Origin of the sequence: Subsaxibacter sp. CAU 1640 (assembly GCF_023156585.1) — a bacterium.
Taxonomy (GTDB): Bacteria; Bacteroidota; Bacteroidia; order Flavobacteriales; family Flavobacteriaceae; genus JBPOFM01.
On record NZ_JALNMI010000003.1, the window covers coordinates 1 to 57,671 of the forward strand.

At 36.8% G+C, this 57,671-nt stretch carries 55 protein-coding genes, 1 other RNA gene and 2 pseudogenes (1 of these 58 running past the window's edge); 31 read left to right on the top strand and 27 right to left on the bottom strand.

Annotation, left to right across the window (positions count from 1 at the left end; translation table 11 throughout):
* Both M0G43_RS07495 and hutH read right to left on the bottom strand, forming a co-directional pair.
* Positions 1-1,866 (bottom strand): annotated as a pseudogene (locus tag M0G43_RS07495) (hypothetical protein); the annotation flags it as partial.
* A gap of 517 nt (positions 1,867-2,383) precedes the next feature.
* Complete coding sequence (gene hutH / locus M0G43_RS07500) at positions 2,384-3,895, bottom strand: histidine ammonia-lyase (protein WP_248024810.1); 1,512 nt, start codon at positions 3,893-3,895, stop codon at positions 2,384-2,386.
* 125 nt (positions 3,896-4,020) lie between these two features.
* Between hutH and M0G43_RS07505 the strand changes: the two genes are divergently transcribed.
* The gene (locus M0G43_RS07505) at positions 4,021-5,079 is read left to right on the top strand and encodes a TlpA family protein disulfide reductase (protein WP_248024811.1); all 1,059 of its coding nucleotides are present in this window, start codon (positions 4,021-4,023) and stop codon (positions 5,077-5,079) included.
* Between the two features lie 50 nt (positions 5,080-5,129).
* Here M0G43_RS07505 and M0G43_RS07510 read toward each other — a convergent pair whose 3' ends face one another.
* A complete protein-coding gene (locus M0G43_RS07510) occupies positions 5,130-6,704 on the bottom strand; it encodes an NAD(P)H-hydrate dehydratase (protein ID WP_248024812.1) in 1,575 nt (524 codons plus the stop codon).
* A 270-nt stretch (positions 6,705-6,974) separates the two neighbouring features.
* On the opposite strand from M0G43_RS07510, the gene thrA reads away from it, so the two are divergent.
* From thrA to M0G43_RS07540, 6 genes are read left to right on the top strand one after another with little or no spacing between them, the layout of a single operon-like run.
* Positions 6,975-9,419 (top strand): bifunctional aspartate kinase/homoserine dehydrogenase I, encoded by a 2,445-nt coding sequence (thrA, locus tag M0G43_RS07515; protein WP_248024813.1) that lies wholly within the window; start codon positions 6,975-6,977, stop codon positions 9,417-9,419.
* Positions 9,420-9,457: 38 nt separating this feature from the next.
* The gene (locus tag M0G43_RS07520) at positions 9,458-10,381 is read left to right on the top strand and encodes a homoserine kinase (protein ID WP_248024814.1); all 924 of its coding nucleotides are present in this window, start codon (positions 9,458-9,460) and stop codon (positions 10,379-10,381) included.
* A gap of 54 nt (positions 10,382-10,435) precedes the next feature.
* Positions 10,436-10,798: a four helix bundle protein gene (locus tag M0G43_RS07525; protein ID WP_248024815.1), complete on the top strand. Its 363-nt coding sequence runs from the start codon at positions 10,436-10,438 to the stop codon at positions 10,796-10,798.
* Positions 10,799-10,834: 36 nt separating this feature from the next.
* A complete protein-coding gene (thrC, locus tag M0G43_RS07530; protein WP_248024816.1) occupies positions 10,835-12,133 on the top strand; it encodes a threonine synthase in 1,299 nt (432 codons plus the stop codon).
* A 1-nt stretch (position 12,134) separates the two neighbouring features.
* The gene (locus M0G43_RS07535; RefSeq protein WP_248024817.1) at positions 12,135-12,650 is read left to right on the top strand and encodes a GNAT family N-acetyltransferase; all 516 of its coding nucleotides are present in this window, start codon (positions 12,135-12,137) and stop codon (positions 12,648-12,650) included.
* Positions 12,651-12,660: 10 nt separating this feature from the next.
* Positions 12,661-12,900 carry a CBU_0592 family membrane protein gene (locus M0G43_RS07540; protein WP_248024818.1) on the top strand — a complete coding sequence of 80 codons (240 nt, stop codon included), beginning with the start codon at positions 12,661-12,663 and terminating at the stop codon, positions 12,898-12,900.
* Here the strand turns inward: M0G43_RS07540 and M0G43_RS07545 are convergent.
* Positions 12,885-13,313: an SRPBCC domain-containing protein gene (locus tag M0G43_RS07545; RefSeq protein ID WP_248024820.1), complete on the bottom strand. Its 429-nt coding sequence runs from the start codon at positions 13,311-13,313 to the stop codon at positions 12,885-12,887. The genes M0G43_RS07540 and M0G43_RS07545 overlap by 16 nt on opposite strands.
* A gap of 14 nt (positions 13,314-13,327) precedes the next feature.
* On the bottom strand, positions 13,328-14,962 hold the full coding sequence (locus M0G43_RS07550; protein ID WP_248024821.1) for an aminopeptidase P N-terminal domain-containing protein: 1,635 nt from the start codon (positions 14,960-14,962) through the stop codon (positions 13,328-13,330).
* A gap of 329 nt (positions 14,963-15,291) precedes the next feature.
* Between M0G43_RS07550 and gcvT the strand changes: the two genes are divergently transcribed.
* From gcvT to M0G43_RS07570, 4 genes are all read left to right on the top strand, one after another.
* Positions 15,292-16,374 (top strand): glycine cleavage system aminomethyltransferase GcvT, encoded by a 1,083-nt coding sequence (gcvT, locus tag M0G43_RS07555; protein WP_248024822.1) that lies wholly within the window; start codon positions 15,292-15,294, stop codon positions 16,372-16,374.
* A 33-nt stretch (positions 16,375-16,407) separates the two neighbouring features.
* Complete coding sequence (locus M0G43_RS07560) at positions 16,408-17,238, top strand: sugar nucleotide-binding protein (RefSeq protein ID WP_248024823.1); 831 nt, start codon at positions 16,408-16,410, stop codon at positions 17,236-17,238.
* A 170-nt stretch (positions 17,239-17,408) separates the two neighbouring features.
* Positions 17,409-17,699 (top strand): 4a-hydroxytetrahydrobiopterin dehydratase, encoded by a 291-nt coding sequence (locus tag M0G43_RS07565; protein WP_248024824.1) that lies wholly within the window; start codon positions 17,409-17,411, stop codon positions 17,697-17,699.
* Positions 17,700-17,823: 124 nt separating this feature from the next.
* Entirely contained in the window at positions 17,824-18,546 is a 723-nt protein-coding gene (locus M0G43_RS07570; RefSeq protein ID WP_248024825.1) for a YebC/PmpR family DNA-binding transcriptional regulator, read from the top strand.
* Positions 18,547-18,768: 222 nt separating this feature from the next.
* Here M0G43_RS07570 and M0G43_RS07575 read toward each other — a convergent pair whose 3' ends face one another.
* Genes M0G43_RS07575 through M0G43_RS07590 form a run of 4 tightly spaced genes read right to left on the bottom strand, consistent with a single transcriptional unit; the run spans position 18,769 to position 21,380 of the window.
* Positions 18,769-19,299 (bottom strand): hypothetical protein, encoded by a 531-nt coding sequence (locus M0G43_RS07575; protein ID WP_248024826.1) that lies wholly within the window; start codon positions 19,297-19,299, stop codon positions 18,769-18,771.
* 3 nt (positions 19,300-19,302) lie between these two features.
* Positions 19,303-19,875 carry a hypothetical protein gene (locus tag M0G43_RS07580; RefSeq protein WP_248024827.1) on the bottom strand — a complete coding sequence of 191 codons (573 nt, stop codon included), beginning with the start codon at positions 19,873-19,875 and terminating at the stop codon, positions 19,303-19,305.
* Positions 19,876-19,934: 59 nt separating this feature from the next.
* Positions 19,935-20,948, bottom strand: a complete 1,014-nt coding sequence (locus M0G43_RS07585; protein WP_248024830.1) for a transglutaminase domain-containing protein — start codon at positions 20,946-20,948, stop codon at positions 19,935-19,937.
* A gap of 15 nt (positions 20,949-20,963) precedes the next feature.
* Entirely contained in the window at positions 20,964-21,380 is a 417-nt protein-coding gene (locus M0G43_RS07590) for a carboxypeptidase-like regulatory domain-containing protein (protein ID WP_248024831.1), read from the bottom strand.
* Positions 21,381-21,673: 293 nt separating this feature from the next.
* Here M0G43_RS07590 and lpdA point away from each other — a divergent pair, with 293 nt between their 5' ends.
* Positions 21,674-23,050, top strand: coding sequence for a dihydrolipoyl dehydrogenase (lpdA, locus tag M0G43_RS07595; RefSeq protein ID WP_248024832.1), 1,377 nt, complete (start codon positions 21,674-21,676; stop codon positions 23,048-23,050).
* Positions 23,051-23,103: 53 nt separating this feature from the next.
* Here the strand turns inward: lpdA and M0G43_RS07600 are convergent, their stop codons facing one another.
* The 7 genes and pseudogenes from M0G43_RS07600 to M0G43_RS07625 form a co-directional block, all read right to left on the bottom strand.
* Positions 23,104-23,697, bottom strand: coding sequence for an outer membrane beta-barrel protein (locus tag M0G43_RS07600; protein WP_248024833.1), 594 nt, complete (start codon positions 23,695-23,697; stop codon positions 23,104-23,106).
* A 16-nt stretch (positions 23,698-23,713) separates the two neighbouring features.
* Positions 23,714-24,130, bottom strand: coding sequence for a type II 3-dehydroquinate dehydratase (gene aroQ / locus M0G43_RS07605; protein ID WP_248024834.1), 417 nt, complete (start codon positions 24,128-24,130; stop codon positions 23,714-23,716).
* Between the two features lie 75 nt (positions 24,131-24,205).
* Positions 24,206-24,619: pseudogene (locus M0G43_RS15810) on the bottom strand (porin family protein); the annotation flags it as partial.
* Positions 24,620-24,631: 12 nt separating this feature from the next.
* Complete coding sequence (locus M0G43_RS15815; RefSeq protein WP_317231448.1) at positions 24,632-24,844, bottom strand: hypothetical protein; 213 nt, start codon at positions 24,842-24,844, stop codon at positions 24,632-24,634.
* A gap of 197 nt (positions 24,845-25,041) precedes the next feature.
* Positions 25,042-25,563: a porin family protein gene (locus tag M0G43_RS07615; RefSeq protein WP_248024835.1), complete on the bottom strand. Its 522-nt coding sequence runs from the start codon at positions 25,561-25,563 to the stop codon at positions 25,042-25,044.
* Between the two features lie 136 nt (positions 25,564-25,699).
* Entirely contained in the window at positions 25,700-26,284 is a 585-nt protein-coding gene (locus M0G43_RS07620; RefSeq protein ID WP_262917166.1) for a porin family protein, read from the bottom strand.
* A gap of 133 nt (positions 26,285-26,417) precedes the next feature.
* Complete coding sequence (locus M0G43_RS07625) at positions 26,418-26,930, bottom strand: porin family protein (RefSeq protein ID WP_248024837.1); 513 nt, start codon at positions 26,928-26,930, stop codon at positions 26,418-26,420.
* A 220-nt stretch (positions 26,931-27,150) separates the two neighbouring features.
* Between M0G43_RS07625 and xerD the strand changes: the two genes are divergently transcribed.
* Positions 27,151-28,062, top strand: a complete 912-nt coding sequence (gene xerD / locus M0G43_RS07630; protein ID WP_248024839.1) for a site-specific tyrosine recombinase XerD — start codon at positions 27,151-27,153, stop codon at positions 28,060-28,062.
* A 155-nt stretch (positions 28,063-28,217) separates the two neighbouring features.
* On the opposite strand, the gene rny is transcribed toward xerD, so the two are convergent.
* The 4 genes from rny to M0G43_RS07650 form a co-directional block, all read right to left on the bottom strand.
* The gene (gene rny / locus M0G43_RS07635) at positions 28,218-29,795 is read right to left on the bottom strand and encodes a ribonuclease Y (protein WP_248024840.1); all 1,578 of its coding nucleotides are present in this window, start codon (positions 29,793-29,795) and stop codon (positions 28,218-28,220) included.
* Positions 29,796-29,851: 56 nt separating this feature from the next.
* Positions 29,852-29,959: non-coding RNA, 6S RNA (gene ssrS / locus M0G43_RS07640), on the bottom strand.
* A 54-nt stretch (positions 29,960-30,013) separates the two neighbouring features.
* The gene (locus M0G43_RS07645) at positions 30,014-30,307 is read right to left on the bottom strand and encodes a cell division protein ZapA (protein WP_248024841.1); all 294 of its coding nucleotides are present in this window, start codon (positions 30,305-30,307) and stop codon (positions 30,014-30,016) included.
* A 19-nt stretch (positions 30,308-30,326) separates the two neighbouring features.
* Positions 30,327-30,617, bottom strand: coding sequence for a hypothetical protein (locus M0G43_RS07650; protein WP_248024842.1), 291 nt, complete (start codon positions 30,615-30,617; stop codon positions 30,327-30,329).
* Positions 30,618-30,844: 227 nt separating this feature from the next.
* Here M0G43_RS07650 and M0G43_RS07655 point away from each other — a divergent pair, with 227 nt between their 5' ends.
* Positions 30,845-32,530 carry a M23 family metallopeptidase gene (locus tag M0G43_RS07655; RefSeq protein ID WP_248024843.1) on the top strand — a complete coding sequence of 562 codons (1,686 nt, stop codon included), beginning with the start codon at positions 30,845-30,847 and terminating at the stop codon, positions 32,528-32,530.
* Between the two features lie 12 nt (positions 32,531-32,542).
* On the top strand, positions 32,543-34,999 hold the full coding sequence (locus M0G43_RS07660; RefSeq protein WP_248024844.1) for a TonB-dependent receptor: 2,457 nt from the start codon (positions 32,543-32,545) through the stop codon (positions 34,997-34,999).
* A gap of 3 nt (positions 35,000-35,002) precedes the next feature.
* On the opposite strand, the gene M0G43_RS07665 is transcribed toward M0G43_RS07660, so the two are convergent.
* Complete coding sequence (locus tag M0G43_RS07665) at positions 35,003-35,635, bottom strand: CHAP domain-containing protein (RefSeq protein WP_248024845.1); 633 nt, start codon at positions 35,633-35,635, stop codon at positions 35,003-35,005.
* Entirely contained in the window at positions 35,625-36,773 is a 1,149-nt protein-coding gene (locus tag M0G43_RS07670) for a cysteine desulfurase family protein (protein WP_248024846.1), read from the bottom strand. Before M0G43_RS07670 ends, M0G43_RS07665 begins: the two co-directional genes overlap by 11 nt.
* 96 nt (positions 36,774-36,869) lie before the next feature.
* Between M0G43_RS07670 and M0G43_RS07675 the strand changes: the two genes are divergently transcribed.
* Positions 36,870-37,781 carry a lipoprotein gene (locus M0G43_RS07675; protein WP_248024848.1) on the top strand — a complete coding sequence of 304 codons (912 nt, stop codon included), beginning with the start codon at positions 36,870-36,872 and terminating at the stop codon, positions 37,779-37,781.
* Between the two features lie 4 nt (positions 37,782-37,785).
* Here the strand turns inward: M0G43_RS07675 and M0G43_RS07680 are convergent, their stop codons facing one another.
* Positions 37,786-38,376, bottom strand: coding sequence for a DNA mismatch repair protein MutS (locus M0G43_RS07680; protein WP_248024849.1), 591 nt, complete (start codon positions 38,374-38,376; stop codon positions 37,786-37,788).
* Positions 38,377-38,652: 276 nt separating this feature from the next.
* Here M0G43_RS07680 and M0G43_RS07685 point away from each other — a divergent pair, with 276 nt between their 5' ends.
* From M0G43_RS07685 to M0G43_RS07700, 4 genes are all read left to right on the top strand, one after another.
* Positions 38,653-40,473 carry a hypothetical protein gene (locus tag M0G43_RS07685; protein ID WP_248024850.1) on the top strand — a complete coding sequence of 607 codons (1,821 nt, stop codon included), beginning with the start codon at positions 38,653-38,655 and terminating at the stop codon, positions 40,471-40,473.
* 92 nt (positions 40,474-40,565) lie between these two features.
* Positions 40,566-42,416 (top strand): T9SS type A sorting domain-containing protein, encoded by a 1,851-nt coding sequence (locus M0G43_RS07690; protein ID WP_248024851.1) that lies wholly within the window; start codon positions 40,566-40,568, stop codon positions 42,414-42,416.
* Positions 42,417-42,465: 49 nt separating this feature from the next.
* A complete protein-coding gene (locus tag M0G43_RS07695) occupies positions 42,466-42,750 on the top strand; it encodes a DUF2752 domain-containing protein (RefSeq protein ID WP_248024852.1) in 285 nt (94 codons plus the stop codon).
* A 9-nt stretch (positions 42,751-42,759) separates the two neighbouring features.
* Positions 42,760-43,095 carry a CCC motif membrane protein gene (locus tag M0G43_RS07700; protein WP_248024853.1) on the top strand — a complete coding sequence of 112 codons (336 nt, stop codon included), beginning with the start codon at positions 42,760-42,762 and terminating at the stop codon, positions 43,093-43,095.
* 73 nt (positions 43,096-43,168) lie between these two features.
* Here the strand turns inward: M0G43_RS07700 and rocD are convergent, their stop codons facing one another.
* Positions 43,169-44,413, bottom strand: coding sequence for an ornithine--oxo-acid transaminase (gene rocD, locus M0G43_RS07705; protein WP_248024854.1), 1,245 nt, complete (start codon positions 44,411-44,413; stop codon positions 43,169-43,171).
* Between the two features lie 706 nt (positions 44,414-45,119).
* On the opposite strand from rocD, the gene rlmD reads away from it, so the two are divergent.
* From rlmD to M0G43_RS07730, 5 genes are all read left to right on the top strand, one after another.
* Positions 45,120-46,532, top strand: coding sequence for a 23S rRNA (uracil(1939)-C(5))-methyltransferase RlmD (gene rlmD, locus M0G43_RS07710; protein WP_248024855.1), 1,413 nt, complete (start codon positions 45,120-45,122; stop codon positions 46,530-46,532).
* 53 nt (positions 46,533-46,585) lie between these two features.
* Entirely contained in the window at positions 46,586-47,095 is a 510-nt protein-coding gene (locus M0G43_RS07715) for a DUF6452 family protein (RefSeq protein WP_248024856.1), read from the top strand.
* Positions 47,067-47,810, top strand: coding sequence for a DUF6048 family protein (locus tag M0G43_RS07720; RefSeq protein WP_248024857.1), 744 nt, complete (start codon positions 47,067-47,069; stop codon positions 47,808-47,810). Before M0G43_RS07715 ends, M0G43_RS07720 begins: the two co-directional genes overlap by 29 nt.
* Before the next feature lie 102 nt (positions 47,811-47,912).
* The gene (locus M0G43_RS07725; protein ID WP_248024858.1) at positions 47,913-48,437 is read left to right on the top strand and encodes a DinB family protein; all 525 of its coding nucleotides are present in this window, start codon (positions 47,913-47,915) and stop codon (positions 48,435-48,437) included.
* A gap of 51 nt (positions 48,438-48,488) precedes the next feature.
* Positions 48,489-49,979, top strand: coding sequence for a carboxypeptidase-like regulatory domain-containing protein (locus M0G43_RS07730; protein WP_248024859.1), 1,491 nt, complete (start codon positions 48,489-48,491; stop codon positions 49,977-49,979).
* A gap of 17 nt (positions 49,980-49,996) precedes the next feature.
* Here M0G43_RS07730 and M0G43_RS07735 read toward each other — a convergent pair whose 3' ends face one another.
* Entirely contained in the window at positions 49,997-51,154 is a 1,158-nt protein-coding gene (locus M0G43_RS07735; protein WP_248024860.1) for a class I SAM-dependent RNA methyltransferase, read from the bottom strand.
* A gap of 58 nt (positions 51,155-51,212) precedes the next feature.
* On the opposite strand from M0G43_RS07735, the gene M0G43_RS07740 reads away from it, so the two are divergent.
* The 4 genes from M0G43_RS07740 (at position 51,213) to M0G43_RS07755 (ending at position 54,164) form a co-directional block, all read left to right on the top strand.
* A complete protein-coding gene (locus M0G43_RS07740; protein WP_248024861.1) occupies positions 51,213-51,944 on the top strand; it encodes a class I SAM-dependent methyltransferase in 732 nt (243 codons plus the stop codon).
* Between the two features lie 21 nt (positions 51,945-51,965).
* Positions 51,966-52,640, top strand: a complete 675-nt coding sequence (locus M0G43_RS07745) for a ZIP family metal transporter (RefSeq protein ID WP_248024862.1) — start codon at positions 51,966-51,968, stop codon at positions 52,638-52,640.
* Between the two features lie 126 nt (positions 52,641-52,766).
* Positions 52,767-53,195, top strand: a complete 429-nt coding sequence (locus tag M0G43_RS07750; RefSeq protein ID WP_248024864.1) for a DUF4268 domain-containing protein — start codon at positions 52,767-52,769, stop codon at positions 53,193-53,195.
* Positions 53,196-53,348: 153 nt separating this feature from the next.
* Positions 53,349-54,164, top strand: a complete 816-nt coding sequence (locus M0G43_RS07755) for an amidohydrolase family protein (protein ID WP_248024866.1) — start codon at positions 53,349-53,351, stop codon at positions 54,162-54,164.
* An 86-nt stretch (positions 54,165-54,250) separates the two neighbouring features.
* Here M0G43_RS07755 and bcp read toward each other — a convergent pair whose 3' ends face one another.
* A complete protein-coding gene (gene bcp / locus M0G43_RS07760; RefSeq protein WP_248024868.1) occupies positions 54,251-54,709 on the bottom strand; it encodes a thioredoxin-dependent thiol peroxidase in 459 nt (152 codons plus the stop codon).
* A gap of 36 nt (positions 54,710-54,745) precedes the next feature.
* Here bcp and M0G43_RS07765 point away from each other — a divergent pair, with 36 nt between their 5' ends.
* On the top strand, positions 54,746-55,402 hold the full coding sequence (locus M0G43_RS07765; protein ID WP_248024869.1) for an endonuclease III domain-containing protein: 657 nt from the start codon (positions 54,746-54,748) through the stop codon (positions 55,400-55,402).
* Positions 55,403-55,696: 294 nt separating this feature from the next.
* Here the strand turns inward: M0G43_RS07765 and M0G43_RS07770 are convergent, their stop codons facing one another.
* A complete protein-coding gene (locus tag M0G43_RS07770) occupies positions 55,697-56,281 on the bottom strand; it encodes an RNA polymerase sigma factor (RefSeq protein WP_248024870.1) in 585 nt (194 codons plus the stop codon).
* Between the two features lie 228 nt (positions 56,282-56,509).
* Between M0G43_RS07770 and uvrA the strand changes: the two genes are divergently transcribed.
* Positions 56,510-57,671, top strand: partial view of an excinuclease ABC subunit UvrA gene (gene uvrA / locus M0G43_RS07775; RefSeq protein ID WP_248024871.1) — the beginning only. It continues 1,622 nt past the right edge of the window; only the first 1,162 of its 2,784 coding nucleotides appear in the window; the start codon lies at positions 56,510-56,512; the stop codon falls past the right edge of the window.

Below are 57,671 nucleotides of genomic sequence, written 5' to 3' on the forward strand. Positions count from 1 at the left end.
ACTGTTGCCGCAGTCATCAGTAGCTGTCCATGTTCTGGTAACCGTGTACGAACCTTCACATTCTCCAGGCACCAAGACGTCGTTGTAAGTCAGGGTAACCTCGCTGCATAGGTCGCTCGCTGTCGCCTGTGCAAACTCCGGCTGCGCAGGGCACTCGATCTTGCTCGCCTCTGGAAGCGCATCGATCACAGGCGCTGTGTTGTCCTCGACGTTGATCGTCTGGGACGCTGTCGAGCTGTTGCCGCAGTCATCAGTAGCCGTCCATGTTCTGGTCACGCTGTACTCGCCGTCGCACTCGCCTGGAGTCATAACGTCGTTGTACGTAAGGGTTGGTCTACTATCACAAGCATCTGTCGCAGTTGGAGTAGCGAATTCAGGCTGCGATGGGCACTCTATCGTGGAGACCTCTGGTAATTGAGAAATTACCGGAGCTGTATTATCTTCTACATGTATTGTTTGTGAAGAAGTAGAAATATTACCACATTCATCTCTAGCTGTCCATGTTCTGGTTATTGAATAACTGCCTTCACAATCTCCAGGAGTTCTTACATCTCTATATGTTAGATTCACTTTTGGGTCACAAGCATCTGATGCTGTAGAATTTGCGAATTGAGGAGTGGCAGGACATTGAATGGTTGTCTCTCCAGGTAATTGAGAAATAACTGGAGGTGTAACATCTTGAACATGTATGGTTTGAGAAGCAGTCGAAGAATTTCCGCATTCATCTGTTGCTGTCCATGTTCTCGTAACAGAATATCTGCCCGCACATTTAGTTGGGTTTGTGATATCTCTGTATGTTAGATTTACTTTCGGATCACAGTTATCTGTTGCGACTGCTTGTGTAAATTGTGGAGTCGCAGGACAATCGATAGTTGTCACTTCTGGTAATTGAGAAATTATAGGAGCAGTAACGTCTTGTACATTAATTGTTTGAGATGCCGTTGAGCTATTTCCACAGTCATCAGTAGCTGTCCAAGTCCTAGTGACTGAATAATTGCCTGAACAATTACCTACGGTTGTTACATCTCTATAAGTCAACCTTACATTACTATCGCATGTATCAGTTGCAGTAGCTTGAGCAAATTGTGGGGTTGCTGGACAATCTATAGTAGTTATACCTGGTAACTGAGCAATTACCGGAGCAGTATTGTCCTCGACCTCGATCACCTGTGAAGCGGTGGAACTGTTGCCACAGTCATCCGTCGCTGTCCATGTTCTGGTGACTGTATAGGAACCTTCGCATTCTCCAGGGGTCATAACATCTTCAAAAGTAAGCGTTACTTCTTGATCACATGCGTCAGTCGCAACTGCTTGAGCAAATTGCGGTTGAGCAGGACATTCAATTTTACTTGCTTCAGGAAGATCTGCGAATACTGGAGCGGTGTAATCCTCTACATAAATCATTTGAGTTGCAGTAGAACTATTACCACAATTATCAGTTGCAGTCCATGTTCTAGTTCTTATATATGTAGTTCCACATTCCAAAGGTGAGTCAGAGTCAACATAAGTCAATGTCACTTCTCCTCCACAATTATCTGAAGCTGTAGCTTGTGCAAATTCTGGAGAACTTGGACATTCTATTTTGGATGCTTCAGGAAGTGGGTCAATAACAGGAGGCGTTCTATCACCACCATAATAAATAAGTTTAAATTCATCTTCAAAGTTAAGACATTTAATCTCATAAGAATATTCTACAGTCCAATCGCAATTATCACCAGTGATATATGGTGTTTTAACGACTGAAATGGCAGAACCTGCACATTGATCAGCATAAGCCGCCTGTACGGCAGCAATAGACAGACCTTGTGGTAGATCATCAATACATCGATTAAAGAATTCTGATCTTTGCGATGATTGTCCAAGCATTGAGCCTATACTAAACAACAAAAGCATGACAAGTAACGAACCTCGTATGCTTTTAATTTGTTTTGCGATAAGATCAATGCTACAACACGGTAAATTAGTGGTGGGCTGCCATAATTTGGCCCGCCCTCCACTACGGGTAAAATTGCTCATAAACATAACATTTTGGTTTTAAAATTATTAACATCCTAAAAGACAAATTAATTTGCCCTCGTAACCATAAGTTATAGGTTTATATGTGTAGGCTTGGGACCTCGAATGCTTTAACAACTTCAATAGAAACTATTGAATGAAAACATTCTTCTGAATATCACTATTCAAAAAAATAACGTGCTAATAATCAATTGTTTTCGCTATTAAACAATTTCCGGTAAGACAGTATAAAAACAATTCTATACTTAGATAAATGAAAATCAATACAATCCATCTATCTAGTTCAAAAATAGAGTATAATAGATTGAACACCAAAAAAAAATTACGTTTTTTTTAACATTATCCACTTTAACTTTTTTTTTTGTATTTAGTCGAACAACAGGTCATTCTCGATGCAAAAAACGTCGATGAACTGCAGTGTTGTGATTATGGAATCATGTAACACAACGTCTTGTTTTATGAAGTGGACATCTAGAAGATACATTTTTAAGAATGATTCAATAAAAGGGGAAGATTTTAACGGTTTTCTAAAATGAATTGCTTGTGAGGCATTTAACAATTCTATAGCCAAAATACGTTCTACATTATTTATCAAAGTATAGGCTTGTGTAGCAGCATTGGCTCCCATACTTACGTGGTCTTCCTGACCATTTGAAGATACAATAGAATCAACACTTGCAGGTGTTGCCAATTGTTTATTGGCGCTTACAATACTTGCCGCAGTATATTGAGGAATCATAAAGCCTGAATTGAGACCTGGATTATCCACTAAAAATGTTGGCAAACCTCTTAATCCTGAAACCAATTGAAAAATTCTTCTTTCAGAAATATTTCCAAGTTCAGCCATTGCTATTTTAAGAAAATCCAATGCCAATGCTAACGGTTGTCCGTGAAAATTTCCACCAGAAATGATTTTATCGTCTCCTATAAATATGTTCGGATTATCTGTCACAGAATTTATTTCGGTCATAAACACCTTTAAAACATACTCCAAAGTATCTTTTGTGGCACCGTGAACCTGTGGCATACATCTGAACGAATATGGGTCTTGAACGTGCGCTTTTTCTTGGGTGATCAGCTCGCTTCCATCCAAAAATTCCCTAACTCTTTCTGCTGTTTTAAGCTGACCTTTGTGAGGTCTTACCAAATGTACCAATTCATCAAAAGGTTCAATTCGACCATCAAAAGCATCCAAAGAAATACTGCCTATCAAATCAGCAAGATAAGAAAGCTTATACGATTTCAAAATCAAATGAACCCCATAAGCGCTCATAAATTGTGTACCATTGAGCAATGCCAAACCTTCTTTTGACTGTAATATCATTGGTTCCCAGCCAAACTTTTTCAAAATGACTTCTGCTTCAACTACTTTGCCTTCAAACTCAACCTCACCTTTACCTATGAGCGGCAACGACAAATGTGCCAAAGGTGCCAAATCTCCAGAAGCTCCCAAAGAACCTTGAGTATAAACAACCGGAAAAATATCATTATTATAAAAATCCACCAATCGCTGCACAGTATCCAGTTGAACACCACTGTGACCATAACTCAAAGATTGTACTTTTAGCAAGAGCATCAACTTCACGATTTCGTTTGGAACTCTTTCTCCTATGCCACAGGCGTGAGACATCACCAAATTTTCTTGCAATTCGGTCAGTTTATCTCTTGAAATCTTGACATTATAAAGGGAACCGAAACCAGTATTGATGCCATAAATAGGATCATCTTGGGCCTGCATTCTCTCATTGAGATAAACTCTACATTTTTTAATTTTTTCTATGGCAGATGCAGATAATTCAATTTTTTGCTGCTGAAAGATAATATCGCCAATTGTAGAAATTTCAAGATGTTCAGACGATATTTGATGTATAGTTGGCATATTCGTAATTTATGCAGGCAAAATTCCTAATTACATATTACTTATACAACAAATGTTAATAATAATTCAATTGTTGGAAATTGTGGCGTCAAAATGGTACTTTTGAGAAAATCAAAAATATCATTATGAAACAACTACTCTTACTATTTCTTGCTATTGCAATTGTTGGATGCAAAAAAGATGAGGAAAAACCAAAGGATTACGTAACCTTTTCAGGAAAAATCACTGATAAAAACAGTGACTCCATTATCATTAGAAATCAATTTTACTCAAAAACTATAAAAGTTGATGAGAATGGAGAATTCAGTGACACCTTAAAGGTCGAAACAGGTGTTTATAATTTATTCGATGGTGCTGAATCCACTAATATTTTTCTTCAAAATGGTTATGATGTCAAAATGACTTTAGACACTAAAATGTTTGATGAAACAATTGTTTACGAAGGAAATGGTGCCGAAACAAATAATTATCTGGCAAAAAAGTCATTAATGGAAGAAAATCTTTTCCCACCTAGTCTTTTTGATTTGGAAGAAGATGAATTTAAGACAAAAGTTTCTGAAATTAACAAAGAACGAGCTACTTTTCTTGACAAGTATAAATCAATTGATTCCACTTTATATGCGCAAGAAAAACAAAGTATAGATGGTTTTGAAACAGAAATCTATAATTTTTATGTGCAAAATAAACAACGTGAGCTAGCAATGGCAAAGGAGTTTGAAAGCTTCATTGGCCAACCTTCACCAGAGTTTAAAAATTATGAAAATTATGCAGGTGGCACTACATCATTAAAAGACTTAAAAGGAAAATATGTGTATGTGGATGTATGGGCTACTTGGTGTGGACCTTGTAAAGCTGAAATACCATATTTGAAAAAAGTTGAAGAGGAATACGAAGGCAAAAATATACAGTTTGTTAGTATCTCTGTAGATGATGGTAGAGGATACAAAGATCGTTCTGCGGAAGCCAGTAAAGAAGGCTGGAAGAAAATGATTAAGGAAGAAGAACTGGGAGGCATCCAATTGCTCTCTGATAAAGCTTGGAAGTCTGATTTTGTGACTGGTTATAAAATCAATGGAATCCCTCGTTTTATTTTGATTGATCCCAAAGGAAATGTTGTGAATGCCAATGCACCACGACCTTCAAGTCCAAAACTCATCAAATTGTTTGACGAACAAGGTATTTAAGCTTGTTTATATTATAAAATTCAAAGAGCCACTGATTAGTGGCTCTTTTTTTATCTAGTTCGTTGTCTTGAATTATGTGATTCCTCTTCCTCGGTCTCTTGTGGTGGCATATCAGGTCTAGCAAACAAATCAATGTAAGCTTTACCTAGATAGTCAATGACATTGCTTGCAATCATACTTTGATAGCCGAATTCTTCCACAGCAATATCTGCTGATTTTCCGTGAAGATACACTCCAAAAACAGTTGCACTCAATTGGTCATAACCTTGAGCCAGTAATCCAGTAATTATTCCTGTTAGAACATCACCAGTTCCAGCAGTTGCTAGACCTGGATTGCCTGTGGAATTCACATACAACTTATCCTGATATACCGTGATTGTATTTGAACCTTTTATCACAATAACAAGTTGATGCTCCTTTGAAAGCTCTTTCACCTTCTTCAATTTATCAAAATCATCTTTCCACTTCCCTATCAAACGTTCCAATTCTTTTGGATGTGGTGTTAGGATAGCGTCTTTCGGCAAGAGTTTCAATAAGTTTTTGTTTTTTGCCAATAAATTGATTCCATCAGCATCGATCACCAAAGGAGATTTGTTTGCTTTTAAAAATTTTTCAAATGCAAGTTGCGTGGTTTCTGATGTTCCCAATCCCATTCCAATTCCAATGGATGTTGGTTCAAGATCAAACTTTATTTCTGTAATTAAATTTTCGTCTTTATCCGTCATAACCATAGCTTCGGGAAATGTTGATTGTAAAATGGTATATCCACATTTTGGAACGTAAGCCGTCACCAATCCGGCTCCGGAAGCCAATGCTGCTTTGCTTGAAAGAGTTACGGCACCTATTTTTCCGTAACTGCCACCAATAATCAAACTATGCCCAAAATCGCCTTTATGGGAAAATTTCTCTCGAGGTTGGTATACCTGAAGCATTTCATTTTTGCCTATCAATTCTGCTTCCGTTTCAGTCGTGTAGAGATATTCTGGATCTAAACCGATATCCAAAATTTCCCATTGTTGGGTATATTTTGCCGTATCGGGAAGGAAAAATGCTAATTTGGGCGAAGCAAAACTCAATGTATAGTTAGCCCAAACCACGCCATTTTCGTCTTTTGGCACTTTGTCTGAATAAAGTCCAGATGGCATATCAATGGCTAATGTAAAGGCTTTTGATTTCCTAAAATGCTGAAATAATCCTTTTACCCAATCATCCGCAGGTCTATTTAAACCGATACCGAACACGGCATCGACAATAATATCATCTGCACCAATGTCTGGATAATCTTCTGCACAATTGAGCATTTCGGGCCATTTTTTGGTGGTTTCCTTGATTCTATCATAATTAATCAAAAAATCCTTACTGCGTTTGTCGTTGCAATTCACCACATAGGTTTTTACATTGTACCCGTGAGTAATCAGATGTCTTGCCACCACCAAGCCATCGCCACCATTATTACCGATACCACAAAAAACGTGAATGGGCACTTGCGCTCCTTGCATCCGAACGTGAAGCCAATTAAAAATCTGGATGCCTGCACGCTCCATCAATTCTGTGGAAGAAATGTTCTGTTTTTTGGCGGTAGTTTGGTCGCCTATATATATCTGTTCTTTTGAAAATATCTTCATCTAAAGTATTTTAACGAATAAATAAGTGTTTCACTCCAAAATAGAGTGTTTAATTTTTTTATTACCATAAAAATAATACATTTGAAAGGTATAGCATAACAAATGTCAAACGTTAATCACAGTTCAACCATAACTATTTCTTCCACATCCTTGGAAGGCTTTACTACTGTGACCACAACTACCACAACCCTTTGGGGTTAATGCTATCATACTCTCGTCTATTCCATTATTTTCATTTTATTTGTATCAATCATTTCATAACCAATCCTTATGTTAGTATTAAAATTTGGAGGCACTTCGGTCGGTTCGGCAGAAAACATCAATAATGTCATTTCAATTTTAGAGGAAAAATCAAAGCAGTCCAAACTCGTCTGTGTGGTTTCTGCAGTGGGCGGCATCACTGACAAATTGCTAAAGGCTGGACTTTTGGCGCAACAGAAAAACGAAAGCTATCTTTCAATTTTCAAGGAAGTAAAGACTATTCATTTCAACATCATTGATGAGTTGATTCCGAATAAAAGTGATTCAATTTCTGAACATTTAGAGTCAAAATTCAATGGACTGAAAAGTTTATTGGATGGTATTTATTTGATCAATGAATTATCTCCAAAGACGACTGATAAATTAGTCAGTTATGGCGAATTGCTTTCCTCCTATTTAATCACCAGGACGATGCAAAGCCGCAAGATGGATGTCGAGTTGAAGAATAGTCAAGATTTGATTGTGACCAATTCAAATTTCACTAAAGCTGAAGTCAATTACAATCTTACGAATGAACGCATTGGTTCATATTTCAAAAATGTTAGACAACATATTACCATTTTACCTGGTTTTATTTCTAAATCCGCTCAAGGCGAAGTTACAACGCTTGGTCGTGGTGGTTCGGATTTTACGGCAGCAATTGTTGCTGCGTCTCTGAATGTTAAGCAATTGGAAATTTGGACAGATGTGAGCGGAATGTACACAGCCAACCCGAAAATGGTTAAACAGGCCTATCCTATCGAAAATCTATCGTATCAGGAAGCGATGGAACTATCGCATTTCGGTGCCAAGGTTTTGTATCCACCAACGGTTCAACCTGTTTTGGATTTGAACATTCCAATCCATATCAAAAACACGTTAGATCCTGATGCTGTAGGAACCATTATCTCTCAAAAAGGCAACGGTAAAACTTCGCCGGCAAAAGGCATCAGTAATATCAATTACATTGCTCTGCTTACCTTGCAAGGCAGCGGAATGGTGGGAATTCCTGGCTTTTCAAAACGATTGTTTGAAACGCTTGCAAACGAAAAAATCAATATCATTCTGATTACCCAATCTTCTTCAGAGCATTCTATTTGTTTCGGAATTGATGATAAGGATGCTGAACGTGCCAAAACAGCTATTGATGCTACTTTTGAAAATGAAATTTCTCTTCACAAGATTGATCCTATTCTGGTTGAAAACGAATTGGCTATCATTGCATTGGTGGGCGACCATATGAAAAATCATCAAGGCATCAGTGGTCGAATGTTCAGTTCCTTGGGAAAAAACAATATCAATATCAGAGCGATTGCTCAAGGTGCTTCAGAACGAAATATTTCTGCAGTCATCAAAGAAACCGATGTCAAAAAAGCACTTAATACTCTACACGAAGCTTTTTTTGAAGGCAACATCAAACAACTGAATGTGTTTATTACTGGTGTTGGGAATGTTGGAGAGAAATTGGTAGAGCAAATCAAACAGCAGCGAAAGTTCTTGAAAGACCATTTGAAACTAAACTTACGAGTGATCGGATTGTCAAATTCTCGAACAATGATTTTCGAGGAAAACGGATTGTCTTTAAAAGATTGGAAAGAACAATTATCTGCTGGAAACGAGGCGTCTTTGCAAAGATTTATGGATGAAATAAAACGTCTCAACCTTCGCAATAGTATTTTTGTGGATATCACTGCCAATGAAGAGGTTTCGAAATTCTATGCAGACTATCTGAAACAGAATATTGCGGTAGTGGCTTGCAATAAAATAGCTTGTTCAAGTTCTTATGACAATTATCAAGAACTGAAATATCTATCTAAAAAATATAGTGCGCCATTTTTATTTGAAACCAATGTTGGCGCAGGATTGCCAATCATCGACACCCTGAATCACTTGATTGCTTCAGGTGATACCATCACATCAATTCAGGCCGTTTTATCGGGAAGTTTGAATTTTGTTTTCAATAATTTTAATGACAGCACCAAGTTTTATGATGTGGTAAAACAGGCACAGACAGAAGGTTATACCGAACCTGATCCGAGAATTGATTTAAGTGGCGTGGATGTAGCTCGTAAAATTTTGATTTTGGCTCGTGAAAGTGGCACCAAACTGAATCTAGAAGATATTGAAAATGAATCATTTTTGACCAAAGCAAATCTTGAAAGCAATTCAGTTGATGATTTTTATAAAACTTTGACTGCTGATGAGCAACATTTTCAAGCGTTGTATGCATCAGCCAAATCCAAAAACTGCCAATTGAAATATGTAGCAGAGTTTTCCGATGGAAAAGCAAAAGTTGGCTTGCGAGAGATTCCGCAAGGTCATCCGTTTTATAATCTGAAAGGAAAAGATAATATTGTGATGTTCTACACGCATCGTTATCCAGAACAACCGATGATTATCAAAGGTGCTGGTGCTGGTGCTGATGTGACTGCTTCAGGTTTGTTTGCCGATATTATCAGAGCAGGCAATAGGTAATGGTTTATATAAATTAAAAAATTAGTGTATTCGTGGTTATGATTGATGAAATAAAGATTTTTTCTCCGGCAACGGTTGCCAACGTCTCCTGTGGATTTGATGTCCTTGGGTTTTGTTTGGATACCGTTGGTGATGAAATGATTGTTAGAAAAACTTCTGAAAAAGGAATTCGCATCATAAAAATAGAAGGTTATGATTTGCCTTTGGAAACCCAAAAAAATGTAGCAGGTGTTGCGGCTTTGGCTTTATACGATGATGCTAAACCTGACTATGGTTTTGAAATTGAAATCTATAAAAACATCAAACCAGGAAGTGGTATTGGTAGCAGTTCGGCCAGTGCATCAGGAAGTATTTTTGCCATTAATGAATTGCTTGGAAAACCTTATAATCAAACCCAATTGACCAACTTTGCAATGAAAGGCGAAGCATTGGCTAGTGGTTCGGAGCACGCTGATAATATTGCCCCTGGAATTTTCGGTGGATTTACCTTGGTTAAAAGTACTTCACCTTTAGAAGTGTTGCAATTACCAACTCCTTATGATTTATATGCGACCATCATCCATCCCCAAATTGAAGTTAAGACTTCTGAAGCGAGAGCCATTCTGCCAAAAGAAATCCCGATGAAAAATGCGATAACACAATGGGCAAATGTTGGAAGCCTAGTACACGCATTACATACAAACGATTATGAATTGATAAGCAAATCGCTCAACGATGTGGTTGTGGAGCCGTATAGAAGCCAACTGATTCCTCATTTCAAGGATGTGAAAAATGAAACCATCAATGCAGGTGCTTTAGGTTGTGGTATTTCTGGTTCTGGACCTTCGATATTTGCTTTATCCAAAGGAATCGAAAATGCCAAGAATGTTGAAAACGCGATGAAAATGGTTTATTCTAAAACACCTATTGACTTCAACACATACGTTTCGAAAATTAATACTGATGGAGTTAAAATTTTATGATAGATGACAGATGACAGATGACAGATGACCAATTAAATCATATAAAACTTATTAATGGAACTAAATAAATTCAAGTTTGAAAAATTAATAATTTGGCAAAAAGCAATGGATTTTGGAGATGACATTGATATACTTGCTGATAGTTTTCCAGATAAGGAAAAGTTTAATTTGGCATCTCAAATAAGACGTGCTGCAGACTCCGTCGCATTAAACATTTCGGAAGGTTCAATTGGTCAGAGCAATCTTGAACAGAAGAAATTTATAGGATATTCCATTAGGTCATTAGCAGAAGTGGTTACGTGTTTATTTAAAGGTAAAAGAAGAAAATATTTAACCGAGCCACAATTCGAAGATTTTTATAATAGGTCATACGAACTTATGAATATGATGATAGCTTTTAAAAACAAACTAAACTAAAATGGTCATCGGTCTTCGGTCACCTATCCTTAAATTATGAACTACTACTCACTAAACAAAAAAGCTCCAACCACCAGCTTCAAAGATGCAGTAATCAAAGGACTCGCGCCTGACAAAGGGCTCTATTTTCCTGAATCGATTACACTGCTTCCAAAGTCATTCTTTGAAGAAATAGATGATTTTAGCTATGAAGAAATTGCTTTTGAAGCTATAAAACAGTTTGTTGCACCTGATATTCCTGAAGCGGAATTAAAACAAATTATATCCGAAACCTTATCATTTGATTTTCCTGTTGTGGAAATCAATAAGAAGATTTCAACCTTGGAACTTTTCCACGGACCAACTATGGCTTTTAAAGATGTTGGAGCTCGGTTTATGGCGAGGTGTTTAGGGTATTTCAACAAAGACAATTCAAGGGAAGTAACTGTGTTAGTTGCAACATCTGGCGATACAGGAGGCGCAGTTGCCAACGGATTTTTGGGTGTTGAAGGCGTCAAAGTCGTGATTTTATATCCTAGCGGAAAAGTGAGCGATATCCAAGAAAAACAACTAACGACACTCAAAAAAAATATCACAGCTTTGGAAGTCGATGGTGTTTTTGACGATTGTCAAGATATGGTGAAGCAAGCCTTTCTCGATGAAAGCATCATCAACAAAATGCAATTGACATCTGCCAATTCCATAAACGTGGCTCGTTGGCTACCACAAATGTTCTATTATTTCTTCGCTTATAAACAATTGCACAATCAGCATAAAGACATTGTGTTTTCAGTTCCAAGTGGCAATTTTGGCAATATTTGTGCTGGAATGATGGCGCAGCAATTGGGTTTACCTATACATCATTTCATTGCTTCGAATAATGAAAATGATGTGGTTACAGAGTATCTTAAAACTAAACTCTATCAACCAAAACCATCAGTGGCAACCATTTCAAACGCGATGGACGTTGGAAATCCCAGTAATTTTGTAAGGATTCAAGAGATTTTTAAAAATAATTTTGAGGCTTTGAAATCGAATCTTACTTCATACAGCTATTCCGATGAGAAGACTCGAGAGGCACTCAAGGAACTTTACAATGATTATAATTATGTGGCAGATCCTCACGGAGCTGTTGGCTATTTGGGATGCAAAGATTATTTGAAAATGAATCCAAATGCGCATTGTGTCTTTTTGGAAACAGCACACGCAACCAAATTTTTGGATGTAATAGAAGATGTGATTAGGGAAAATATTGAATTGCCAGAACAAATTGCTGCTGTGATGGACAAAAAGAAAAAATCAATTAAAATTGGTGCTTACGAAGAATTGAAAAACTATCTTTTAAGCAGCATCTAAAATGACAACCATCACACGTGCTACAGTCGAAGACGCTGCCTTGTTGGTAGACATCGGAAGGGCATCTTTTATAGATTCTCACGGAATGAGCGCTCCCAAAAAAGATATTGATGCCTACTTGGAAGAAAAATTCAATGAAGACACGTTTTCAGAAGAGTTGTTAGATGCAACAAACCATTTCTATATTCTTTATTACAATGAAAATCCTGTAGGATATTCAAAAATTATTTTCAACTTCTCGCATCAAAATGTACCATTTCAGAATGCTTCAAAATTAGAGCGTCTGTATCTTCTGAAAGAATATCATCATTTAAAATTAGGTCTGGAATTGATGACTTTAAATATCAAAAAATCCATGGAACAATCGCAAGCGGGAATCTGGCTATTTGTTTGGACTGGCAACACAAAAGCGTTCAATTTTTACAGTAAATTAGGTTTCGAGATTGTTGGCAGTTATGAGTTCAAAATTTCCGAAACGCATTACAACCCAAATCATCAAATGTTATTGACTTATTAAAATTAAAACTATGGACAGTATTTCGGATTGGGTAGGATTTATAGGTGTTTCTCAAATCCTGTTGGCTTATTTTTTAAATGTAGCCGGAAAAATTTCAAACAACAGTCTTTCCTTTATTTTTTTGAACGTGATTGGTGCAGCAATGGCGTGTATCGCCTCCATAATGATTATATATTGGCCTTTCATCATTCTTGAAGGCATCTGGACACTTGTATCGCTCTATTCTTTAAAAAACTATTTCTCCAAATGATTCTTTAAAGACTTATGAATGATATGGTTCCACCCTTCCACAAAATTATGTACAGCCAAATCTGGATTATCTTTCGGAAAAGTATCCAATCCTTTATGAGTTAATTTTACTGTCGTTTGATCAACCTTATCTGTAAGTTCGAAAATCACTTCGGAATTGCCTGAATAGCCTTTATACTTCCAACAATAGCTTAACCTTTCGTTTGGCTTTGCTGATGTGACTTCACACAGATGTACATATTGCTCTCCATCTTCTACACTACCAATAAAATCAAACTTAAACCCAACCTCTGGCTTGAATTCTTTAAGGTCAAAATACCATTGTTTCATTTCATCTTTGTCAGTCAAAGCTTTCCAAACCTGTGAAATTTGAGCATCGAAAGTTTCCTCTATTACAACATCATTTGTTTCCATAATTGTTACTGATTTTAATCTAGTTTCGGCAAGACAAAATCATCCAAGGCACTTTTCTCTTTCATCAAAGCCTCTATTTCACTGGATTTTCTTGGTGCTTCTGCGGATAAATTGACAGGCCCATTTTCCGTAATTAAAATATCATCTTCGATTCTAACGGCAATTCCCCACCATTTTTTATCGCAATCACTGCCTTCTGGAATGTAAATTCCAGGTTCTACAGTAATGACCATATTGGCTTCAAAATTGCCTCTCAAACTCGGATCGTGCACATCCAAACCGATATGATGCGAAGTTCCGTGAGGAAAATATTGTCTGGCATCAGCTTCGGTTTTGGCAATACCCAATTTTACCAATCCTGCATTTACAATTTTTCTAGCTGCATCATCAGGAGACCTCAAATTGGCACCAATGACGGTAGCTTTGATTCCAGCTTCTTGGGCCTCATATACCAAATCATAAATAGCCTTTTGTTCTGGCGAGAATTTGCCATTGGCAGGAATAGTTCTTGTCACATCTGCCGTATAGCCGTGATATTCTGCGCCTAAATCCATCAAAACCAAATCATTTTCAAGCTTCATCTTGGTATTTTCAATGTAATGAAGAACACAACCATTATTTCCAGCACCTACGATACTAGGATAACCTTCATATTCACTTCCATACTTTTTATAGACATATTCGTGAACGCCTTGTACTTCGGTTTCAGACATCCCAGGATGCATGGCTTTCATAATTTCACGCTGTCCCATAGCCGAGATACGAACTGCTTTTTTCAACAATACCATTTCTTCTGGAGTTTTCACTTGTCGCAATCCAGCCATAATGGTTGAAAGTGTTCTGGTATCTAGGTTGCTTTTTGGTGCTTCGGCTTCAATTTTTATGACACGCTGCTTTAACTCCATACGGATTTTTTCGTCTTTGGCATTAACATAATCGTTAATGACCTTATCGTCTTTCAGTTCTGGAGCATACGTCATAGCTTGCTCAATTCGTTGAACAACATTGGTGTTATTTTCAACATCTGATGTTTTAATCATTTCGTAAACTCTATCCTTCATCGGATTATCTTCAGGCATAGTGTTATAACCACTTTGTGCCTTAAACGTTTCTATCAGACTATACAAATCGGCATCGTCCCTTTTGGAATCTCTGTAATCATTTTGAAAATTATTGAACAATACCTTGTCAAATTTCGCATAATCAATTCCAGAATCCTTGAATACACTTCCATTGAAAGCTGTATCAAAACCTAATTTTTCTTTAGCGCCTTCTACTCCAAGTCGAATGCCTGTCCACTGCTCTGCTTGTGGGTTTTTCTCTTGAACATAAATGACTTCATTATACGTTTTCCCTTTGTCATTGTATTGATCAGATGAAAATATAACCAACACCGCATTTGGTTCTTTATAACCTGTCAGATAATAAAAATTTGGATCTTGATGATACACATAATCCACGTCATTGCTGCGATTTCGCTCTGGATTCGCAAAAAACACGGCAACACTATTGGTTGGCATTTGACTACGGAACGCTTCTCTCCTTTCTTTATGGAATTTTGAACTTAAATAATCTTCTGGAAGTCCTTTTTGAGCGTGAGACAACGTTGTTAAAAAAAGCGTACAACAGAGTGTGAAAATGGTTTTCATCTTGAAATTTTTATTGAAGCCGAAATTTAATAATATTATCCTCCTTCGAATTAGAAAACCTTAAAATTAACATATTTTTAATCGATTCTAATCCTTAATAAAACAGATAATTTTCAATATTTTTGTGCAACTTTTATGAAAGAAGTTTTAGTTGCAATAATAGAATTCATTGGATTCAACTTTGAATTTCTATCCAATAGAAAGTCTTTAAGGAGAACTTTGCTAATGAGTTTTTTCTTATTGATTCTTGTTTTTGCAATTGTATATTATCTGACTAAAGATTTTTAGAATAGATTTCCGCCTTTGCGGAAATGAAAATAAATCAATTTATGAAAAACACAGCCTTAACATCCACTCACGAAGCTCTTGGAGCAAAAATGGTTCCTTTTGCAGGATATAATATGCCTGTTCAGTATGAAGGTGTCAATATTGAACACGAAACCGTTCGAAAAGCTGTTGGTGTATTTGATGTGTCTCATATGGGCGAATTCTTGATTGAAGGACCGAATGCATTGGACTTAATTCAAAAAGTAAGCAGTAATGATGCCTCAAAATTGACCATTGGAAAAGCGCAATACAGCTGTCTGCCGAATGAAGAAGGTGGCATTGTGGACGATTTGATTATTTATAAGGTTAAAGAAGAAACATATTTATTGGTTGTAAATGCCAGCAATATTGAAAAAGATTGGAACTGGATTTCATCAAAAAATGATGTTGGAGCTGAAATGCGCGATTTGAGTGAGGATTATTCTCTTTTGGCTATTCAAGGTCCAAAAGCGGTTGAAGCGATGCAAAGCTTGTCTAGTCACGATTTGTCATCTATCGCATTTTATAATTTTATCGTCGGTGATTTTGCAGGTATTGAGCACGTGATTATTTCGTCAACAGGTTATACAGGAAGTGGCGGATTTGAAATCTACTGTAAAAATTCTGAAGTGAAACAGGTTTGGGATAAAGTTCTCGAAGCTGGCGCTGACTATGGAATCAAACCGATTGGTTTGGCAGCCCGTGATACTTTACGATTGGAAATGGGTTATTGCCTTTATGGAAATGATATTGATGATACCACCTCACCTATTGAAGCAGGTTTGGGTTGGGTGACAAAATTCACCAAGGATTTTACAAATTCTGAAGCCTTAAAAGAAGAAAAAGAAAGAGGTCCAGAGCGCAAATTGGTAGCATTTGAGTTGGACGAACGTGGCATTCCGCGTCACGGTTATGATATTGTTGATGGCAACGGAAAAACTATTGGTGTAGTGACTTCAGGAACGATGTCGCCTTCTATGAATAAAGGTATTGGTTTGGGCTATGTTCCAACAATTTTCTCTGAAGTTGGCAGTAAAATCAATATTCAAATTCGTAAAAATGCCATTCCTGCAACGGTTGTAAAATTGCCTTTTTATAAAGCCTAAATGGATTAACTTCTCTACCGGAAACGACTTTTGATGCAAGAACGAGAAGAAAAACATAGAATTTTAATCCTTGGAGCCAGTGGCTTTTTGGGCAATTCGCTTTACAAGGAACTTTGCCCTTATTTCAATACGTTTGGTACGTATTGCACCACAAACGCTTCGTATGAAAAGAATAAACACTTCTTTCAATATAACGTACAAGAAGATGATATTTTTGAAATTCTTGAAGCTGTAAGACCTTCTATTGTAATTTCCGCTTTGCGTGGCGATTTTCATTCTCAAACCCTCGCACATCAACATCTGATGGAATATCTGGTGTTGAACAACTGTAAAATCATCTTTCTATCATCAGCCAATGTGTTTGATGCCTACAGTAAATTTCCCAGTTATGAAGATGATAAAACCTTGAGCGAGAGTATTTATGGGCATTTCAAAATAAAGATTGAAAATATGTTGCTTCGTTTGCCAAAAAAGCAAGTTGCTGTTCTTCGTCTTCCAATGGTTTTTGGTTCACAGTCTCCTCGTATCAAAGAACTGAAACAACACATTCACGACAAAACTCCCATCGAGATTTTCCCAAACTTGATTATGAATGTCACCACAGATTTTAAAGTGACGCAACAGGTTCATTATATCATCAATAGAGCAAAATATGGCGTGTTTCATCTTGGAAGTACTGATTTGGTGCATCACGATGATTTTATAAAAGAATTGGTTACGGCGCTTACTCCTATCAATGTGCAGTACAAACACGTGTTTACAACCAATGAAGACCGCTACCTTGCAGTGATGCCCAAAGCCAATAAATTGCCCAAACATCTTCAAATTACCAGCAGCGAAGTCCTGGAAGAATTGAAAGTCTGAAAAGTTATGAGTGCCTAAAGTACTTGGAGTGCCTAAAGTTCTAAAGGTTTATGTCAATAAATAGATTTAAATTTAAGTTCTCAAAACTTTAAGTACTTATTACTTTCAAACTTTAGGCACTTAAAACTTAAAATATTTCGCTAACTTTAAATCACCTAAAACTAGAATAGATGAAAAAGTTAGATAAAGACACTATCGAAGCGAAATTACTTCAGTTCCCAGACTGGGATTATTACGACGATGCCATTCACGCAGAGTTCGAATTTGATAACTTCAAGGATTGCTTTAGCGCCATGAGCCGGATAGCTTTCGAATGTGAAGCCCTTAACCATCATCCAGATTGGACCAATGTTTATAATGTGCTCACCATCTCATTGTCCACACATTCAGCAAAAGGTGTTACCGAAAAAGACTTCCAATTGGCAGAAGCCATTGAAGCCATTGTAGAGGTTCAAGATTAATTTGTATTATACATTAGCTTTTTTCTAAATTTGCCAATGAATGTTGACAGACTGATGCATTCTTATGCATTGCTATGTCATATGACATACAATCAATTATTTAAAAATTAAATCATAAATAGAAATGGGTAGAGCTTTTGAATTTAGGAAGGCACGAAAGATGAAACGTTGGTCTGCGATGAGCAAGGCCTTTACACGCATTGGTAAAGATATCGTCATGGCGGTAAAAGAAGGTGGCCCAGACCCAGACAGTAATGCACGTTTAAGAGCCGTCATTCAAAATGCGAAATCTGTGAACATGCCAAAAGACAACGTAGAGCGCGCCATTAAGCGTGCTTCTGATAAAAGTCTTGGTGATTTTAAAGAAGTACTTTTTGAAGGTTATGCACCACACGGCATCGCCATTTTAGTGGAAACAGCAACTGATAACAATACACGAACAGTCGCCAACATCCGTAGTTACTTCAATAAATGCGATGGAAGTTTGGGCACTTCTGGCTCTGTGGTGTTTATGTTTGACCATACCTGCAACTTCAGAATTCCTGCGGATGGCATTGATGTGGAAGAACTGGAATTGGAAATGATCGATTTTGGAGTCGAAGAAGTATTTGCTGATGAAGATGGCATTATGATTTATGCGCCTTTTGAAAGCTTTGGTGCCATTCAGAGCGAACTTGAAAGCAGAGGTATTGAAATTTTATCTTCAGGGTTTGAACGCATTCCGCAAGTGACTAAACAACTTACTCCCGAACAAGCAGCTGATGTTGAAAAACTTCTAGAAAAAATTGAAGAAGATGATGACGTTCAGAATGTGTATCATACCATGGAAGAATCTTCTGAAGAGTAAACTAAAAATTAAAATATTTATTAGAAAGAGAACCAGTTGTGTTCTCTTTTTTATTCTTCATCAATTTTATTCCTTTATATTTTAGGATGCCTTTTAAAGTGTTTTGAGATTTAATTGGGGTTTCAAGAGTTTTTTTGTATTGCTTTTGGGAAGTTGGGAATTATAAATTTTGAAAAAACGTAAAGATCGTAAGTAAAAACATTAACAATAGCGAAATATTATCTATTCACATTCTTTTTGCAATGGTTTGTTTTTCCATTGAATCCAGTATTCTTGGAGGCCTTCTGGAGTTGTTTTGAGTGTGCTGATGTTGAGTTGGTGGTTTAGTAGTGTGACGTTTTTTAATTCTTCTTTTCTACCTTCTAGTGCTGGTGTGTGATTCCAGCCACCAACGTGGTCGAAGGACGTATAAGCATTGCATTTTGAAGCAACGGAAACAAATGGGATTTGCAAAGTATAAACGACATTGCCTGTTCCCATACCTTTAGTGCTCATTTGTATGGCTTCAAAGTTTACTTTTTTATAGTTTTTGGATTTGTACAATTCTTTGAGTTTATCACCCACAGCTTTGCTCATCTTGTTAGAGAATTTATGTGCGACGTCGCTACCATCGATGAATTCTGGGCCTGTGTAGGAGCTACTACAACCATTCTCTGTGCAATTGATACTGACATCTTGCTGCTTTGTTGTTTTATCTGATTGGCAACTTAAATGGAATAGGACTATAAGAATGGTGTATAGTGGGAGGTTCATAGACTAACTATCTATTGGTTTTAATTTTTTATTGGCGACTAATTTTTCAAGAAAGTTAATAATTATATCCCGACACTGGTTTAGATGCTCGAGTGTTTCGGGTTGATGCTTGGTCTCCAAAACTAACACGGTTTGATCAAATGGAATGTTTGGATTATGATACTTTTCAAATTTTCGGATTGACAGTTTTAGATCTGGGCACACTATAAATAATTTCTCGATTTTAGCATGTGGTATATACTCGTTGATTTCATTATGAGAAGCCTTAATAACTAATTTTCCGGTAGAAAAGAATAATTGTTTCCAACGAGACAATTGATGAATTTCAACTCGCCATTTTTCAACTGTTTCAATAGGTGTTGTGATAGTTAAACCGTTTCCCGTATATGTTGAAGATCCAGGGTTCGCAGATTTATTAACTTTTTGCTGATAATAAATTTGCAGATCATGGAAGTTCTCCACAGCGCTGTACATTTGTTGTTTTCCATATAGATAATGAGTCTCTTCGCTAGAATCTATCAATTGATTTTCTTTAACGAAAGCTTTCCAATTGTCATCTATTTTTTTCCAATTCAATTTTTGCAGTTATATGTGAATCATATTATTTAATTCTTGCATAAAGATAATCTTTTACTTCACCCCTTCACCTCAAAGGTATGGCTCGAAATTAGATCTGTGCCAATCATTAGATGAACATCGTAGATGCCTGTGCGGTCAAAACTGTATTCGATGGTGAGGGTTTGATGGTTGATGGTGGTGTTTTCTGGGTGGATGGTTTTTGAACTGCTGCCATCGTCTAGCATCAATTTGACGTCTTTTACATTAATTGTTTTTGAAAGTTCACACTGAAAAGTGACCTTTTGGTATTTATAGACGGTATTGAAAAGTGTTTTTGGCTGACTGTAAGCATTGAGATTTCTATAGGTTTTGCCATAGATAATGGGTGCATCGAGAAAATCTTGGTAAGTGGGATTACTGTTTTCCAATAAGAGCCACTTCTGCTCTACCGGAAAATGATTGATGGCAAACAATTTTGGACTTGCCAAAAAGAAGCCGTCATTGTAATTAAATTCAAACTTATTGGTTTCAGGGTGTGGTGTGCCGCTCGCCCAAGTAGGGTCGCACAGATACCATTTGCCATTCAGCTTTACAGCATTCCAGGCGTGGTTGGGCATATCCAAGGTGCTAACATCAATTGTACTTGTTTTGGCGAAGCCTTGAATGATTTGACATTCAATCTGTGATAAATCACTTAGTTTCTTTACCAAATAGGCATAGCCAGAACAAATGGTACGCTGCTTACGAAGTAGTTTTTTAAAAGACTGCTTTCGGAATCTAGCATTCCACTCTTCGAGCTTTAGGCTGTCATTTTTATAACGTTGACGTTTACGTTGGTTAATTTCAAACAATCCATAATCATTTGAAATGTTGCTAGAAACCCATTTGAATATGGCCCTGAATTTTTCAACATCTGTAGAAAGTGATGAAGTGAGATTGTGTGAGAGCAATGGCAGGTTGTATAGACCATCATTTTTGTATTCCAATGCTATGCTATCGGCCTTATTGAAATTGACCGTTGCAAAATCTGACCTTTGGGCATAGGATTGGAATACACTAATGACAAGTGCTATGAATAGCCATAATCTCATAAATAGATACTCGTTCTATTTGGTACGCTTTGATTTGTAGGGTTTGTCGCTGTTTGGTGCTCCTGAAAATTCGTATAAATCTTCGCTAAGCGTCAAACGGATGAAATCTACTCCATCTTTGATTTTCACTTCTTGCGTTAAAAATCCGAGATACGTAACCACCAGAACATCTCCTGTTTTTAAAGCTTTTGGAAAGGTGAACTCTCCTTTGCTATTGGTTGTAGTACCTGTGGTTCCACCTTTTAAGATGACGCTGGCGCTTTCCAGTGGACCTTCTTGGTTACTAATGACACCTGTGATTGTGCGTTCAGTTTGCTGCGCTGGAGTTTGTGCAAACAGTGTATTTACCGATACGGATAGCATCATCAATAGAGCAAAGAAACCTAGCGTGCGCATCATTTTGTTTGGAATGTGTGTGACTTGTGCTTTCATAATTATATAAGTTTTGTTTAACCAAATGTATCTTAAAAGACAGGCAATTAAAATTGAAAATGAGTGAAAAGCCCGTTTGAATGAGTGACTGTCCTTTTAGTTAATAAAGATAGTAAAAACTTGAGGATACAAATGTTAATTAATAGATCAAAGTACTACTCATTCCAATTACAAAAAAAATGTACAATCTTCTTTCCCAATCTAGTTATCATCTACATTTTAGATTTGGAATTTGTAATTTGAAAATTAGTTTTTGTAACTTCGTAGCTTCTAATAAAGATTAAAAAATTCTCATGAGTAAATACGATATTATTGTTCTTGGAAGTGGTCCTGGAGGCTATGTTACTGCTATTAGAGCGTCTCAATTAGGTTTTAAAACTGCTATCATAGAAAAAGAAAGTCTCGGAGGTGTATGCCTTAATTGGGGCTGTATTCCTACCAAAGCATTATTGAAATCTGCACAGGTATTTGAATATCTAAAACACGCCGAAGATTATGGTCTTTCTGTAGAGCATTATGGAAAAGATTTTGATGCAGTTGTGAAACGTAGTCGTGGTGTTGCTGAAGGCATGAGCAAAGGTGTTCAGTTTCTTATGAAGAAGAATAAAATCGACGTCATTAATGGTTTTGGAAAAGTAAAACCAGGAAAAAAAGTAGATGTTGACGGAAAAGAATATAGCGCAGACCATATCATCATTGCTACTGGAGCACGTTCTCGCGAGTTGCCAAGCTTGAAACAAGATGGCAAAAAAGTCATTGGCTACAGAGAGGCTATGAGCCTTAAGGAGCAACCAAAGAAAATGATTGTTGTTGGTTCTGGAGCTATTGGCGTGGAGTTTGCATACTTCTACAACTCAATGGGCACCGAAGTAACTATTGTAGAGTTTATGCCAAATGTCGTGCCTGTTGAAGATGAAGATGTGTCGAAACAATTGGAAAAATCATTCAAAAAGAGCGGTATCAATATTATGACTTCTTCGGAAGTTACTAAAGTTGATACTTCAGGTAATGGAGTAAAAGCAACCGTTAAGACTTCAAAAGGTGAAGAAACACTTGAGGCTGACATCATATTATCAGCTGTAGGCATCAAATCAAATATTGAAAATATTGGATTGGAAGATGTTGGAATCGCTGTAGACAGAGACAAGATTTTGGTGAACAAATTTTATCAAACTAATATTCCTGGTTATTATGCCATTGGTGATGTTACACCAGGACAAGCGTTGGCACACGTTGCATCTGCAGAAGGTATTTTGTGTGTTGAAAAAATTGCTGGACAACACGTGGAAGCATTGGATTACGGAAATATTCCGGGATGTACCTATTGTACACCAGAGGTTGCCAGCGTAGGATTAACCGAAAAACAGGCCAAAGAAAAAGGATACGACATCAAAGTTGGTAAGTTCCCGTTCTCTGCTTCTGGTAAAGCAAGTGCTTCTGGAGCCAAGGATGGTTTTGTAAAAGTGATTTTTGATGCCAAATATGGCGAGTGGTTAGGCTGCCATATGATTGGTGCTGGTGTTACCGACATGATTGCTGAAGCTGTATTAGGCCGTAAACTTGAAACTACAGGACACGAAGTATTGAAGGCTGTTCACCCTCACCCTACGATGAGTGAGGCAGTGATGGAAGCTGTGGCTGATGCTTATGGAGAAGTGATTCACTTGTAGTATTCATAAAATATATTGAAAAAAGGCGGTTCAGAAATGAACCGCCTTTTTAATTAAAATCTATATCCGAGTGTGATATGGAATGAGTTGAGTTTTGTTTTTAAATTGACTTCCTGATAAAAGGCTGGATCAAATTCATTCTCAATATATTCTGTAGTTATCGCATCAGGAGTTCTATTAGTAAGTTCCAAAGCGTACCTCGCTTCTAAATAGAAATGTTCATTTATGTCATATCCCGCTCCAAAACTTGCGTCCAATCCAAACGTATTGATTGGCAAACCTTGTTTATCGCCAAAACTGAACGTTCCTTGGGGTCCTGCCATTAATCCAAACTTATCTGCCACATAATATTTTAACATTACAGGTACAAATAGAAAAGTTTCATCATTAATAAAAGCAAATTGAGCACTTGGTTGTAGATAAAGTTTTTCAGAGATTTCACTGTTCAATGAAATTCCAACGCTGACACCACCTTCAGAATTAGTAGCGGAAATGGAAGAATTATCAAGGCTAGATTTTGCTGTGGCACCAACGTAGCCTACAGTAATACCAAATTGGTTTTGTTTTTTGTCGACAGTAGATGTGTCTTGGGCAATAATTGACGTTGTAACTACTAGACACAACGACAGCATAAGTAAATGTTTCATAGATATAATTTAGGATTTAGATAAAACTCTGTATTGCCAGCTCATAGCTTTGAAGACCAAAGCCAAGAATGACACCTTTCGCATTTGGAGACACATATGATTTATGTCTGAATTTCTCCCTATTGAACGTATTTGAAATATGAACTTCCACCACAGGAACTTTTATTGCTTTTACGGCATCGCCAATTCCTACCGAAGTATGAGTGTAGGCCGCAGCGTTGAGGATAATACCATCATAAGAAAACCCAACCTCTTGCAATTTATCAATTAACTCCCCTTCTACATTAGATTGAAAATGTTCGATATCAATATCTGGATATTTGCTTTTCAACTTATCCAGGAATTCCGTAAAAGACAAACTTCCATACAAGTCCGGCTCTCGTGTTCCAAGCAAATTTAAGTTGGGTCCGTTAATGATGATCAATTTTTTCATAAAGTAAATATATCAAAAATAAAGCACAAAAAAACCGAAGTTGTTGACTTCGGTTTCTTATAAGTTTTCATTGGTCTAGAAACTAAATCCTAGTCCAAATTGCCAAACAGAATTCTTGGCATCTACATTTTCAAAAATGGTATCATCCTTAAAAATATTTGTGAGTCCATAAGTATATCTGGCATTTAAGAAAAAACCATTGTTGAACTTATATCCCGCACCCAAGGCAAGGTTAGTGTCGAACCCTTTTATGTAAGAATCATCCGGATCTATCACTACATCTCCTCCATCGTTCGTAGGTTGAGAATCGATTTCTTCATTAATTTTAAACCCAAATTGAGGACCTGCCTCAATATTAAGACCTTCTACTAAATATACTTTAAACAATAATGGTACTTGAATGTAGCTCAATTGATATTCAATGTTGTCATCCACATCAAAGAAGTTGTCTTGATCGTTGCTCATAATCGTAAAACCCTGACCTGAATAAAGAACCTCTGGTTAAAATGAAAATCGTTCAGTAATTGGAAATTCCATAAAAACACCAGCATTAAAACTGGTTCTTGAGTCTAAATCGCCTACATCATCACCTACAATGTTTGAAAAGTTGACACCTGCTTTGGCCCCAAATTCTGGAGTTGAACTATCATCCTGTGCAAACGTTGAATAAAACGTTGCCGTCAAAAATCCTATAGTTAAAAAAATTCGTTTCATATCTTAAAGTTTTAAAATTTGATATGAGGTTGTACGAAATGTAACACACATGTGGTTGTCAAGCTACAGTAGGTTTAACAACAATTTAAGTGTTTTAACAAAGTGTTTTACGACGAAATGCAAAACAAGGTAAATAAACTATGAATAAAAAAACCGAAGCGTTTGCCCCGGTTTTTATTAATATAATTAGATTTATCTTATAAATGTATTGCAAATCCAATTAGTACTTGCAAAGCATCATCATAAAAATCACTATTCATTGATACGTTGTAACGCAATTTTGGCTCAATACTCACTTTAGGAGTAATAAACCATGCGTAACCACCTTCTACACCTACATATGATGGGTTTTCATCAACATCTTTATAACTAACACCTGTGTAATCAAGTCCGACAGGAAATTGATTAGCGATATAATATTTAGCTCCTACTTTGTAAGAAAAAGCTGAAAAATCATCACCAAAATCCTGATATCCAAGACCAGCTTTGATAGCTAGATTATCAACAACAAAATATCCACCTTCAGCTCCAACTGACCATTGTGTTTCACCATCAACAGATGTCAAAGAGAATGCCGTGCTACCAGTTGTCCAAGATCCTGTGTTAATTTCAATTAACCATTTCCCTTCTTGGATAGGTCCATGCTCTTGATCATCTTGTGCATTAACATTAGATAATCCGAATACTGCCAATGCAGCAATAAGTAATACTTTTTTCATAATTGATTAAGTTTAAAAAATTAGTGGGCAAATGTAAATCCAATTCCGAAATCTTGCAAGAAAAAAAATTATAATAGCAATAATTTATAATTATTTAAAAATCATGTAATTATATAAAATTAAGCGGCTCACAGTTTCAAAATAAATATCCGATAGACATCTGAATGATTCTATTTTTAAATTTATCGTGAGGCAAACCACTAACAACGTTGGTTAGACCATAAGAATACCTAGCATTAAGATTGATACCATTTTTAAATAGAATACCGACACCGATATTTAAACTTAAATCATTGGATCTCATACCTTCCTTGATGTCAATATCTTTATTTTCACCTTCAATAACAGTTTCCAATCTCGCAGTATTTAGGTAACCTATTTGCGGACCAGCTTCGACATATATGCTATTTGATGCATAATATTTGATCATCACAGGAACATGTATATATGAGAACTTAAATATCCGTTCAGACCCATCTAGGATATAATCAAAGCCTTGTTGAGAGTATATGATTTCTGGTTGAATGGCAAAATTATTTTCATATAGAGCTTCCATCATCCCTCCCACATGAAAGGATGTTCTAGAATTCGTTGAAGTCTCTATCTCTGATGAATTGGAAATATTGATACCTGCTTTAAATCCAAAACGGACATCTTGAGAGTTCATAGATGTCATATTGGCCATAGAAATTAGTAAAATTAGTAATTGTAATCTATTCATAATTGGTTAATAGAATAAGATGATAAAAATATAAAAAAGAAGATTAATATCATGCTATAGCCCGATGCAAGAAGTTTGCTCAAAAAAAAAACCGAAGCAATTACTTCGGTTTTCATTATTATTTAAAAATGTTTTAGAACTTGTATCCAACACCAAGGAAGAAACCGCTCAATTTAGCAGAAACATCGCTTCCACCATCTTCAATCAAGTTAGCAAGACCAATGTTGTATCTTGCCTCAGCAAAGAACTCTTCTGTAAATTCATAAGAAACACCAGCCTCAATTCCATAGTTAAATGAATTGAAACCTTCAGGTTGATCCATTACAAATCCAAGAGTTGGACCAGCCATAACATTAAATTGATCAGTAACCATAAATTTTGCCATGATTGGTAAAGCAATTTGATTTGCATCAGTTACAGCAACATAAAGAAGCTCTGGTTGAACTGCAAATTTTTCAGAAACACCAATTTCTGCAAATGCACCTACATAGAAACCTGTTTCAGATCCTGTAGCGCTAAAACCATCAAATTCAACTTTGCTTGATGCAAAATCAACACCAGCTTTAACACCGAAACTAGTTTCTTGTGCGTTTACATTTGATAATCCAAAAGCTGCAAAAGCAGCAATTAACATTAATTTTTTCATAATCTTTAAGTTTTTAAAATTGATTAGCACAAACTAAATACTTTTTTTTGAGATATTAAAGTTATTTCAAACAGTTATTAACAATCTTGTGAACATATTTTTTTAAAATGTTGTTTATCAATAAATTAAAACTAATGTTATTAACAATAATTTTCAAAAATACGACAAATGACGTATAAATTCGTTTAGCTATTCGGTTGATTTTACTAATTTTATCGTCATGAAGTGGCAAAATGCACTAAAAGATTACAAGCATTATCTCAAAATAGAGCGTGGTCTGTCTAAAAATTCTATCGTCAATTACGAATACGATTTGAAAAAACTGGTTTATTTTCTAGAATCTAGAAACATAAATGAATCTCCATATACTATTGAATATTCTACAATTCAAGAATTTATATATGACGTTTCAAAATCTCATAATGCCAGGTCACAATCACGAATTATATCTGGATTGAGAAGTTTTTTTAGTTATTTGGTGTTTGAAGATTATAGGAAGACAAATCCTTTGGATTTGATTGAATCTCCTAAAATCGGTAGAAAACTTCCAGATACCTTGAGTATTGAAGATATAGACAGATTGATACAGGCCATAGACCTCACTCATGAATATAACGGCATCCGCATAGGCGAGCGCGACCGAACGATATTGGAAACTTTATACAGTTGCGGACTTCGTGTCAGTGAACTTACAGAGCTTAAGTTATCTGATTTGTTTTTTGATGAAGACTTCATCAAGGTAACTGGGAAAGGTGACAAACAACGGTTTGTCCCTATTGGTTACAGCACACAAAAAATCATCAATACTTATATTAATGAGGTAAGAACAATGATTGCTATCAAACCAGGTTTCAATGACACCCTGTTTTTAAATCATAGGGGCAAACAATTAACACGAGCTATGATTTTTACCATCATCAAACGCTTGGCTGAAAAAATAAATCTCAACAAGACTATTTCGCCTCACACCTTTAGACACTCATTTGCAACACATCTTCTAGAAAATGGAGCCGATTTAAGAGCTATACAATTGATGTTAGGACACGAGAGCATTACCACCACAGAAGTTTATATGCACGTAGATAGAAGCCATCTAAAGGAAGTTCTTCATAAGTTTCATCCTAGGAAGTAGTTTTCAGTAGCAGTTTTCAGTATCAGTACACAGATGGTTACGGATTGCAGATTCTTTATGAATGAGGAATCGGTAGACAAGAGCCAAGACCGTCGATTACCAACTGAATGCTGAAAACTGGGATTGGGACTGCGACTGAAAACTGCTACTGCCAACTATTTAGCAATATTGACAGCTCTTGTTTCACGTATAACAGTCACCTTAACCTGCCCAGGATACGTCATATCGGTCTGGATTTTTTGAGATATTTCGAAAGATAGATTTGCTGCCTGATCATCAGAAACTCTTTCACTTTCAACCATAACTCTTAATTCACGCCCTGCTTGAATTGCATAAGCTTTGTTGACTCCACTAAAGCCAAATGCCACATCTTCCAAGTCTTTCAAACGCTGAATATAAGAATCCAACACTTGACGTCTTGCTCCTGGTCTCGCGCCTGAAATCGCGTCACACACCTGAATGATTGGTGACAATAAGGTTGTCATTTCTATCTCATCGTGGTGTGCTCCAATGGCGTTGCATATTTCTGGTTTCTCACCATATTTTTCTGCCCATTGCATCCCCAAAATAGCGTGAGGTGTTTCCATATCAGATTCTGAATCTGGCACTTTACCTATATCGTGAAGTAATCCCGCTCGTTTTGCCAATTTAGGGTTCAATCCCAATTCTGCAGCCATCACACCGCAAAGCTTGGCAACTTCGCGTGAGTGTTGCAGCAGGTTTTGACCATAAGAAGAACGATACTTCATTCTTCCTACCAATTTTATCAATTCTGGGTGTAAACCGTGGATTCCCAAATCGATCACAGTTCGTTTTCCAACTTCAATGATTTCCTGTTCAATCTGTTTTCTTGTTTTTTCTACAACCTCTTCGATTTTTGCAGGATGTATACGACCGTCTGTCACTAATTTATGTAAAGACAATCGCGCAATCTCACGACGCACCGAATCAAAACAAGATAAGATGATAGCCTCTGGCGTATCATCCACAATGATTTCAACACCTGTTGCAGCTTCTATCGCTCTAATGTTTCGACCTTCGCGACCAATAATGCGTCCTTTGACATCATCAGATTCTATATTGAATACAGAAACACAATTATCAACCGCTTCTTCCGTACCAATACGCTGAATAGTATTGATAATGATTTTTTTAGCTTCTTGCTGCGCTGTTAATTTGGCCTCTTCAATTGAATTCTGAACGAAAGCCATCGCATCTGATTTTGCTTCGCTCTTAAGCGATTCCACCAATTGAGATTTCGCTTCTTCAGCAGAAAGACCTGAAATAACCTCTAATTGTTTGATTTGGCTTTTGTGAGCCTTTTCAACCTCTTCTTTTTTCTTTTCAAGAAACTCAAGTTTAAAATCACTTTCCTTGATTTTTTCTTCGAGTTCTTGACTCAATTTTTTGTTTTTTGCCAATTCGCTCGACACTTGAGATTCCTTGTCCCTTGTACGCTTTTCAGCTTCAGCTATTTTTTTGTCACGACTTAAAATAACAGTTTCGTGTTCTGCTTTTAGTTCGATGAACTTTTCTTTGGCTTGTAAAAGTTTATCTTTTTTAATGCTCTCGCCTTCGGCATTGGCCTGCTTTATGATAGAGGATGCTTCATCCTTTGCATTTTTTATGATTTTTGAAGCATTGGTCTTTTCCATTGACTTCGCTATGATATATCCTAGTATTGCTCCCAATACTACGCCTCCAACAATCATTAAAATTGTGTTCGTTTCCATTTTCTAGTTTAGTTTAGTTATAAAAAAAAAGCCTACATCAGTTTCGAATTTTGTATAAACTCCTTAAAAACAAGTTTAGGGCTAACAAACTGATCAAAAATCCGTTCAAAGACGGCCCGATTTTACAGCTTAAACTCACCCTTTTTAAAGAATTAACGTTGAGTTTATCAAAAAAAATAACTAATGTAGGCAGTAACCTATTTATATTTTAAAGAACGTCAAGAGATTAAATGTTGCTGAAGGAGTTCGTTTAAACTTTCAAGTTTATTTTGCACTTCTTCATTAACATACTCTTTATCTATCGATTTTTGTTCCACTTGGGATGCAAACTGTAAGGCACACATAGCCAAAACATCTTGTTTATCCCTAACGGAATAATTCTGCTCAAATTGCATAATCATCGTCTCGATTTTCTTTGCAGCCTTTCTCAAACCTTCCTCTTGGCTAGGCGCAATGGTCAATGGGTAGACTCTATTGGCGATGGAAAGCTTTATTTTTAGCTGTTCAGACATTATGATTTTTTTTGTTGCATTATTCTGATAATTGAGCAATACAATGGTCAATATCTTTAATCAATGCGTTTATTTTGAGCTTTGTCTCTCGTTTGTTTTCATCACTGCCCAACATTGAACTTGCAATTTTGAGTGATTCGTATTTTTCAATCCAGGTTGAAAGTTCTTCCTGCTGCTGGATGATTTTTTGTTGATATTGGGCTAATTCCTCTGAAAGCTTTGCATTGGTCTGCTTTAAAACTTCTTGTTTATGCAAAACCTTGCTGATTTTATTCTCTAAAGAATCAACAATATCTTCAATTTTACTCATTTACAATTTTCAATACTGATGAAACAAAGTTAACATACCAAAATTAAAAATCACAATTCTTTTACAATAAATTTCAAAATATTTCTTTTTAGATGATAGCGATTGTGTCAGTCACAATAAACCTCTTGAGGTTGATTATTTTGAGAAATAGATTACAAACTAAATTAGTGTTTCCCGTTGTACCAACTTCAAACTTTTTTAATATTTTTAGCCTTTCAAATCATCATATGAAATACCTTTTTATAGCCCTCATTTTCTCACAAATTACTTTTTCCCAAGTTGAATACCCAAAGGATTACTTTAGAAGTCCGCTGGATGTTACTTTGATACTTTCGGGCTCTTTTGCAGAGCTTCGTACCAATCATTTTCATTCTGGTTTAGACATCAAAACACAGCAGCGAACAGGTTTGAATGTCTATGCCGCAGCAGAAGGTTATGTGAGCCGTATAAAAATTCAGCATTATGGCTATGGAAAAGCCTTGTATGTCACGCATCCCAATGGCTACACAACAGTTTATGGACACTTGCAGGCATTTGCTCCTAAAATCGAGGCTTATCTAAAAGCGAAACAGTATGAAAAAGAAAGTTATGAAATAGAACTTTTCCCAACTGCTGAAGAACTTCAGATAATGACTGATGAAGTCATTGCGTATTCAGGAAATACTGGAGGTTCAGGTGGTCCTCATTTGCATTTTGAAATTCGCGACCAGCAAGAAAGAACCATCAATCCGCTGTTATTTGGTTTGGATGTCAAAGATTCGAAACCGCCAACTCTTACTTCTGTTTTTGCTTATCCAAAGGATGATAAATCTACCATCAATAACTCTAACTCACGTTTGGAATTACGATTTATGCCTGGGAAAAATAACGAGTATAAAGTTGAGTCCATCCAAGCATCGGGAGAAATTGGTTTTTCAATCGGTTCTCATGACCAGCTAGACCTAGCAGTCAATAAAAACGGCTTGAGCAATATCCAAACTTTCTTTAATGGCAACAAGAAGTTTGAAATGGATTTTTTCAGGTTTTCTTTTGATGAATCACGTCACATCAATAGATTCATAGATTATGAATATTACAAAACCAAACGTACTCATCTACAAAAATTATTTGTTGAAAAAGGCAATGTTTTGAGTATGTTTAAAGATTTGGATGATGATGGGTACATTACGGTTGAAGAAGGAACGTCTTCGGTTTACAAAGTGCGACTTCAAGATTTTGCAGGCAATGAAAGCTGGATTACCATTCCCATAACAGGTAAAAAACCAGATTCTATCCCATCTAAACCTGAAAACAAAAAAAATTATTATGTGTTTTCTGACCAAGCCACCACCTTAAATGATAAAAATGTAACCGTTTCATTCCCTGCCAACAGTTTTTATGAAGATACTTTTATTGATTTTAAAGTGAATAATGACACGCTGTATTTAGACAAGGATGTGATTCCGCTTCAAAAAAATGTCACGATTCAATATGATATCAGCCATTTTAAGGATTCTGAAAAAGATCGACTCTACATTGCTGAATTACTTGGTTATAAAAAATATCCTAGCTATTTAAACACCAGACGAAAAGAAAATTTTCTGACAGCTTCTTCCAATGCTTTGGGAAGTTATGTGTTGGTTTTGGACACCACCAAGCCAACGATTGCTCCAGTGAATTTTCAGGATGGCAAATGGTTGAGCAAATATCGTTATTTAACCCTCAAAATCACCGATGATTTATCTGGAATCGGAAACTATCGAGCAACCATTAATGGCAAATGGATTTTAATGGAATATGAATACAAAGACAATACGCTAACTTTCGACTTTAATGATAATATCGTTACAGATACTAAAAACGAATTAAAAGTCATCGTAACCGATAATGTGGGAAATAGTGCTACATTTGAAGCAACCTTTTTTAGAAAATAAAACAGTTCACTTTTGAAACAACTAACAACCTTTCTTCTCATTTTTTGTGTACATCTGATTGGATTTTCACAATCTGCAACCATTAAAGGTATCATCCTGGACGACACACAATTGCCAATAGCCAATGTAAGTATCAAGGCTGGCGAAAGAGGAACCACAAGCAACGAAAATGGGTTTTACGAACTCAAAATTGATGTTGACACCGAAGTAACCATCGAATTCACTCATATTTCCTACAAACGCGTCGTTGTAAAATTCAATTTAAAGAACGGTCAAGAAGTGGAGTTTAATCCTGTGATGAATTTGAACGTGGAGCAAATTGCGACTGTTGTCATCAATCAAAATACACGTCAATCAGTAGATGGTGTCACTTCAATTTCTCCAGAAGTTATAAGAACTATCAAAGGCGCTCAACCTGGTGTCGAAAACATTTTGAAAACACTTCCTGGTGTAAATATTTCCAATGAATTAAGTACACAGTATTCCGTAAGAGGTGGAAATTTTGATGAAAACTTGGTGTATGTCAATGAAATTGAAGTCTATCGTCCGTTTTTGGTACGTTCTGGGCAGCAAGAAGGTTTGAGTTTTGTAAATACAGATTTAACGCAGAATGTCGATTTCTCTGCGGGAGGATGGCAAGCAAAATATGGCGATAAATTGTCATCGGTTTTGGATATCACCTATCGAAAACCTATTAAATTCGGCTTAAGTGCCGATTTGAGTTTGCTTGGCGGAAGCCTTGCTGCGGAAACTGTTTCAAAAGATTCAAAATTCACAGGGATTGTAGGATTGCGTTATCGCGACAATAGTTTGGTCTTGAATTCATTGGAAACCGAAGGCATCGTAAGACCAGTCTTTGCTGATGCTCAAACGTATCTGACCTACAAATTTACTGATAAATTTCAATTGGATTTCTTGGGCAACATAGGTATCAACAAATATGATTTTCAACCACAAAACCGCCAGACCAACTTCGGAACTTTGGAAAATCCTCTTGCATTGCTTGTGTTTTACGAAGGTCAAGAAAAAGATGAATACCAAACCTATTTCGGTGCCTTAAAAGCCAATTATTTTGTAAATGATGACTTAACGCTAAAGTTGATTGGCTCTACCTATCATACCACGGAAGAAGAGTATTTTGATATTTTAGCTCAATATCGATTAGGAGAGGTAGATAGTAATATTGGCAGCGAAACATTGGGTGAAGTAGAATTCAGTGAAGGTATTGGTGGTCAATTGACGCACGCCAGAAATGATTTGGATGCATTGATTACGACCATTGAACATCGTGGTGATTACCAAAACGATGAAGACACTTACGAATGGTCCATCAAGTACACTCACGAAGACATTCGTGATCGTTTGGTAGAATGGGAAGTTATTGATTCTGCAGGTTTCTCTATCAATCCTCCTAACCTTGATTTTTTCAATGAACAGCCTTACCAACCCTATCAAGGTCCATTGGTGGCATTTCAAAATGTAAGGGCGACTAACAATGTCCAAATAGATCGATTTCAAGCATTCGCACAATGGAGCCGACGCTCTACACTTGGCAACAACGAAGTGTTTTATAATGCTGGTGTACGGGTTCACAATTGGACAGTTAATGGCGACGGTATCGAAAGTACCACTCAAACCGTTTTTAGCCCTAGAGCGCAATTTGCCATCAAGCCAGATTGGGAAAAAGATATGTTGTTTAGAATTGCGGGTGGTCTGTATTATCAACCTCCTTTTTATCGCGAGTTGAGAGATTCTATGGGAACAGTGAGGCCAAATGTAAAAGCGCAGCAATCAGTGCATATCGTACTTGGTAATGAGTATAGTTTCAAAATGTGGGACCGACCATTTAAATTGGTTTCTGAAGCCTATTATAAAAGTATGAGCGACGTCAATCCTTATACATTGGAAAATGTGAGGATTCGCTATCGTGCCAATAATAATGCTAAGGCTTATGCTTATGGTCTTGATTTACGTTTGAACGGCGAGTTTGTTCCTGGTACTGAATCGTGGTTTAGTTTTGGATATCTTAAAACAGAAGAAAATATTGAAAATCGAGGCTACATTTCTCGTCCTACAGACCAACGATTGAAATTTGGTGTCTTGTTTCAAGATTATGTTCCAACCATTCCGGATTTAAAAATGTATTTGAACTTGGTATACAACACCGGTGTGCCTGGAGGTTCACCTAGTTATGCTGATCCTTATGAATATCAAAACCGTTTGCGAGATTATAAGCGTGCCGATTTGGGAATCAGTTATGTTTTAGTGGATCAAAATAAAACCTATACGAGCGGTTGGAAACGTAAATTTAGAGAGTTGTCCCTGGGTTTTGAAATCTTTAATATGTTTGATGTTCAAAATACGATTACCAACACTTGGGTGAGAGATGTGTACAGCAAACGTCAGTATGCCATCCCAAATTATTTGAGCCCTAGGGTTTTCAACGTTAGATTATCAATGAAGCTTTAAATCTTACTGTTTTCTCAACCAACCGAGAACATCACTTTGATTTAAATACCATTTTTCACCTTTAAACTTTAGGGCAATTTTATCTCTAGAAGTTTTGCCAACGTTTTGTTGCACAATTTCTATGAAATTATCTTCAACATTGGAAACAATAGCAACGTGACCATAAGGATTGAACATATTTCCATCAAAAATCAACAAATCATCAATTTGCGGCTTGGATGTACTTCCATTTGAAAATTGCACTAATTTCCTTTCGGAATTCAGGTGGCCATCGGCAATTCTTCCATTAAAGAAATCCTTTGCGTGGCCATAACTGTTGGGCATTTTATGGTTCAAATGTTCGTAATAATAACGTTTGACAAACTCCACGCATTGCCATTTCAAACCTAAATTATAACCATCAGAAGTTAAATGTCTCCCAGAAGTGTTGTTCATACTTTTATTGTAGAATACCACAACATTATTGAAGACATCCAGCGTATCGCCAATGTTTTCAACCTCATAATGTTTGATTTTTACGGAAGAATTGGTTGTGGATAAAGATTCAGATAATTGGAGTGAATCGACAGACTTTGTTTTTTCTTCGCAAGAAAGAAAAACGATGATTGCAATGATATAGAAGTAGTTAGTTTTCAATAAAGCTGGTCAATACCTGCATAACGTAATCAACTTCCGATTTCGTATTGAAACTACTGAAAGAAAAACGAACCGAGGGCAATTGTAGATGTTCATCATCCAAAATCTCCGCAAGCACGTGCGAATTTTGATTACTTCCGCTCTGGCAAGCACTTCCTCTGGAAGATGCAATACCCTTTAAATCCAATTGAAACTGCATCAGTGAGGCTTTTTGCTGTGGAAGTGGCAAACAAACATTCAATAAGGTGTAAGTACTGTTTTCAAAATCAGAACAATTACCATTAAAAGATACTTTTCGGAATGTATCTTTCAAAGCATCCATAAAATAGGCTTTGATGCCTTCTATATGTGAACGTTCAGTATTCAAATTAGCATATGAGATTTTAAGAGCTTCTTCCATCCCAACAATATTATGAATGGCTTCAGTACCTGCCCGAAAGCCTCTCTCCTGCTCGCCTCCAAAAATAGATGCTTTCAAACCACTATTTTTTCTGACGAATACAAAACCAATTCCTTTAGGACCGTGAAATTTATGAGCACTTGCTGTCAAAAAATCAATCGGTGTCTTTTGCAAATCCATCGAATAATGTCCAATGGATTGCACAGTATCACTATGAAACAAGGAATTGTTCGCCTTGCACAAATCTGCTGTTTTTTGAATATCGAGTTTATTGCCTATTTCATTGTTGATGTGCATCAAACTGACCAGTTTTTTGGTGGGTGATTGCAACAACGATTCCAAATGCTCAAAATCCACATTACCTTTAGAATCCAAATGGACATACGATACCACAATTTGATATTCTTTCGCCAAGGCCTCCACAACGTGCAGTACAGCGTGATGTTCAATCTTTGATGTGATGATTTCCGCAACGCCCAAATCCCTAACGGCACTTCTCAATATCAAATTATTGGCTTCTGTTCCACCTGAAGTAAAAATGATTTCTGATGCAGAACAATTCAATAATGAAGCAATGGTTTTTCTAGATGTTTCAATCAGTGATTTTGATGAACGTCCAAAACTATGCGAAGATGATGCATTGCCATACGTATCTTTCATCACTGAAAGCATACGTTGAAGGACCTCCTCTCGTATAGGCGTCGTAGCGGCATTATCAAAATAGACGTGTTGATTCATTTGCAGGATTGAAAGCCCAAAAATAGCACAAATAAATCATAACTTCGTGCGTTATAAATTCTCAAATACTTTATTTTTGTTTTCAAATTGAATGAAATGAGAAAGATTTTTTATGCCCTTTTCACCCTTTTTCTTTTAACATCTTGCAACGATGGTGACGTTATTGAAGTAGAGTTAGATTTTGAGCAAGATTTAAGTCTGTGCGAAGAAAGTACATCATCCTATTTGGTATACGAAATTAAGGAGCAACCGTATGAATCTTTGAGTTTATTGTTTCCAAAAAATGCGACAACAGCTTTAATTTTTAATCCTACAGAAAATAATTACACCCAAACCTTGACCATTAATGGTTCAACCATACGCTTTAATTATCGTACCTATAATGGCAATCCTGAAGATTTGTTTTGCTCTTTGATACCAAATCCTAATGTCGATATCATCAATGATTACGAGTCACCGTCTGGGACTGTTACAACATTGACAACCTTTACAGATGATGATGGCGATGGCATCCCTTCAGAAGTTGAAGACGAAAACCTAGATGGTGACAATAACCCTGCGACAAATCCAACTGACAGAGATGGAGACGGAATCCCTGACTATAAAGACGCGGACGATGATAATGACAATATTCCTACCCGATTTGAAAACCACAACTACAGCGAAGAAAATGGTTTAAGTGAAGCTCAGGATACGGATGGAGATGGAACTCCTGATTATCTTGATGAGGAGGATGATGGCGATGATGTATTGACTCGTTACGAAGATGAAGATGGTGATTCAAATCCTATGGACGATTTTGATCTATCTTCAGAAACTCCAGATGTACCAAGATATTTAGACAATACGGCAATGGAAACGTTTGCTGGCGGTGAGTTAACCACCAATACCTATACTCGAAATTTTATAGTGAGATTTAAGCTTAATAATTTGGATTTACGGATATTGAGTACTGATGTTATAGAGCTAGGCACTTACAGGTACTCATTGCCACGCGAAGGTGAATGATAGCTTAAGATTTAGCATTCTGATAAATATAAACCTCCATCGCTCCTAAACCATATTTTTGATAGTTGGCGTCATACCATTTCATGTTATCATAACGGTTGACCATAAACTCTAGTTCGGCTCTTAAAACGCCTTGTCCAACTCCGTGTATCAATACAATTTTTTGGATGTTTTTGCTCATGGCAAACTCTAGTTTGCGTTTGGCAGTATCCAGTTGAAGTGTCAGTTTATCATGGCCAGACATTCCTCGCTCGTTTGAAGTCAGCTGATGAATGTGCAAGTCCACCTCCATCGTGGGCTGATTGCCTTCTTTGGGTTTTACACGTAAATTCTTTCGCCTTTTTTCTTCTTCTTTTTCAGAAATAACGGTCTTGATGGACTGATTAGAAAAAAGTTCTTTATTTATAGATTCTTTTGGGTTGATTTTAAGTAATTCATTTGGAGAAAAATCCAGCTCAAAGCCTTCCTCTGTTTCAATGGTTATTTTATCTGGTAAGATGTTTGAAACCACGCCAGAGAAGTTCTCATCCATGACCAAAACCTTATCTCCAACCTCAAAATTCATCATTTTCTTCTTTAGAATTGTCCTGATCATATTTACTGGGGATATTCCGCGAAATACGATACAAGCCCATCATTAAAACGAATATTCCCAACACTAAGAGATACTGATTTTGATCGGTCCCAGATTGTGCGTAAATAGCTATAAATGCACCTGTTACAATTAATAAAAAACTTATAATTCGAGATAAATTCATGGTTTCAACGGACTATTTTTACAAGTTGTCGAATTTACGGCTTATTATCAAAACTGATTATAAATCACTACAAAATTTTTCTTATTTTTAAATGTAAAGAAAACCGATTTACTATGCTGAAAACTACTATTTTATCAAATTTGATGATTTTATCAATCAGTTTGTTTTTTGGAATTATTTCATATGCTCAAGTGGGTATTGGCACCACATCTCCAGAGCCACGATCCATTTTAGATTTAAGAAGCACAGATAAAGGCTTTTTAGTTCCTAGAGTAAATATCACTAATCTCGGAAATATAGCGCCTATTACTGGAGGAGCAACTTCAGAACCTTTACTTGTATGGAATACAAATGTAGGTACAGGAACTGGGTTTCATTATTGGAGCGGCTCTACATGGGTACCTTTATCATCATCATCCGGCAATCATTGGTCTCTAAATGGAAATACCATCACAACGGCAAATTTTTTAGGCACCATCAATGGATTAGATTTAAATGTAAGAACTGCAAATACTAATAGGTTGCGGGTTCAATCCAATGGCCAGGTAACTGTAGGATTTGGTGCAGGTGCAGCAAATGCAGGTGATCAGTTAAGTTCTGTCGGAACTTATGGAGTTGCAGGATATAGTGGCACAACAGGTACCGGTGTCTACGGACAGAATATAAGTTCAGGAAACGGTGTTTGGGGTTTAAACAACTCTAGCGGTAATGGCGTGTATGGATATAACAATTCATCTGGAGATGCTGTTCATGCAGAACATGATGGTTCAGGTAATGCCGTAGATGCGGTGGCCTATGGTTCTGGGGTTGGTGTTTATGCTGAAAATTTTGCCTGGACTGATTATGCCATTCAAGCTGTAGATGGTATTGCTTCAGTTTTTGCTGACAATACATTATTAGGTTTTGACGCAATAATTGCTGATACTGATGATCCCGTTTCTAACAGTTTATGGGCTAGAAATACGAATACTGCCGGAACAGCAGTATTAGGCGGAGCAAGCGGAATTTATGTTTTTGCTACCAATGGCTCAGGAGTTGCAGGATCAAGTAGAAAATTAGGTGTGTTTGGATATGCGGGAACAGGAACTACTGGATCTGCCAATTACGGGAATGCTGGTGGACAATTCACTTTGGATTCTGATAATAATCCCGCTACCACTACTGGAAATACTGGAACTAGAGCTACAGCAACTATTGCTGGATATGATAATATTTCACCTAATGGTAGTTTGGCTGTTGCTAACAGCTATTTTGGTGGCTACTTTTTAGGTGGCAACATCAATGGAGCACCAAGTTATGCATATGCTGGCATTAAATATGGAACCAATGCGGCTGGTACAACAGGTACTAATTATAAAATCATTGGGAATGGAACAAACTCCACAATTATAAAGGATAATACGAATACACCTCGTATACTATTTTCTCCGGAAGCACCAGAAATTCTCTTTGAAGATTATGGTACGGGCAAATTAATAAACGGTGTGGCCGAAATTTTAATCGACCCAGTTTTAAAGGATGCTATATATGTTGATGAAAATCATCCGTTGAAAGTATTTATTCAGTTGGAAGGTGATTGCAATGGGGTTTATGTCACTAATAAATCCGCAAATGGTTTTACCGTTAAGGAATTAGGAAACGGTGTTTCTAATGTATCATTTTCATACCACATCGTCGCAAATAGAGCTGACGAGATAGGTTCTAATGGCGAGATCTCATCCAAGCATGTTGGGTTAAGATTCCCCGTTGGACCTGCTCCGTTAAAGGAAACTTCTCTTTCAGTTAGAAAAGAAGGTGACAATAAAAATGATAAAAACTTAAATTCTAAAAAGAATAAAAATAGGCGTATAACTACTGAAAACGAGGGAAATACTTTATCTGAAGATGAAGTCAAGGAAATCATAAAAAAAGTAGATATATCCCAAAAAAATTAATACTTTTAAAAAATTATTTAAATTCATATAGTTCATATTCAATTTGTTAACCCTATTTGGCAAATCACATTACATCTTAAAATCAATTTGAAATGAAAAAAGCTTTATCCTTTCTGATGTTTCTTATCACGATCGCGTCATTTGCCCAAACCGACCTTTATGTATCAAACAATGCCAACACCTATATTTATGTAGCTGGCAGTAATTTTAACGATACTCCAGTATCTGCAACTGTGCCCAGCTCCAATGTTCCTCTTTTTGTGACTAATAATATCGAGCTTGCTGGCTCAAATAGTTTTATTTATTTACGGAATGATGGCCAATTGCTACAAAGTTCAAGCAGTAATGGAAATTCAGGAACAGGCAACTTAAGTGTTTATCAGGAAGGTAACGTAAGTGCCTATGAATATAATTATTGGTGTTCTCCTGTAGGAAGTACAACCGCTTCTTCAGTGAGCAACCCTTTCGGTGTAACTTTACTCAATGATGTTGTTAACGTAACAAACTCTACTCCTGCTACTGTAGTTCATCTTCCAGATCATAATGGACTAGCTTCCCCTTTAACAATTGAAAGAAATTGGATTTATAAATATACCAATCCTTCAAATTTGTATTCAGATTGGGTTCCTGTATTTGCTAATACAACCATAAATCCCGGTGAAGGTTTCACCATGAAAGGTACTAACGGTACCAGTGCAAATAATCCAGGTAATGCACAACGCTATGACTTTAGAGGAAAACCAAATTCAGGAACGTTTACTATGAATGTTGCAGCACCCGTTGCTGGAGTTGCACAACAAACTTTGGTAGGAAACCCTTACCCTTCCTCATTAGATGCTCGTTCATTTTTATACGATACTCAAAATGTAACCTCCATCGATGCTGCTTTGTACTATTGGGAACAAGCATCTATTGGCTCTCACTATTTAGCAGACTATCAAGGTGGCTACGGTACCTATACTATTAACGCAGCCGGAACTGTTGATTCGTATTCACCTGCGGTTTTTTTAAGCTATGACGCTGCCGGAAATCCAACAGGTTCTGTAGGTGGTTCTGTTCCTAAAACTGCCAGACGTTTTATACCCGTAGGACAAGGATTTATGGTACAAGGTAGAGTTGGATCGACCGGAACTGTGAGGACTACAAACAATATGCGCGTGTTTTACAAAGAATCTAGTGCGAATAGTGAGTTTTTTAGACTGTCTTCTGAAGATGAAACTTATGGCATCTCCTATAACGAATACGGCTTTTCAATGGTACCAGCCGACTATAAGCGCTTCAGACTAAATGTGGAGTTCAATAATCTATACAAACGTCAATTGGTTCAAAACTTCCATGCTACTGCTGGTGACGGATTTGATGTAGGATTGGAAGCTAAAAGCCCAGAAGGAGTAGATTCTGATGCTTATTGGACATTAGATAATGAGGCATACGTTATACAAGCCAATAATTTTGATGCGAGTTTGCGTATTCCTTTAGTGGTCAATGTAGCAGAACAACAACCTGTAGGGTTCAGTATTTTTGACATACAGCAATTCGATGATTCCCAACCTATCTATATCCATGATATCGATGCCAATTTGTATGTTGACTTAAGAACTCAAAACTATGAAATCAATTTACCTGTCGGAAATTATACAAATAGATTTGAAATTACGTTTGAGGATGCAACCTTAAACACACCAGAAGTTACCGAAGCTGATTTCAAGATTTTCCAAGACAATCCACAGGCGCAATTGACAGTTTTAAATCCAAATGGATTGGATGTAAAAAGCGTCAAAATGTTTGACACTGCTGGCAAACAGATATTCAATGCTACCAATTTAAACATTGAAAGTGAATATCATTTCACCACCAAAACATTGAGCGAAGGCGTCTATGTTGCAAGCATAACCGTTGGTAGTGGCGATGTGATTACCAAAAAAGTAATTGTCAAAAACTAAATTGATTGTCAAATCAGGTTTTTATACATTTGTGTAAAACGAATTTCTGATGTCTTCACCAGAAGATTTTATGTTACCATGTCTCAACAAAAAATTGTTGGGAGTTGAATGCTTTGGATGTGGCATTCAACGTGCAACGGTACTATTGTTTCAAGGAGAATTTACAGCAGCATTTTTAATGTACCCTGCTATTTATTCTCTTTTTTTATTGGCGCTTTTTCTTATCTTTAACCTGTTCGTGAAATTCAAGTTTGACGAACGCATAAAAATAGCGCTGGTAGTACTTAATGTAAGTATCATCGTTATCAGTTATCTTATAAAAGTAATCAACTAAACAATCATTATGGAAAAACAAAAACTCAACTCAACCATCGTTTACGTCCTATCCGTGTTAGGATTTTTGTGCTGCTGTGTCATGGGAATCGGAGTTGTACCATCAGGTATTGCCTATTTTATGGCGAATAGCAAACTGAAAGAAGCATCATTAGCGCCTGAAAATTATGACAATATCGATGGCATGAAAACGGCAAAAACTATCGCATTGATAGTTTTAATCATCAATGCCCTGTATCTAGTGTATTCTATTTATAGAATTTCTACAGTCGGTTGGGATGAGATCATGGAGCAATCTAGACAAATGCAAGAGGAATGGATGAAGGGTGCTGGTTCAGGATCTTAATCTAATTTCGAAATAAATAAAAAAAGGCTGTCGTTTCAAACTGACAGCCTTTTCTTTTTTGAATATATTTTGATTACTTCTCGAATTGTTTCAGTGTTTTGACAATGATGCTGACACAATCTAATAACTGCTCTTTGGTCATTACCAATGGTGGCGCAAATCGGATGATATTACCATGGGTTGGTTTTGCCAATAGCCCATTGTCGCGCAATGCCAAACAAATATTCCAAGCCCTTTCGCTGTCTTCGGTATCATTAATGACAATGGCATTCAACAGCCCTTTTCCTCTTACCAAATGAACGATGTTGCTATCCTTAATATAAGCGTTCAATTCACTTCGGAACAATTGCCCAAGTGTTTCTGCATTTTCTGCCAATTTCTCGTCTTTTACAACTTCCAATGCCGCTATAGCAACTGCTGCTGCTACAGGATTTCCACCAAAAGTACTTCCGTGACTACCTGGCTTGATGACATTCATAATGGCATTATCAGCCAGCACAGCGCTCACAGGATAAGCGCCTCCACTTAAGGCTTTCCCAAGAATCAGAATATCTGGTTTCACGTTTTCATGGTCTACAGCCAATAGCTTTCCAGTCCTCGCAATACCAGTCTGTACTTCATCTGCTATAAACAATACATTGTATTTTTCACATAGTGCTTTTGCTCTTGCCAAATACCCTTCGCTTGGCACATACACACCAGCTTCACCTTGAATAGGTTCTACCAAAAATCCAGCAACGTTCGGATTGTTTTTCAGTGCAGCTTCCAGTTCCTCAAGATTATCATAATCTATTTTGATAAAACCATCTGTAAACGGTCCAAAATGCTTGCGAGCCACAGGATCATTGGAGAATGAAATGATGGTAGTCGTACGTCCGTGAAAATTGTTTTTGCATACGATGATTTCGGCCTCTTTATTCTCAATGCCCTTTACTTCATAAGCCCATTTTCTACAGATTTTCAAAGCGGTCTCCACTGCTTCCGCGCCTGTGTTCATGGGCAACAGTTTGTCAAAACCAAAATACTCACAGGCATATTTCTCATACTTGCCAAGCATATCATTATAAAATGCTCTAGAGGTCAATGCCAATGTTTTGGATTGTTCCACCAATGCATTGACGATTTTCGGGTGACAATGTCCTTGGTTCACTGCGGAATACGCTGAAAGAAAATCATAATATTGCTTTCCTTCTACATCCCAAACGTGTACACCTTCTCCTCTACTCAATACTACCGGTAGCGGATGGTAATTGTGCGCGCCATACTTGTTTTCTAGGTCTATTGCTTGTTGAGACCCTAATTGTTCTAAAACAGCCATTTTAAATAATTTTAAAGTTAACGCCAAGCCTTATTGTCGGTATCGTTTGCCGTTAGTTCCTAATACAAACTCTTACAACCAATATCGCTCAACGATTAAAATAACCATTCCTTCTGTACCTTTATTCTTTCGAAGAACCCGACAGCTATCGGGACGAAAAAGCAGCGTGGGAGAGAAATCATCCCTAGGACTCGCAAATTACTAAATATCTTGTGAATTTTTTTATATCCACATCTGATTTTTATTGTAGTTGATTAGATGTGATGATGAAATGGTTATGTGTAATGTACCAATGGTTATTTGTCATGAACCATTAGTGAACTGTGATGTACCTTTTGTAAACTGTCATGCACCAAATGTTTTCTGTTATGTACCAAAGGTTTTCTGTTATACACCAAAAGTAAACTGCCATGCACCAAGAGTAAACTGTCATGTACCATTAGTAAACTGTCATGTACCAAAGGTTTTTTGTTATGTACAATTAGTAAACTGTTATGTACCAAAACGCTCTAAAACCACAGTAAAACCTCAAAAACACCCCAAAAATGACTTCAAAAACATGTCATTTTTAAACAGAGGAATTTCACTCATTAAATTGCTCAAATTTTGGTGTAAAAACACTCAAATCGTCATCACCTAAAATCTATGATTGTAAAAAAACGGACCGCTTTTAATACCTTTCATAAAAAGCAACTATTTTTGCGGCATGAAACGAAGAGCTGCCAAACAAGTTTTTGAAAAAATTGAAGTCCTAGATGCTGGTGCAAAAGGTAAAACCATCGCCAAAGCGCCTGATGGACGTGTCATCTTTCTATCTAATACAGTCCCTGGTGATGTTGTGGATATTCAAACCTTCAAAAAACGAAAAGCCTATTATGAAGGTAAGGCCATCGCATTTCATTCGTATTCTGAAAAACGTACAGAACCTAAATGCCAACATTTTGGCGTGTGTGGCGGTTGCAAATGGCAAGACATGGATTATAAATTCCAGTTAGAATACAAACAGAAAGAGGTTGAAAACAATCTGAAGCGTATCGGTCATGTAGAATTGCCAGAAACCTCACCTATTTTAGGTTCTGAAGAACAGTATTTCTACAGAAACAAAATGGAATTCTCCTTCAGCGACAGCCGTTGGTTGACGTTGGAAGAAATTCAATCTGATAAAGAACTAGATGATAAAAATGCCCTTGGATTTCACATTCCCGGAATGTGGGATAAAATCTTGGACATTAAGAAATGTTGGTTGCAGGAAGACCCATCGAATGCCATTCGTAATTCGGTAAAGCAATTTGCAATTGATAATGACTTGGAGTTTTTCAATACTCGTAACCAATCTGGTCTTTTAAGAACGATGATGATTCGTACTGCATCTACTGGTGACATTATGGTAATGATTCAATTCTTTAAAGAAGACAAGCAGAAACGCGAATTGCTCCTTGATTTCATTGCCAATGAATTCCCTGAAATCACTTCTTTGCAATATGTTATCAATGGCAAAGCAAATGATACCATTTATGACCAAGAAGTGATTTGCTACAAAGGTGAAGACCACATCTTTGAAGATATGGAAGGTTTAAAATTTAAAATCAATGCCAAATCCTTTTATCAAACCAATTCGCAACAAGCTTACGAATTGTATAAAGTGACTCGTGATTTCGCAGATTTAAAAGGTGATGAACTTGTGTATGATTTATATACAGGTACAGGAACCATTGCGCAGTTTGTTGCCAAACAAGCAAAGAAAGTAATAGGTGTAGAAGCTGTGCCAGACGCCATTTCAGCAGCCAAAGAGAATGCACAATTAAATCAGATAGAAAACGTTGAATTCTATGTTGGAGATATGAAAAATGTGTTTAATTCAGAATTCATAAAGCAACACGGTCATCCAGATGTGATCATTACCGATCCACCGCGTGATGGAATGCATAAAGATGTGGTAGAACAAATTTTGAATATTTCACCTAAAAAAGTGGTGTATGTCAGCTGTAATTCAGCAACGCAGGCAAGAGATTTACAATTGATGGATGCTATGTATAAAGTGACCAAAGTGCAACCTGTAGATATGTTTCCACAAACGCATCATGTAGAAAATGTTGTACTTTTGGAAAGAAGATCATAAAACTGAACGTTAATAACGACAACTTGAAATACCAAACTATATTTAAATTCTTTTTGCTTGTTTTTATTATCATAGGAACATCAAGCTGTGAGCGCGATGATATCTGTGCAGAAGCCACGCAAACAACACCTCATCTAGTCATTGAATTTTACGACATCAATGATCCTGATGTTTTAAAAGATGTAAGACAGCTTTCTGTAAGAGGATTTGATAGAGATGATAATCCTTTAGATGATATCACAGTAGAATCTCCTTTTAGTTCAATAACATTACCACTGTATTTTCAGAATGAAGGAGAAAATGTGGTTTCACGATTTTCTATTGAAAAAGACACCGATTTCCGTTTGGATTCAGACCCTGCCACAGAGTCAAATGTGGATATCATCGAAATAAGTTACACTCCTCAATTTGAATATGTATCAAGAGCATGTGGCTATAAAAGTATTTTTACTAACCTTTCCATTACAGTTGTTCAGGATGGCAACAATTGGATTTTATCAAACGAAGTTATATTTACAACCATAGAAAATGAAAATGAAGCACACATCTTACTTCGTCATTAGTCTTTTGCTTTTGATGTTGGTACCAATGACATCATTTTCACAAGAAGAAACCACCCAGCAACAAGACACATTAGTTTACAAGCAGAAATACGGATTGCGTTTAGGTGCTGATATTTATAGACCTATACGCAGTTTTATAGATGAAGAGTATACAGGTTTTGAAATCAATGGTGACTACCGACTTACCAAAAGTATCTATTTAGCAGGAGAATTGGGAACAGAGCAACGAAGTAATGTAACTGATTATCTTGATGTCACTGCAAAAGGCAGTTATTTCAAGGCTGGAGTCGACTACAACTTTTATCAGAATTGGCTCGACATGGAAAACATGATCTATGGAGGTTTCCGAGTTGGTGTGAGTTCGTTCAGCCAAACGTTGAACAGTTATACCGTCTATAATACAGATCCTTATTATGATGACCCTTTTACATCTGATGTTTCGCAGGAATTTAAAGGTCTTTCTGCTATTTGGGCCGAAATTATTTTTGGAATGAAAGTCGAAGTCATCAACAATATTTATGTTGGAGCCAATGTGCAGCTGAAAGGCAGAATAACTGAAACCAAACCAGAGAATTTTGCCAACCTCTATATACCAGGATTCAATAAAGTGTTTGATAGTGGACGCTTCGGGATTGGCTTTGGCTATAACGTTTCTTACCTCATCCCTATTTATAAAAAGGATAAAAAAGTGGCTGTTGAAAAAAACAGTAATTAAGATACAGATTTTGTTTGATTTCTAACCATCATTAATCGGTAGTCATCATTCACTAATCTTAATCATTTTTTCTTATCTTTTCCATAGAATTTCATCATCGATATGGACAAGGAATCTATTGCTGATTTATTGGAAGAAAAAAACCAAGCACTTCTTACATATTTAGAACAACAACCTGAAGAAAAATGGCCCGAAGGTCCTGCTGGAAAATGGACTTCCGGTCAACAGGCATTGCATCTTTTGCAAAGCATCAAGCCTTTAAACGATGCTTTGAGTATGCCCAAATTCTTATTGAGATATAAATTCGGTAAAGCCAACCGAGAAGTCAGATCTTACGAAACGGTTGTGCAACGTTATCAAGAACGGTTGAAAGATGCGAAAGGTGCAACTTTTAGAGGTTCTCAAAATATGAAGATTCCGACCATTCACGAAAAAAAGTATATACTCACACGTCTTCAGGTTGAAAGCAAAAAACTACAATACAAAACCAGAAAAATGTCTGATAAAAATCTAGACACGCTCATTCTTCCGCATCCGTTGATGGGAAAAATGCCTGTCAGAGAAATCATTATGTGGACGGCTCATCATATCGAACACCACACAAAAATTCTTCAAGAAAACTATTGAAGACACGTTACAAATCGTTTTCCAACTCGTCTACCTTAAAAACCATCAACTATGAAATTTCAACACATTCTGTTTGTGACAATCCTTTTAGGTTGGTCAACATTAATGTTTTCACAACAAATTACAGGGCAAATCATTGATGCCAAAACCAATGAACCCATTGCGTTTGCGACCGTTCAATATGGAGAAAACAGCGGTGTGGTGAGCAATATGGAAGGTTATTTTACTTTAAGTATGGAACGATTGACCGATGAGACTATGCTGACCGTTTCTTTTATGGGTTATCAAACTCAAGAATTATCCATCAAAACATTGGAAAGTCAAAGTAATCTTATCAAACTCAAAGAAGCCGTCAATCAGTTGAACACGGTTTATATTACCAACAAATTACCGAGTGTTGACAGTGTGATGGCAAGAGTTCAGCGAAATCTTCCAAAGAATTATCAGTTTTCAAACGTCAAACAGACATTGTTTTCAAGGGAAACTATGTTTTTTAAAGCCAATAAACTGGATGTTGACATTGATAAATCTTCAGGTTTTAGCAAAAAGCAATTGGAAGCTTCCAATAAAGAATTCAATCAACTGACCAATCAGATTGTGAACAATCCGCCTACACAGACCTTTACTGACGTGTTATCCGAGTTACATTTAAAATCTGACCTCAACGGAAAAATGGATGTGAAGCAGGCCACAAAACTGAAAGACCGAAAAAACAGTCTGTCGCTGGAAACCATACAGGCGAGAGTCACTAACATTGCTTTGCAGCATTTAGATACCTCTAAAACTTATAAGGTGAAAAGCGGCTGGTTTAAGGTAGATGATTCTCTTTCACTCAAGAAAAGCAAGGAAAAGAAACAGGATTTAGATGACAACAGTTTCAACAAATTAAAATCAGAAAACATTCATTATCTGGCGGAGCATTTGTTCAAAGACAAATCTTTGATGGATTTTGTGTTGGATACTGAACTATATGATTACGAACTTACCAACGTTACCACGATTGACGACCAGTTAGTATATGTTGTAACCTATGAGCCACGTAAACGCAGTGCCAAGTTTACTGGCACGATTTACATTGCTGATGAAGATTATGCCATTTTGAAAATGGATTACAGTTATGCCGAAGGGAGAATTGGTGAGAAATTAAACCTAAAGCTTCTTTTAGGTGTCAAATATGTGGAAAATGTGAACAAAGGCACAGTCATCTATAAAAAGAACGGCGAAGAAAATTATTATCCGTACTACATCAATCACGAATCTGGGAAATATGTGTATGCACACAGACCATTTAAGTTTACTGAAAACGATGACGACAGCAAGAACAAAGTCTCGTTTGATGTGGTGATTGAAGGAAACATTGTGGAAAAATATGAAGTGATGAGCCTTGGTTATTCCAGTTCAGATGATGCCACATTCAGCGCTGTAACCGAACCGAAGAAAGTAGATTACATACAACTAAAGCAATACGACCCAACACTATGGAAAGATTATAACATCTTGGAACCGTTGGATGAATTGAAGAAATTTAAGGTTGAGGAGTAGTAGAAATCTAAAGATTTCTAATCATTATACTTTGCTTTCTTACTGCCTTCATACATCACATATTTGACCAAACGTGCTTCGAGCTTGGCATTTACAAGGTGAATTTTTCTAGAAGGTCTTAAACCTACGTGTTTTAGAGCATCCAAATTTGACGTGATGAACCAAGCATCCGTACCAGGATAATTTTGCTTTAAGGTGTCGCCAATATTTTTATAAAAGGTTTCCATTTCTATATCCAAACGTTCGCCATAAGGTGGATTGAACACCATATGAAGCTTGTTATCACCTCCTTTTTGGGTCTTGAAGAAATCTTCGTGCTTCACCTCTATAAAATCTTCCAATTGTGCATTCTTCACATTGTCTTTTGCTTTCGCAACTGCACTCGGACTTTTATCATAACCAACTATCTTATAATGGAAATCTCTGGTTTTATTCAGAAGTGATTCTTCTATTTTTTCAAATAAATCGACATCCCAATCATTCCAACGTTCGAATGCAAATTCCTTTCTCATTAAATTAGGTGGAATGTTACAAGCAATCATTGCTGCTTCAATCAAAATGGTACCACTACCACACATAGGATCCATAAAATCAGATTGTCCATCCCAACCAGACAACATCACCAAACCAGCTGCCAGCACCTCATTGATAGGCGCAATATTGGTAGCTGTTTTGTAGCCACGCTTGTGCAAGGAATCACCAGATGTGTCCAAGGAAATATTACAGAAATCCCTATCGATATGGACGTTGATTTTAAGATCAGGAAACTTCAAATCGACATTAGGACGCTGACCCGTCATGTCTCTTATCTTATCTACAATGGCATCTTTGGTTTTCTGTGCGATGTAGAGAGAATGGGTAAACAATTTGGAGTGAACCGTGGCATCTACCGCGAGCGTTCCCGATGGTTTGAGCAAATGTTGCCAATCCATTTTATAGAGCTTGTCATAAAGATCTTTTTCACTTTTAACTCGAAAGGAATTAATAGGTTTCAGAATTTTAATGGCTGTGCGCAACCCTAAATTGGCTTTATACATAAACCCTTTATCGCCCACAAAACTGACACTTCGTACTCCGGTTTTCACGTCTTGTGCGCCCATTTGCGTCAATTCCTTTGCTAAAATATCTTCAAAGCCAAACAAGGTTTTGGCCACCATATTAAAATTATTCTCCATAGTGCACTCTCTGTAGATTGCAAAAATAAAGTATTTTTGCAGGCAGACGAATGATTCGATGAATAAAGACACAACACAATGGTACGCTTCTTGGTTTGATACACCTTATTACCACATTTTGTACAAGGATAGAGACCACGCGGAGGCTCATCAATTTATGGACAACCTTACCAACTATCTCAATCTCCCTGCGCAAGGCAAGATTTTAGATTTAGCGTGTGGTAAAGGTCGTCATTCGGTGTATTTGAATTCTTTGGGCTATGACGTGACAGGAGTAGATTTATCTGCCAATAGCATTGCATACGCCAAGCAATTTGAAAACGAAACGCTTCATTTTAAGGTACACGATATGTGCAAACCGTTCCATCAGAAGTTTGATGCTGTTTTCAATCTGTTTACCAGTTTTGGGTATTTTGATAAGGAGGAAGATAATTTAAGTACCATCAAAGCTATTAAGGAAGATTTGAACGAAGCAGGTTTTGGAGTGATTGATTTTATGAACACCGATTATGTCATCGAGAATTTGGTTGCTGAAGATGTCAAAGTGATTGAAGGCATTGAATTTCATCAAAAGCGTTACGTGAAAGATGGACATATCATCAAAGACATTGAATTTGATGCTGATGGTATGCATCATTTTTATCAAGAACGTGTGAAGGCTTTCACATTGAATGATTTTGAAGCACTGTTTGAGGAAGCAGGTGTATATCTGCTGGATGTTTTCGGTGATTATAAACTGCGAAAATTCCACAACAGTTTTTCCGAACGTTTGGTTATGATTTTTAAATAGGAAAATTGTTATTTTAGCAACATGACTAACTACCTATTACCTATCCTTGCCGTTATTACTGGAGTTGTATTGGCTTTTGTATTTAAGCAAACCAAATCATTTTCTACGAAGCTCCTACTCTCTTTCAGTGGCGCATTTTTATTGGCATTGACACTTTTTGATTTGTTACCGGAAGTTTATGAACACCTTGAAGGAAAGCAGACAGGCTTATTCATTATGAGCGGTATCCTTCTTCAGATTCTGTTGGAGTTTTTTTCAAAAGGTGCCGAACACGGTCACATCCATATTCATAAACACGCTACAGCCTTCCCGTGGGCACTGTTCATCAGTTTGTGCATCCATAGTTTTTTGGAAGGTTTTCCCATTCATCAGCACAATGATATGGTCTATGGCGTCTTGATACATAAAATACCTATTGCAGCTTTGATCACTTCTTTTCTATTGCAGTCGAATTTTTCTAAAATGCAAATTGCCTTATTTTTAGTAGTGTTTGCCTCTATGACACCACTTGGAACCTTAATTTCCAATACCGTGGAATTGGTGGAGAGTTATGTTTATTATATCAATGCCATCGTAATTGGTATCTTTTTCCATATCTCAACCATCATATTGTTTGAAAGCAGCGAAGGCCACAAGTTCAATCTGTCGAAGTTAGTGGTCATTGTATTAGGGGTTGTAGTGGCTTATTTGATATGACCTTTGACAGTATTCAGTTGGCAGTGGCAGTAGGCAGATAGTATCAGGTTGATAATTATTTATAAATCAGGAATTATATTTAATTCTATTTAAATCAAGAGATTCCTGCTTCCGCAGGAAGTTAATATGTTTTCAAAAGAAGAAAGCCGTCAATTACGAGAAGAATTTTGGATCAGTTTTGGGAAATCCTTTCCGAGGAAATGGATTTTGTATGACACCAAAATCAAAGGCTTATCTTTTAAATTTCACTTTGACACCAAGACCGCGCTTGTGGCTCTGGACCTTGAAGATGATCTGGAAAATCGCATCAATTATTGGGAAAAACTGCAATCTTTAAAATCCATATTAAAGGAAGAATTTTTGCCTGAAGCCATTTTTGAAGAAGAATACTATCTGGAAAACGGCAAGGAGATTTCACGCATCTATGTGCAACTAGAAGAAAAAGTATCCATTCATAATAAAAATACTTGGCGCGAAGTGATGGTGTTTTTCAACGAAACGATGGCTCTATTTGAGGATTTCTTTGAAGACTACAAGGATATTCTTGAGGCCTAATCTTTTTACTGTATATAGATATTCCATCTTCTTTCTTTTTTGATATTGTTAAAATATTTTCCATTTGGTATAAGTGATTTTCTGCTGTTTGCTAACTTTATTGCTCTTTTGAGTCTTAAAGCTCAATTCCAAAATCTAAAATCAAATATCTCAATGATCATCGACGTACATACCCACATCAATAATTATCACGAAGAACGCGTAACGAGCATTAACGAATCGTTAGACCTATTGGTAAAAACTATGGAAGAGAATCAAATTGATTACTCATTGGTACTATCGAGTTACAAGGTAAATGAACACCGACCAAGTACCAAACGCGTAGTTGAGGCGATTGCTGACCGAAAAAATCTAGGCGTGGTGGCTGGTGTGAGTTATTTGCATCATAACCATCGTGATCTTCGCGAAATCAGTGAGTTTCTTGATGATGGATTGGTAAAAGGTTTAAAATTCTATCCAGGCTATGAACCTTTTTATCCCAATAATGAACGTTTAAAAGTGTGGTACGATATGGCCATTGCCTATGATGTGCCTGTGATGTTCCACTCTGGAGATACCTATGCACCTCGCGGGAAGGTGAAATATTCTCATCCCATCCATCATGATGATCTGGCAGTGGATTATCCAGAGCTTAAGATTGTGATTTGCCATGTGGGTAATCCTTGGATTAAGGATTGTATGGAAGTAGTTTATAAAAATGACAATGTGTATGCTGATATTTCTGGGCTAACTTTGGGTGATTTCAATGATAAGTTTGAACGCTATATGAAGAGCGAGATTGAAGAGATGATTACCTATGCTGGCGACCCTAAATATTTGCTGTATGGCACTGACTGGCCTATCTGCAATATGGATTCCTATTTAAAGTTTATGAAACATCTGGAGTTGCCATTGGATAAAAAGGAACTCATTTTATGGAAAAATGCTGCGGAGTTGTTTAAGATAGATGTGGGAAAACTTCATTTATAATCATTCTATTTTATAGAATAAATATTGATAAGTCCAAAAAGTTTATTTAGAGTTAAAAAGTAATCCCATACATAAAGACGATACATTTAAGCATCTTCCAATATCTGCGATGCGTGTACTTTTGATTTCACCTTTTCGATGACTTTTTCAATCACGCCTTTTTCATCAATCACAAACGTGGTACGATGGATGCCATCAAAGGTTCTACCCATAAATTTCTTTTCACCCCAAACACCGAAAGCCTTGATGACCGATTTGTCTACATCTGCCAATAATGGATAAGGAAAATCGTGTTTCTTTTTGAAATTGGATTGCTTTTTTTGTGTATCTGCACTCACGCCTAGTATTTCGTAGCCTTTATCTTTAAGCTCTTTATAATGGTCGCGAAGATTGCAAGCTTCCACCGTACAAGTAGGCGTGCTGGCGGCAGGATAAAAGAACACCACTAGTTTTTTCCCTTTGTAATCGCTTAACGAAATGGTGTTTCCTTGTTCGTCTAACTGTGAAAAATTTGGTGCCTTGTCTCCTACTTTTAAAGTCGTCATAATATCTTAATTTTGAATTTTTGTAAAAATACAACTATGACCAAACAAGAAAAAGTTGATTTTGTTATAACTACGTTAAATAGCCTCTATCCTACCATTCCCGTGCCTTTAGAGCATAAAGATCCATATACATTATTGATTGCTGTACTGATGTCGGCACAAAGTACAGATGTGAGGGTCAATCAAATTACACCATTATTGTTTGCACGAGCTGACAATCCTTATGATATGGTGAAATTGACCGTTGATGAAATAAGAGCGATTATCAAACCCGTTGGACTGTCGCCTATGAAGAGTAAAGGCATCCACGGATTGTCTCAAATATTGATTGATAAACACAATGGTGAAGTTCCACAGACCTATGAAGAATTAGAAGCCTTACCTGCCGTAGGTCATAAAACGGCGGCTGTGGTCCTTTCGCAAGCATTTGGAATTCCTGCCTTTCCGGTAGATACACATATTCATAGATTGATGTATCGTTGGGGTTTTAGCAATGGTAAAAATGTGGTACAAACGGAACGCGATGCGAAACGTTTGTTTCCTGAAGAACTCTGGAATGATTTGCACTTGCAGATCATTTGGTATGGGCGCGATTATTCGCCAGCAAGAGGTTGGAATATGGAAAAAGATGTCATTACCAAAACCATTGGTAGAAAATCGGTTTTGAATGATTATTATTCTAAAAAGAAGTAATTAGATTATTTGTTTTCAACAAAGATTCCCACCTTCGTGGGAACAAGAAAAAAGTCCCGATGAGCTAATTATCGGGACTTTCAAAGTTTAGTTCTGAAGTGCTTCAAACTTCAAATTATTACAATGTATAACACTTAAAGCCTTAGAGTAATTCAAAAGAAAAGAAACAGTCTCCTCTTTTGGGTTCAAATTGATTTGGGTTTCCGTGATTTTTTTTTCAGAGTAAAGTTTTGCCATTTTGGAATTTTTAGTTGATACTATTCCTAATAACGCAACTAACTTTACTTTATTATATCAATTTGTTAAAATTATATTTTTTTGGTCGATCACCTTTCTTAAGTTGATCAATGCATAACGCATTCTTCCCAACGCTGTATTGATGCTGACGCCTGTTTTATCAGAGATTTCCTTAAAGCTCATATCTTGATACATACGCATCATCAACACATCTTTTTGGTCGTCTGGCAGTTCGTCAATCAAACGTCTCAAATCGCATTCTATCTGCTCTTTGATAATGGTTTTTTCGGCATCTAAAGAAGAATCGCTCAATACCGAAAAGATGCTGAATTCACCACTGTTGTCAAACTTCGGCATTCTGCTGTTCTTTCTAAAGTGGTCGATGATGAGGTTGTGCGCAATACGCATCACCCAAGGTAGAAATTTTCCCTCTTCATTATACTTACCAAGTTTAAGCGTCCTGATAACTTTAATAAAGGTGTCCTGAAAAATATCTTCAGTGATATCTCTATCATACACTTTAGAATAAATAAAACTATAGATTTTTTGTTGGTGTCTGTGGATTAAAACGGAGAGCGCGCTCTCGTCGCCTTTCAGATAATTGCTGACCAAGGCAGCGTCTGTGATAAGTTCGTGTCTCATAATCATTACTTTTAGTACATAGAGATGGCTCTCTACGCTTGGGGTTATTGTAAAAGTAATCTTATGATATAGGCAACTGTATTTTAAACGATTATGATTCAAATATAACAACAATCATTCCTAAAATGCAAAGTTTCGGACTAAACTTTAACATTTTATTGCACAATAACTTTTTTTCAAGGCTGATTTAGATAACGTATCTTTGCAAATTCAGAATCTAGAAACCCTATGTTTAGTAAGCTTTCAGACGTAAATCCTAAAGAAAATATCATCATCAAAGGCGCCAATCTGCACAACCTAAAAAATATGGACGTGGTGATTCCGCGCAACAAATTGGTGGTCATAACGGGATTATCTGGCTCTGGAAAGTCGAGTTTATCGTTTGATACGCTCTATGCCGAAGGCCAAAGACGCTACGTGGAGAGTTTGTCGAGTTACGCACGTCAGTTTTTGGGTCGGCTCAATAAACCGAAAGTAGACTACATCAAAGGCATCGCACCTGCTATTGCTATTGAACAAAAGGTAAATTCAACCAATCCGCGTTCTACCGTTGGTACATCCACTGAAATTTATGATTATCTGAAATTACTGTTCGCAAGGATTGGTAAAACCTACTCGCCTATTTCGGGCGATTTGGTTAAAAAGCATACCACCGCAGATGTATTGGATTTGGTAAAATCGTTTGATGAAGGTGAAAAACTGTTGCTCCTCGCTCCTATTACTTTGGAAGAAGGACGCAGTATGGAAGATAAACTAAAGGTACTGCAACAGCAGGGTTATGCACGTGTGCAGTATGAAAATGAGGTTTTTCGTATTGAAGATACGTTCGATAAAACCTTTAAGAAAGACGTCTTTTTGGTGGTGGATCGAATTGTGGTGAAACACGAAGAAGATTTCTACAACCGATTGGCAGATGCTATTGAAATCTCCTTTTTCGAAGGAAAAGGCACCACAATCATAGAATCATTGTCTGATAACAAGCAGACGGTTTTCAATAACCGATTTGAGTTGGACGGAATGACCTTTATGGAGCCGAATGTTCATTTGTTCAGCTTCAACAATCCTTATGGTGCGTGCCCTAAATGTGAAGGTTATGGTGATGTGATTGGGATTGATGAAGATTTGGTAATTCCTAACACAGCCTTGTCTGTCTATGAAAATGCCATTTTTCCTTGGCGCGGCGAAAGTATGAGTTGGTATCGTGACCAATTGGTGAACAACTCTCATAAATTTGATTTCCCTATACACAAACCCTATTTTCAGTTAACTGACGCTCAAAAGCAATTGGTTTGGGATGGTAATAAGTATTTTGAAGGTTTGGATTCGTTCTTTGCGGAATTGGAAGCAAAGGCATATAAAATTCAAAACCGCGTAATGCTGTCGCGTTACA

Excerpts from the sequence above, each read along its gene's own strand:
- M0G43_RS07620 (WP_262917166.1), bottom strand. The coding sequence starts at position 26,284 with ATGAATAGATTACAATTACTAATTTTACTAATTTCTATGGCCAATATG.
- M0G43_RS07565 (WP_248024824.1), top strand. The coding sequence starts at position 17,409 with ATGAAAAAGTTAGATAAAGACACTATCGAAGCGAAATTACTTCAGTTC.
- M0G43_RS07560 (WP_248024823.1), top strand. The coding sequence starts at position 16,408 with ATGCAAGAACGAGAAGAAAAACATAGAATTTTAATCCTTGGAGCCAGT.
- M0G43_RS07685 (WP_248024850.1), top strand. The coding sequence starts at position 38,653 with ATGCTGAAAACTACTATTTTATCAAATTTGATGATTTTATCAATCAGT.
- M0G43_RS07645 (WP_248024841.1), bottom strand. The coding sequence starts at position 30,307 with ATGTCTGAACAGCTAAAAATAAAGCTTTCCATCGCCAATAGAGTCTAC.
- M0G43_RS07740 (WP_248024861.1), top strand. The coding sequence starts at position 51,213 with ATGAATAAAGACACAACACAATGGTACGCTTCTTGGTTTGATACACCT.
- M0G43_RS07725 (WP_248024858.1), top strand. The coding sequence starts at position 47,913 with ATGGACAAGGAATCTATTGCTGATTTATTGGAAGAAAAAAACCAAGCA.
- hutH (WP_248024810.1), bottom strand. The coding sequence starts at position 3,895 with ATGCCAACTATACATCAAATATCGTCTGAACATCTTGAAATTTCTACA.
- M0G43_RS07535 (WP_248024817.1), top strand. The coding sequence starts at position 12,135 with ATGACAACCATCACACGTGCTACAGTCGAAGACGCTGCCTTGTTGGTA.
- xerD (WP_248024839.1), top strand. The coding sequence starts at position 27,151 with ATGAAGTGGCAAAATGCACTAAAAGATTACAAGCATTATCTCAAAATA.
- M0G43_RS07695 (WP_248024852.1), top strand. The coding sequence starts at position 42,466 with ATGTCTTCACCAGAAGATTTTATGTTACCATGTCTCAACAAAAAATTG.
- M0G43_RS07575 (WP_248024826.1), bottom strand. The coding sequence starts at position 19,299 with ATGAACCTCCCACTATACACCATTCTTATAGTCCTATTCCATTTAAGT.
- thrC (WP_248024816.1), top strand. The coding sequence starts at position 10,835 with ATGAACTACTACTCACTAAACAAAAAAGCTCCAACCACCAGCTTCAAA.
- aroQ (WP_248024834.1), bottom strand. The coding sequence starts at position 24,130 with ATGAAAAAATTGATCATCATTAACGGACCCAACTTAAATTTGCTTGGA.
- M0G43_RS07585 (WP_248024830.1), bottom strand. The coding sequence starts at position 20,948 with ATGAGATTATGGCTATTCATAGCACTTGTCATTAGTGTATTCCAATCC.
- M0G43_RS07650 (WP_248024842.1), bottom strand. The coding sequence starts at position 30,617 with ATGAGTAAAATTGAAGATATTGTTGATTCTTTAGAGAATAAAATCAGC.
- M0G43_RS07625 (WP_248024837.1), bottom strand. The coding sequence starts at position 26,930 with ATGAAAAAATTAATGTTAATTGCTGCTTTTGCAGCTTTTGGATTATCA.
- M0G43_RS07570 (WP_248024825.1), top strand. The coding sequence starts at position 17,824 with ATGGGTAGAGCTTTTGAATTTAGGAAGGCACGAAAGATGAAACGTTGG.
- M0G43_RS07520 (WP_248024814.1), top strand. The coding sequence starts at position 9,458 with ATGATTGATGAAATAAAGATTTTTTCTCCGGCAACGGTTGCCAACGTC.
- lpdA (WP_248024832.1), top strand. The coding sequence starts at position 21,674 with ATGAGTAAATACGATATTATTGTTCTTGGAAGTGGTCCTGGAGGCTAT.
- M0G43_RS07655 (WP_248024843.1), top strand. The coding sequence starts at position 30,845 with ATGAAATACCTTTTTATAGCCCTCATTTTCTCACAAATTACTTTTTCC.
- rlmD (WP_248024855.1), top strand. The coding sequence starts at position 45,120 with ATGAAACGAAGAGCTGCCAAACAAGTTTTTGAAAAAATTGAAGTCCTA.
- M0G43_RS07675 (WP_248024848.1), top strand. The coding sequence starts at position 36,870 with ATGAGAAAGATTTTTTATGCCCTTTTCACCCTTTTTCTTTTAACATCT.
- M0G43_RS15815 (WP_317231448.1), bottom strand. The coding sequence starts at position 24,844 with ATGAAACGAATTTTTTTAACTATAGGATTTTTGACGGCAACGTTTTAT.
- M0G43_RS07735 (WP_248024860.1), bottom strand. The coding sequence starts at position 51,154 with ATGGAGAATAATTTTAATATGGTGGCCAAAACCTTGTTTGGCTTTGAA.
- M0G43_RS07720 (WP_248024857.1), top strand. The coding sequence starts at position 47,067 with ATGAAGCACACATCTTACTTCGTCATTAGTCTTTTGCTTTTGATGTTG.
- M0G43_RS07680 (WP_248024849.1), bottom strand. The coding sequence starts at position 38,376 with ATGATCAGGACAATTCTAAAGAAGAAAATGATGAATTTTGAGGTTGGA.
- M0G43_RS07765 (WP_248024869.1), top strand. The coding sequence starts at position 54,746 with ATGACCAAACAAGAAAAAGTTGATTTTGTTATAACTACGTTAAATAGC.
- M0G43_RS07540 (WP_248024818.1), top strand. The coding sequence starts at position 12,661 with ATGGACAGTATTTCGGATTGGGTAGGATTTATAGGTGTTTCTCAAATC.
- M0G43_RS07755 (WP_248024866.1), top strand. The coding sequence starts at position 53,349 with ATGATCATCGACGTACATACCCACATCAATAATTATCACGAAGAACGC.
- M0G43_RS07670 (WP_248024846.1), bottom strand. The coding sequence starts at position 36,773 with ATGAATCAACACGTCTATTTTGATAATGCCGCTACGACGCCTATACGA.
- M0G43_RS07750 (WP_248024864.1), top strand. The coding sequence starts at position 52,767 with ATGTTTTCAAAAGAAGAAAGCCGTCAATTACGAGAAGAATTTTGGATC.
- M0G43_RS07550 (WP_248024821.1), bottom strand. The coding sequence starts at position 14,962 with ATGAAAACCATTTTCACACTCTGTTGTACGCTTTTTTTAACAACGTTG.
- M0G43_RS07770 (WP_248024870.1), bottom strand. The coding sequence starts at position 56,281 with ATGAGACACGAACTTATCACAGACGCTGCCTTGGTCAGCAATTATCTG.
- thrA (WP_248024813.1), top strand. The coding sequence starts at position 6,975 with ATGTTAGTATTAAAATTTGGAGGCACTTCGGTCGGTTCGGCAGAAAAC.
- M0G43_RS07615 (WP_248024835.1), bottom strand. The coding sequence starts at position 25,563 with ATGAAAAAAGTATTACTTATTGCTGCATTGGCAGTATTCGGATTATCT.
- M0G43_RS07545 (WP_248024820.1), bottom strand. The coding sequence starts at position 13,313 with ATGGAAACAAATGATGTTGTAATAGAGGAAACTTTCGATGCTCAAATT.
- rny (WP_248024840.1), bottom strand. The coding sequence starts at position 29,795 with ATGGAAACGAACACAATTTTAATGATTGTTGGAGGCGTAGTATTGGGA.
- rocD (WP_248024854.1), bottom strand. The coding sequence starts at position 44,413 with ATGGCTGTTTTAGAACAATTAGGGTCTCAACAAGCAATAGACCTAGAA.
- M0G43_RS07510 (WP_248024812.1), bottom strand. The coding sequence starts at position 6,704 with ATGAAGATATTTTCAAAAGAACAGATATATATAGGCGACCAAACTACC.
- M0G43_RS07690 (WP_248024851.1), top strand. The coding sequence starts at position 40,566 with ATGAAAAAAGCTTTATCCTTTCTGATGTTTCTTATCACGATCGCGTCA.
- M0G43_RS07700 (WP_248024853.1), top strand. The coding sequence starts at position 42,760 with ATGGAAAAACAAAAACTCAACTCAACCATCGTTTACGTCCTATCCGTG.
- M0G43_RS07745 (WP_248024862.1), top strand. The coding sequence starts at position 51,966 with ATGACTAACTACCTATTACCTATCCTTGCCGTTATTACTGGAGTTGTA.
- M0G43_RS07525 (WP_248024815.1), top strand. The coding sequence starts at position 10,436 with ATGGAACTAAATAAATTCAAGTTTGAAAAATTAATAATTTGGCAAAAA.
- bcp (WP_248024868.1), bottom strand. The coding sequence starts at position 54,709 with ATGACGACTTTAAAAGTAGGAGACAAGGCACCAAATTTTTCACAGTTA.
- gcvT (WP_248024822.1), top strand. The coding sequence starts at position 15,292 with ATGAAAAACACAGCCTTAACATCCACTCACGAAGCTCTTGGAGCAAAA.
- M0G43_RS07505 (WP_248024811.1), top strand. The coding sequence starts at position 4,021 with ATGAAACAACTACTCTTACTATTTCTTGCTATTGCAATTGTTGGATGC.
- M0G43_RS07590 (WP_248024831.1), bottom strand. The coding sequence starts at position 21,380 with ATGAAAGCACAAGTCACACACATTCCAAACAAAATGATGCGCACGCTA.
- M0G43_RS07730 (WP_248024859.1), top strand. The coding sequence starts at position 48,489 with ATGAAATTTCAACACATTCTGTTTGTGACAATCCTTTTAGGTTGGTCA.
- M0G43_RS07600 (WP_248024833.1), bottom strand. The coding sequence starts at position 23,697 with ATGAAACATTTACTTATGCTGTCGTTGTGTCTAGTAGTTACAACGTCA.